Origin of the sequence: Sodalis sp. RH14 (assembly GCF_047324285.1) — a bacterium.
Taxonomy (GTDB): Bacteria; Pseudomonadota; Gammaproteobacteria; order Enterobacterales; family Enterobacteriaceae; genus Acerihabitans.
Genome location: NZ_CP178739.1, coordinates 2,071,580 through 2,127,783 on the forward strand (window position 1 = coordinate 2,071,580; position 56,204 = coordinate 2,127,783).

A 56,204-nucleotide genomic window follows, 5' to 3' on the forward strand; every position below is an offset into this window, starting at 1 on the left:
CTAACCGGTGCTAGCATGAATCCCGCCAGAAGTTTCGGCCCGGCTTTCGCCATGGGGTACTGGGATAACCAGTGGCTGTACTGGTGCGCTCCGCTGTGCGGCGGTCTGGCAGCCGTCTTCTGCAGTCAGTTCATAATGCAGAATCCCAAGGCCATCTCCGTAGAATAATGTTAATACCCTGGATGCCTCCGCTCAGCGGAGGCTTGTTCAGTAACAGACCGCACGACTTCTGCGTTCAAAAATCAGAACATCGCGCCATACGCCATTCATTTCCCCAACCTTTTCCCTGCAGCCAACCTCCCTGAATCCCAGGCCGAGATGCAGGGAAATGCTTGCCTTATTTTCCGGAAATATGCCGGCCAATATGGTCCAGAACCCGGCCTTTTCTGATCCTCTGATGAGCTCCGAGAGCAGCGCTTTGCCCACTCCGCAACCCTGATAGCCGGAACCGACATAAATGCTCAGCTCAGCAACGCCGCGGTATGCATTCCGGCGGGAATAGAGAGATAATGCAGCCCATCCCGCCACACTGTTCTCAACACAGGCAACATAACGGCATTCCCTGATATGACCGCTGTCCCATTCCTGCCATTCCGGTGGTACCATCTGGAAGGTGGCATTGCCGGTAGCAATCCCCTCCTGATAAATCTCCCTGACTGGATTCCAGTCTTCATCGTTCATCTTTCTTATGCTGACTTTTGCCATCTTAACTGTTCCGTATCTAAGGTTATATTAAGTAGCCGACAGAAATGGCGCCTGCCACGGATTTTGGGAGGCGAACCGGGCAGCGTACCCGGGCAGTGCTGCCACCCTGTCGTATTACGTGAACCGCACCTCTACTTTGGCCGATTCATATGCATTTATCCATACATATAATTGCTAATCTTTTTCTTTACCCTCAGACCATCTTCTGACTGAACAGGAGTTAATATGTCACTGCTACCCCCTTATGTTTTTCCAGGCTCTTGCTGAGGAAACCCGTCTGGCTCTGATCCTCCTGCTGTGTGAAAAAGGCGAACTTTGCGTTTGTGAGCTCTCCGCTATCCTGCAGAAATCCCAGCTAAAAATGTTCCGTCATCTTGCCCTGCTGAAAGAAAGGGGCATCCTGCATGACCGGTGCTAGGGGAAGTGGATCCATTATCGCCTTTCCCCGCATATGCCGGCCTGGGCGGCAGCCTTTATTGAGTAGGCTTACCCTTGTCAGCGGGATGCGCTTCTGCAACTGACCCGTCAGGCTGAACGGGATAACGCAACCACCAACGGCAACCCTATCTGTGTCTAAAAATCTTGCGCTTACATATTCGTTTTATCGAATGTTATAGCTATTGCATGACATCGTTTTTAACCGGTTATTGTATTTCAAAGGAGCAGTTGTATTTAAAGTCAATGAGTGCTGGTCAGTTTATCACCCATTCACTGTTATCTCGGAGCATCGCATTCAGGATCGTGATTAGCTTTCTCATGCAGGCTGTTAATGCGACCTTTTTCACTTTCCTCTGGGCTACCAACTGATCATAAAAGGCTTTTATCCGCACGTTGCTTCGTGCTGCCGATAATATTGCCATGTATAACGCAGTTCGAACCGCCGAACGTCCATCCCAGATCGTTCGTTTACCTTTCAATGTTCCGCTTTCACGTGTGAGTTCAACGGGTCGATGCAACGTCATCCTTAATCAAGGGGGTGTTGCCATGAAACGAAGAACGCGGATTCACTACACGCCAGAACAGAAAGCCATTATCTGGGACAGATATAAACAAGGTGATTCCTTGCATGATATCGCCAGAATGTTCGACAGATACCATTCTTCCATCATGCCCAGTATCCGCCAGACTGGTGGATACTGCCCCCCTTGTCCGAAAGCGGCACCGGTTAGCTCTTTCGCTTGATGAAAGAGAGGAGATATCCAGAGGACTGGTAGCAAAACGTAGCATCAGGGACATCACTGACAAATTATCAAGAGTCCTCTCAACAGTTAGCCGCGAGATCAAGATGCATGGGGGCAAAATAATACCGTGCAGCAAAAGCGGATACTGCTGCGTGGGAAAGTGTTCTGAGACCAAAACTTTGCAAGCTAATTGAAAGCCCCACATTGTGTAAAATCATTGCAGAGAAGATGCATCAGGACTGGTCGCCGGAACAAATTGCTGGTTGGCTGAAACGTTGTTATCCGGATAATCAGGAAATGCATGTGTCACACGAAACGATTTATAAAACGCTTTTTATACAAAACCGGGGAACATTAAAAAAGAACTACAGCAATGCCTCAAACCAGACTGTCAGATTAAGTCTGAGCTAATACACGTTAGCTCATGTTACAGATTACCTTTATTATTTTCCGCCATCTCATGCAGACTGGGAGGCGAAAATGCAAAGCGCAATCTCCCCGGACTGGAAGCCATACCTGCGGCAGGGGGAAACACGCTGGGTAATTGAGCGGAATGCCGCCGCAGTGGGTTTTACGGGATATTTTCATGCGGAATTGAAATACCTGAAGTGGCGTGCAGAGCAGGAGGCTGACGAGCAGACCGGATAAATTTTCGTAGTCAGATATTGAGTTGTTTACTGACGTGAACAGCGTATCGACGCACCTTAGGCGGGTTATCCGCTTAAGGAGTGTTCTCCATGAAAAAACTCATCAGCTGTTTGTCGGCACTGTGCCTGTCTGCCAGTGCCTGCGCCGGCACCGTCATTTATACTGACAGTTCGAACCCCGTTAGTTCCCCCTCTCCAGATATTCCTGTGGTGTACCTCGATGCGCCCGAGCATGTTCAAACGGATATCTTTGGCATCCTCCCCGCAAATCCCGCCCTGGCTGAAAAACAGGCCCGGGATGTTCTCAACTCACCTGCGTTCTCATCGCAACAACAGCAATTGACCAGCGCCTATCAGGGGGTGATGAAAGCCTGGTCACTGGGGCTGACCAAATACCCTGCGGTCGTGTTTGACGATAAATGGGTGGTTTACGGTACTACGGACGTCAGTGTGGCCATGCACCATTTGGCGGACTGGCGAGGGGAAAACCAATGATATTTTCCTCACCCCGTTCCCGCCGGCTGCTGCTGGCCACGTTGTTGACCGGCAGTGGGCTGTGTGCGGCCAGCGTCAACACCGCCAGCCTGATTTCCAGTGCAGCCAGCGTCTCCTGTATCGGCTGGAAGGTGAAGGGGATCTGCTACTGGCTCCTCTGTACGCCTTTTGGCTGTTCTGTCAAAACGTCCGTGAAGGTTGAACATTTCATCCCGGAAGCTGTGGTGTCAGCCTATTCCGGCCCCGGCGATAATCCCTGGACGGAAATATCCGCTGTCAGCGGTGCGGCCGGCAGCGGAGAAAGCGGCGTCATCGGTTCTCTGAGCGGCGTCAGCGCGGGCGGGGGACAACAAGAAATGAAGGCTCCCGGGCTACGTAAACAAAATCTACATTTTCATTATGCCGATGCCTATGGCCATCCGGCCACCACGCTTATCGGGGGACAAATAGCCGGGTACTCCTGCAAGTCCGCCGCCACGCCTTTTGTTCCTTATTTTGTCAGTTCGCTCGATGCGCTGGTCTGGCGAAGCGGCCTGCCGGAAGGCCTGTACCCGGAAGCCCTTATTCCCGGACAACGTGAGCTGGGCAGTCAGGCAGGTGCCAATATGTGGGGAAACATCTATCCGCGCAGCGGTTTTGTCACCCAGGAAGACGGGTATAAGTCCGCAGCCGTCGTCGCCCAGCGCGTGGCCGATGTCATCACCCGGACCGGCCAGTTGCACGTCTACCAGCCGCTGGTAGGCCAGAAATCCCCTGGCTACTGGCCACCTGCACCGGTGAAAGAGAATACCGGTACCCAAAACCATAAGTGGCAACGTCTTTCTCCGACGCTCTCGACCACCTGTGCGGTCTTCCCCGACACTGGCGCGACGGTTTCTCAGGACGGTAATTATGCCTGGGCACTCTGGCAACCTTACAGCTGCTGTAAACGCCGCGGTCAGACCTTCCTTTCCAGCACTGATTTTTCGTGAGACTCACACTATGACAATGCTAAAAAATGTCCCTCTCGCTCTCCCGTTGACGTTGCTGGTGATGTTAGCCGGCGGCACACCCAATGCATACGCCGAGGTCACTACCTCTCCCAGCGGCGCTTCTGCCAACGGAGCCATCAGTGACGGCCTGTTTTATTCCATTGGCGGAGGCTCGGTCATCTCGCCACCCGCTTCCCGAAACAGCATGACGCGTCTGGGCATGAACGCTGGCATGAGCAGCGACCTGATGTGCGGAAATTTTGACCTGAAAACGACGGTAGGTAATCAGCTTAACGGTGTGACCAGCGGCTTTAAGGATCTGATGGGCACCGTGATTCAGGGGGCGACCGGTGCGGTCTCCAGTATGCCGGCGATGATTATCCAGCGCGCCAATCCCGGGCTGTACGAAATGCTGACCAACGGCGTGTTGCAGGCCGGACTGAGTTTTGACAAGGCCAAACTCAACTGCCAGAACATGGCCAATAAAATGGCCGATTATACGATGGGGAACAAGTGGACGCAGGCGGCCGTCACCGAGGAGTACAAGGATATTGTCGCCTCCAGCGACGGTGATGCCGTCAGCAGCGACCAGAAACTGCAGAAGGCGACGGGTGAGGACGGTGCGACATGGATCGGGGGACAGAAACGCGGCGGTAAAGGGCAGCCAGCCATTAAACCGACGCATGACCTGGCTAAAGCCGGTTACAACATGATGAACAACCTGCCTGTGACCAGCAACAACAACGTAGGCGCTTCAAGCTGTAACGGCTCGGTTTGCCAGCGTTATCCGAATTCAGAAGCTGCCGCAGCAGCGGTCGTAAAAGTACTGGGAGATCGTTCTATCCGCACCTGCCGCGATGCCAGTGTATGCAACAGCGGTGGGGGCGAGAATGCAGCCGGCAGCACGGTTGCCGGCACGGGGTTTGCACCAATACTTGAGGATACGACCAAAGAGAACCTGGATGAACTGACGAAACTCGTTGGCGGCTCAGATGCGCCGACGGCGGATAATCTGGCCAAGCTTAAAACGGGTAGTCTGGTGGTAACGCGCGGGGTTATTCAGTCCCTGAAAGACGACCCGGACAACGCGGCGCTGGTACAGCGCCTCGCCGGCGAACTGGCCATGTCTGACACAGTGGAACAGGCGTTGACCATGCGACGCATGCTGACTACCGGCCAGTCTGAACCCAATGCGGCCGACCAGCCGGAAGCGCTGGCTGAGGGGGACCGTCGCGTTGATGCGCTCGACCGGGAGCTGGCCGCGCTGAGTAACGAAATGGCATTGAGAAAGTCCATCAGCAATAACAGTCTGCTCACAACCCTGGAACGTCAAGGGGTACGCAATCAGGACAGCCGCCTGCAGCAGCACAGCGGAAGTCAGGATCAGGGATTCAATAACATGAGCCAGAAATCAGGAGCACAATAATGACGATACCCGTCTCCCCTCAGCGTCGTTTTGGCCGTACGCGCCGTTTCGTGCTGACTTTTCTGGTTATCCTCGCGCTGACTGTGGGGCTTTTCTTCATTGCCTCAGTGTTGTTTGAAGCCGATCCGGATGGGCATAAGGTGCGCGACTGGCTGAGTGCAAGCCGGTACGGACTGTTTGTTTGGCGGCTGACAATTTATACCGGGCTTTGCTGGGCCTGGTTTTATGTTGTGCGACCGCAGGTTGTGAAGAAATCTCCGGGTCAATCACTTCATCGCCTTGAGTGGATGGCGGCAGGTTTTATTATCGTTATCGAATTCGCCGCCTGGCGTTCCGTACTGGCATAAGGAGGCGTCATGACGGCCAACAGTTTTCTGGAGTACTTCCTGGTGTTGTTCGGCTGGATGCTGAATAACGCCCTGTGGAACATCCTTATTAGTACGGGACTTTTCGCGCTGCCTCTGGTTTTCAAGGTCCTGGGTATCTGGTTGAAGGTGCGAGAAGAAGGCGCCGATGAGGGGAATAAAGGTGTTCTTGCACTGCCGCGGGTTGAGCACGCGCTCTACGTATCATTTTGCGTGATGCTGTTCTGTTGCATTCCGCTGTTGCCGGTCGATATCAGCACCATTAAATTCGACACTTCACGGGCGAAACAGTGCGGCGTAAGCGTATCTACGCCCCAGAACTCCGGTTACAAGGGGCTGGTTAACGACTTTGACGGCAAGACGGCAGAAGTCCCGGTCTGGTGGTATCTCTTGCATATGATATCCAAGGGCATCACCCAGGCGATGATTGCCTCGATCCCCTGCGGAGACCAGCTCCGCCAGATGCGCTTTGACGTGCAAAACACCAAAATTCGCGACCCTATAGTGCTGCAGGAAGTGCAGGATTTTGCAGATCAGTGCTATTCCCGTTCTTACTTCAAGCTTAAAAACAGCAACAGCCAGCTGAGTGACGCAACAATCAATTCAGTAGGGTGGATAGGCAGCAGCTACTTTCTCAATACCAGTGGTTACTATGATTATTACACATCGACCAGCCCGCGCAGCCAGTGGCCGTATGACAATGCCCGGGACAGCGGCTATCCGGATGTGGGAAAAGGTGGATATCCTACCTGTAAACAGTGGTGGTCTGACGGCACTAATGGCCTGAAGGCCCGGGTGCTGGCCAATATGGATGAGTCGACTAAGGCAGAGCTACAGCGGAAATTTAGCAAGGATCAGTGGGAGGAGATGGCACTGCGCTGGCTGGTGAGTCCGCGCAACGTTGGGCTTTCAGGCAGCGGTGAGACTTATGCTACTGGCAGCAGTGATGTGGGTTCAGGCCTGGCATTTAACGTGACCCGCCTCGTGTCGACAATTGGTGTGGGAATTAAGCAGGCGGAAGCGTTGCCGGGGTTTGATGCACTAAAGCAGGCATTGCCAATGATACAAGCTCTGTTGGAGATGATGATTATAATTGTCATTCCGGTGCTGATGATGTTCAGCGCCTATGAACCTAAGACGGTAGTGACCATTTCGTTTGCGCTGTTTGCACTGATATTCATTACATTTTGGTGGGAACTGGCGGGCTGGCTCGATGACAGGATGATTACCATTTTGTATGACAGCATGTCCGCGCAGGGCATTTCGAACAGCAGTGTGCCTTTTGCAGAATTTACCAGCTCAACCGCTGATGGTTGGATCATGAACCTTGTGTTGGGGAGCATGTACGTTGTATTTCCAGCATTTTGGGTCGGCACCCTTGGCTGGGCTGGAGCGAAGATTGGTAGTGTAGTTGATTCAGCTGTAAGTGCTGGGTCTAAAATGCCACAACAGGCAGGAAGCGAAGGGGGGAAACTTGCTGTAGATGCTGCTAAAACTGCGGTTAAAAAAGGGGGGTAGTTATTAATTTTATGTTGAAGAGCCAGCAAGAAATTTTGGCTCTTCAATCATAGAGTTTCACTCCATTTTCATAATATCCGTAACCTTGAGAACCATTCTGCCAACCATCGCTATTCGGCAAACCATCATCAATATTTGAATTTCTGGTTGGTATAACACTTACGACTACGGCCGCAGCCATTACACTTCCAATGACTACATCAACAGAACCTAAAAGCAGATTGCGACCTAATTCTTTGTAATCAGATTTCTTCATTGTGAATTTTGCCCGCTTCCTGGTGCAAATTTCTTGCAAGTCTTTCGGATCAAAACCTTTCGAATTCATGCTCTTTATGCTCTGGTTATAAATCACGCATATTCAAAATATCATGGCCGGCGAATAGACTCAAGTCAGTGCCTTGCCATAGTTTGTAGCAGTAAAAAGAAATATCTATGGACGGCGTATTTAGCACCAGTGAAATCAAGGGAGGTACATCTTCTTCTGATCAGGGATGACGCATCTCGAAATTTTATTAACGTCTATACTTAATATCCGTTAATGGAGGATTTCATATGTGTGGACGCTTCACTCAATACGAACCCCGATCTCATTACATTGAAGTCCTCTCGCCCGATAAAGAGATCGCCAGTGGCTTGGATGACATCCCACTCGATCGTTACAATGTTGCGCCTGGTACACGCGTTCTGCTACTCAATCAGCGCGACGATAAAATCTATCTCGATCCTGTTAAATGGGGATATCAACCCGGCTGGGCGAAGGAGTCAAAACGGCCACCGATGATTAATGCTCGTGTTGAGACCGTTGCAACGAGCCGGATGTTTAAACCACTCTTTGAGCACGGCCGCGCGATTGTGATGGCAGATGGATGGTATGAATGGAAGAAAGGCCCTACTGATGCGAAAATTAAGCAGCCCTATTTTATCTACCACAAATCACATACACCATTATTCTTAGCGGCCATAAGCCGGTATCACCCTGATGTGGCAGAAACACCTGAGGATGACGGGTTTGTGATTGTTACCGCTGCAAGCGATGAAGGATTATTAGATATCCATGACCGCCGACCGCTCGTACTTGATCCCGAACAAGCGCTGGAATGGCTGGACGGAGACACTCTTCCTGAGCGCGCGCTGGAAATAGCGGAAAAGGAGTCCGTATCGCCTTCAAGATTCGCCTGGCATCCTGTTATGAAAAAGGTCGGAAGCATTAGGAACAACGGCCCGGAGCTGATTGAACAAATATCTGACCCGCTGGTTTAGACTCTTACGCGCATCAAATCACTGAAGCGTGTCGTGTAAGCTGGCGAGAGCATCTGACGCTTCATCTCCCAACTTTTCTGAATACCTTGTCCGGCAAACCATACGCGTCCCTTTCCGCTGTGATTGATGCCATCCAGCACAGCCATCAATTGCTCACTGTTAGAGCGCGGCTTGTACTCATCGAAAAGACCAAGCTGTGCGACGCCCTGACTGTAGAAATCCCCTAACATCACACCGCATTTCTGGAACCTGTGGCCGTCCTGCCAGATCGCATCAAGGCATTTGGTTGCGGCGGCAACGATATCCCGACTATCTTGTGTCGGTATCTGTAATTTAGTGCCAGCTGTTTTACCGTAGTAAACCTCATTCACGGCAAATGGGCTCGTTTTGACGAATGCTGAAATATGGCGACAGTACTGATGCTCTCCACGAAGCTTTTCTGCTGCACGTACTGCATGACTGCAGATTGCTTCACGCATTAAGTCGTATTCAGACACTCTATCGCCAAACGATCGTGAGCAGATGATCTGCTGCTTGGTTGGAGCAAACTCCTCAAGCTCTAAGCAAGGCTCCCCACGTAGTTCTCTCACAGTTCTCTCTAAAACTATGTTGAAATGCTTGCGGATCAGCGGCGTAGGCGTATCTGCAAGCTGGAGTGCGGTTTTAATTCCCATGTCGTTCAGCTTTTTTGAAATTTTGCGTCCGATTCCCCAAACCTCACCAACCTCGACAAGAGCCATCAGTTTTCTTTGACGAGCAAGTAACGATAAATCAACGACACCGCCGGTCTTTGTCCACTTCTTTGCAGCATAATTAGCAAGTTTGGCGAGGGTCTTAGTCGGGGCAATTCCAACGCCTACGGTCAAACCGGTCCACTGAAGAACCTTGGCCCTCACTTCACGGCCAAACTCTTCTAAATCCCGGCAATTACTAACCCCTTGCAGATTCATGAATGCTTCGTCTATTGAATAGACTTCCACGGCTGGAGACATTTCTTCCAGAACGGTCATAACCCGTGAGCTCATGTCTGCGTAAAGCGCGTAGTTACTGCTGAATGTAACAACCTTGTGCTTTTCGAAGATGTCACGCATCTTGAAGAATGGATCGCCCATACGGATACCTAATTTTTTTGCTTCCATACTGCGAGCTATTACGCAACCATCGTTGTTACTTAAAACGACGACAGGTCGTCCGCGTAAGTCAGGGCGAAACACCGTTTCGCAACTGGCATAGAAGCTGTTCACATCCGCCAGCGCAAACATTATTGAAACCCGTTGATGCTAAATGTGACAACGCCGAAAACTTCCAGCTCATCCCCACCGTCATGAAGAACTATCGGAGGGAAATCAGGATTCATAGGGATGAGCTGAACAACCGGGTGCAAGCAAAGGCGCTTGACCGTGTACTCACCTGCCAGAGATGCGATGATGATATCTCCATGCTTTGCCTGCAGGCTGCGGTCTACGACAAGAAGTGATCCTTCGTAGATTCCGGCATCAACCATCGACATGCCAGTTGCCATGACAAAGTAGGTTGCTGCGGGGTGACTTATACAAAGCTCATTCAAATCAATGCCTTTTTCTATATAATCCTGCGCGGGCGAAGGAAATCCTGCCTGAACCCTGTCCTGAAAAAAAGGTATCAAAAGTTTCAATGGGTCCGGGGTTGGATAAAAAACGGTCATAAGGCGCCTCACGATTATACTGTTTATGCATACAGTATAATCATGAGTGTTTTAGATTGTGAAGCGCGGTGATTTAGAAAAATCTTAGGTTGATGATCAACAAGGAAAGAATTTAAGAGGCCTCTACAGCAGGATAGGGCATTCCATATGCGGTTTTACTACCTTAGATTTCATGCTCATCAGCCAAACTAACGAATGGCAATTATTGATCTCACTCAAGATGCAATCGAGTCTGTTGAAAATAATTATTTTAAACAGCAAGTTAGTTTGTTATCGGAGCTTAAACTTTATACTTTACGGATGTAACGGTATAGGGTTTCTCTACTTATACCGAACTGTTTCGCGAGATGAGTCTTGTTCTGACCTTCAGAGGCCAGTTGTTTTATCTTCTCAATTCCCTGCGCATCTAAAGTTTTTTTACGTCCTCGATATACGCCACGCTTTTTTGCTAAATCGATCCCTTCTCTTTGCCGTTCTTTGATGAGCGAACGTTCAAATTCAGCAAATGCACCCATCACCGAAAGAAGTAGTTGGGCAATCGGTGAATCATCGCCGCTGAAGGTCAGCCCTTCTTTAATAAACTGGACTCGTGCGCCTTTGGCAGTTAATTCCTTTACCAGGCTGCGTAGATTATCAAGGTTCCTGGCAAGTCGATCCATACTGTGGATTATTATGGTATCCCCTTCTCGGGCAAACGATAGCAAAAGCTTCAGCTCTGGTCGGTTAGTATCTTTCCCAGAAACCTTATCGATAAAAATCTTATCAAGGTGGAGCCCATTCAGTTGGCGCTCAACAGATTGCTCTTCAGAACTAACGCGTACATAACCAATTCGTTGCCCTTGCATTAGTTTCCCCTCTAAAAATGTCATATTGGGGTGTACTTTAGCCAGACGGTGAGATATGACAGTAATAATGTCATTATAGGTTTAATAACTTTTTTTATTGACAATCCGAGTGTCAAGTCTAGATCCTAATGACACATAGAACGATATTGATTGATTAGCGGTCTAATAATAAGGTGTGGGAAATGCCCGAAGAGCAGCTACCTAAAACGACTCAACAAGTCATTAACAGCATATATTTTGGTCAACTCAAATGTCTGCATAACTTCAGTATTGATTTTGAACCGCATGCCGTGACTGCGATTTTGGGGCCAAATGGAAGTGGTAAATCAACGATTTTACATGCGTTAGCAAGCGTTTATCAGCCCAAAGATGCTGGAGAAAATAGAAAATTTAATGATTTCTTCCCTAGAAGTCCTGATGCAGAGTGGAATGGTAGCAACTTAGTAATCACCCATTCTTATCGCCGTGGAACTGAGACTAAAAATAAAGAAGAAGAACCCTTCGGGAAAGCAGATGAGAATGGGTCTCGTTGGACGAAAATATATGCAAGACGTCCATTTAGAGAGATTTATTATATCGGCATTGAAAGTTGCGTGCCTATGATTGAGTCTGAAAAAGTCAAAGGTTCATCGAAAATTAATTACGTTACAACTGTACTGGAAGGGGCACAGGCGAACAATTTATTAGAGAAGGCTTCTGAAGTTTTAAATAAAAGATATATAAAAATAAATGAAAATAAATTAAGCAATGGTAAGAAGTTAATTGGTGTGCAAGCTGAAAATGTAACATATTCTGCATATAGTATGAGTGCAGGGGAACAAAAAGTCTTCTTTATTCTAGATAGAGTCTTTTCAGCAGGAAAATATTCTTTAATACTAATAGATGAAATAGATCTCCTCTTACATGACCGAGCATTGAAAAACTTAATAAAAATAATCAATGACCGCGCTATTGAAAAGAATTTGCAAATAATATTCACCACTCATCGAGAAATGATTATATCTCTTTCTGAAATTGTCAATATTAGGCATGTTGTAAGTGTTGATGGCAAGACTTTATGTTTTAGTGAAACCAAACCTGATGCGATAAACAGATTGACTGGCGATTCTGTAAAGAGAATAGAAGTTTTTGTGGAGGATGATTTTGCAGAGGGAATAATACAAAATGCGGCTGGAAAAATGAAAGCCAATAAGTTCGTGTCTGTAAGTACTTATGGTGCTGCAATTAATGCGTTCACTATTTTATCAGGTTTGCTCTTGAAGGGTGAGTCATGTGATGATTTTTGCGTAGTGCTAGATGGCGATGAATACCGAACGCCAGAAAGTAAAACAGAACGGATTAATAAATCACTTACTGGTGAAGATGAAAAAGCGAAGAGACTGAGGGGCGTGGCACGCAATAAGGTTCTCCAATTCAATTTACCCGAAGGCCATAATCCAGAATCATACGTTCATTACCTTCTATGTTCTGATTTAATAAAGGACTTGAAAGATGATGAAACAGAGATCATCGAAGCAGCTAAAAAAATAAAATATGTCAAGGATGGTCACAAATATATCGACCAGGTTATTGATGAGTTAGGTATAAACCGCGCAGTTGCTCTCAACAACATCATTTCCTTGGTTTCAAAACATCCCGAATGGAATGATTTCATGACATCAATAGTCGACTGGATGACGCCAAGAGTAGAAGCACTTAAAGAAAAATAAGACAGGATCTTGCCTTGGCTATGCAGGAATGATTAGTATAACAGCTGTATTACCGTTGCTTTATGCAACATGCCAATGCCCCTGCGATCTGAGAGGGGCGCCTTCGGGTGATCGCACTGCCAATGCCACCCTAACCTGAGAGGTGGCGCCTTCGGGCGGTACCCCCGTCAACCTTTGAGAATGGGGATCGCGATTGGATCGCGGTAAGGTCTCTTCTACTTCAATTTGCTGATATTTACGCAATTACGTTTTGCAGTTTTCACTGCAGTTTCACTTCGATTTGATGCTTTGACGTCAGCTACCGGTTGCGAGATTTGCGGACCGTGGGTATGCCAATTGGAACATTTGGCATCTTCCACGTACGCATTGAGAGCAGAGGAGCGCGGCGTCACTTGCGTTCGAGTGAAACGAGTACCAAGTGACGCGCGCAGCGCACAACCGGCAGCACTGACGTACTGCCACTTCAACAACATTTCTACCATCTGACCAACACGTAGTGACGGTTTTAAAACGCATAACAGATCGTTTAACTGTCATTCAGGTCATTAATCAATCACCAACTGTCTTATCAGCGGAAACTCGTATGAAGACAACTTTTAAATTAGAGGAGGTAAATCAACACGACATCGATGGCGACACCAGGAAGCTGGTGTGTGGAGGTAGACTGATGTAAATCAGCCCGGCGTAAGCCGCGAACAGGTCTGAGACCTGGGGAGCCTCGCAAGAACTCAACATTTCGCCGCCCCGATGCACAGATGTCTGTTGAGACGCAGGAAGCGCAAAATTAACCGTGCCGTCGGGGTGAGATGTTTTTGACTGAAGTATCCGGGGAACCGGTGAGTTAGGCATTCCGTTCACCGGGACGGAATGCCTAACTCACCTTGTGTCAATTTGGAGTGTTTATGGCGAAATTAAATAAAAGCCTGGTCACGCTTGCTCGTCAGGCTGGAGGCAGTTTTAAGACCGTTTCCGACAGAATGAAAATTGCTGATCGCTTGGCGGACCGTTTATTAAAAATGAACATTCAGATTCGCGATGCCGGGAATTTGAAAACGCATCATATTGCGCTTTACATAAAAAGCCGTCTTTCAGAAGACATATCCAAACGTACGTTGCAAAATGAAATGGCGGCAATCCGGGCGATACTTCGCGCTGCGGGTAAAACGGTTATGGCCAATCCAGAGCATGAGAAATTAAGCAATGTTGCGTTAGATATTTCAGGAACCAGCCGAGATGGTACCAAAGTCGCTATTCCTGATGATGTTTATAAAGAGACTCTTGATAAAATCCGTGAAGTCGATGCGGGTGCTGCCTTCGCAATGGAATTATCTCGACATCTTGGTTTACGTACGGAAGAAACGATGCAATCTGTTAAGTCATTAATGACCTGGCAAAAGGTTCTTCAGAGTGACCAGGAAAAAGTCAGGATTGTCTTCGGTACGAAAGGGGGGCGACCTCGCGATACGACGATAATTGATCGCCAGACTTTGCTTAGCGTCGTAAATAATGCAATACGCTTTATGAAAAATAACAACGGGAAACTGATAGATAAAGCGGGGATACACCTTGCCATTGAACGATACCGCAATATTGTCAGAGAGGCCGGTCTTGTTGGTAAATATGCTCCTCACAGTTTGCGATATGCTTATTCAAGAGATGCCATGAAATACCATTTAGACAAGGGATTCAGCCAGAAAGAAGCCGAGGCATTAGTGTCCATGGATTTAGGCCATGGCGACGGTCGGGGGCATTACGTGACTCGTGTTTATAATAAGATAAACAAGGATGAGTAAAAAGATATATTAGTAAGTTGAAATCTTATTCATGTTTTTTACAGGGTGTATCGTAATCAACCTGACTCTTTTATATACTTACTTACACTTATATAAGTAGTTCTCGTTCTTTTAACGAAGCTGATGGCATTGACAATAAAGGCAGCTATAAAAGATAAGCTGATTTATTAATCCAGGTTGTAAGGTAGTATCAGACAGTAAAAGACATCAAATGAAAAATTAGAATATTAAGAAAAAACTCCATTGTATGAACTCCAGAAATCGGGGAAATCCTCTCACTACGTAGTTTTTTCGTATGGCCGGAGCGAGGCAGGACAGAAAACACCCCACGGTTAATCGGAATCTGCCTCGTCCGACACTACATATTGTATGGCTAACACCTTAAACCGGCACAACGTATATCATTACCCCCTGAAGCGGTGGAGTAGAGGGGTAATCACCGTGTTATCCGACATTACTAACTGAGCCTTGTATCTAATCCTGTGGGCAGGTCAGAACGTTTATTGCTTCCAGAGGGAATGGAGGAAACATGGGTGTTAAATTTCGCACCTGATGACGTGTGTCATAGCTGCTATAGCCCTGTTTGTATTAATGTCATATTGACTCTTTATCGTACGGGTGGTAATGATTTGTTACACTCATAATATAACAGGCAGCATATGACTCTTCTGGTGACAGCTGAATGTGTTGACGATCTGTTAAACGATGTCCACCAGGCGATCCTGACTAACGGACTCTGGAATACTCCCACTAAAGGAGCAAATATTGAGATTCTGGGAGCCTACCTGATTCTCACCGATCCTCGCCGCAGAATAAGCAGGACAGAATCCCGCGGTAAAATTATCAGCTGTCTGGGGGAATTGCTGTGGTACCTCTCAGCCCAGAACGATCTCGATTTCATCCGGCACTTCATACCTCGCTACGTAAAATACGCTGAATCCGATGGCAGAATACACGGGGGATATGGTCCGAGATTATTTAGTATGCACGGGCGGTATAATCAGCTGGAAAATGTCATCAGTCTGCTGCAGGAGAAAAGAACTACTCGACGCGCACTGATACAACTGTTTGATGCCTCAGATCTGGTTAAGGATAATCCAGAACAGAAAGAATATGCCGATATTCCGTGCACAATATCGTTGCAATTTATTGTCAGACAAGACGCACTGCATCTTTTTGTCTGTATGCGCTCTAACGATGCCTTTATGGGCTTACCGCATGATGTGTTCGCCTTCACGATGTTGCAGGAACTGGTCGCCCGCCTCACCGGGTGCAAACTAGGCCATTATCATCACTTCGTCTCAAGCCTCCATATCTATGAAGAACATTTTGAACAAGTAAAAGCGCTACAGCAAGAAGGCTTTATGAGTACCTTGCCGATGATGGGTGATATGCCTGAAATTCAATCCTTAAAGGACATTACAGTCATTCTTGAAGCAGAAAAGGCTCTGCGGGAAAACAAGGAATTTGATATCGATACTATGCCCCTGAGTGACTACTGGAAGGATCTGCTGCGCGTGATAAAGACCCATTTTTTGTTGCGTTCACATACGTCGGCACACGATGAGCTGGCCCGCCAAGAGCTGACTGCACTGAATAATCAGGAATACCGATTTATTTTTGACGGGAAAATATAATGAACAGACACAGTCAGGCCAGCCAGCTGGTCGCCGCTCTTCAAAACTTCAGTCGCGATGAACATCCCCTGAACGGACTGAGTTCTCCGGCTCACTATAATGTATTAGCCTTTCAGATTATCGACAGTATTCGTCGCATTCGTTATATGGCAACTCTGACATCACGAACCGATTATATGAATCCGCTAAGAAAAGAGCCGAACTCAGATTTATTTGATCCTCTTCGTGCTGCGTGTCTGCATCTGCGTGACAACAACTATGACGAAGCCTGCTGGTTGGTTTTCCTGGCCACGCATTTTGGTCGGAGTAATAAAACTGGCTGGGTTTTGTGCCGCGATATTTACAGTGGACTGGGTACCCAGACGTGGACATGGGATGCCATAACGGACGACTTTGATGCTTTCGAACAGTGGTTTGCCACCGTTTCTGATGAGCTGACTCTACACAGCAGTCTCATGCAGTATGGTAACCACCGCAAATATGAAACGAAAAAATATCATTCACGTCGTTCTATACCTGTCGTTTTTCGTTCTTATCTCGGTTTCATCGGTGCAACATACAGCCACGAGGCCCGGTTTGCAGAAGCAAGGAGTCTCGCGGTTACACCTGCTACTCTTTTCGAATTGCTGTATTCAGGCCTGAATGCGGTAGTTTCATTCGGACGAACCGCCCGATTTGATTACCTGACTATGCTAAGAAAAACCGGGCTCATCGAGGCAGAACCGGGGCATGCTTTTTTGAAGGGAGCTACCGGCCCTCTTCAGGGAAGCCGGCTGCTGTTCAGTAACAGCCGGAGCGCCGGTGACAGACTTGAGGCTCTGAATGATAAACTGGCAGAGCTTGCTGAAATTATCCCTGCACCTTATCTAAGGATGCAGGTCATTGAAGACGCACTGTGTAACTGGCAGAAGTCACCTGATCGCTACGTCTATTTTGGCGGCTGAGCTTATACGATATCTTCTTTACTGAATCTCACCTTAAGCCGGTTAAGGTGAGAAAAAGGAATGTTGCCCTCATGCTGTAAGTACCCGAGCACAATCCCTTTTGATACGCCCATTTTCCGGGCCGTGCGGACGATGTCCCGCCAGTGGCGAACACCATAGCGCCTGAGTTGCTGCCTGTATTCTTCCGGAATGAGGACGTCTACCGCAAACGTATCTGCTTCTTTTTCCTCTTTTGTCGTCAGACCTTCTTTACCTTCCGCACGGACCCGCACTGCCTCATGCAGAATGAGATGCCCGATCTCATGAAACAGCGTAAACCAGAAATGGTCATCGGTGAGATAGCGGAAACTCATGACTAGCGTGGCGCGGTCTGGAGTGAAAAAGCAGGTGGCACCACTGGCCCGGCATCCCCTGGGCGTGGGCAGCACGATTAGCGAAACCCCGGCAGTCGCGAGAAGCCGGCGAATATGGGGGATAAAAATGCCCATATCAGGTTCGTTTGTTGCTCTGCGAAGTTCCGGCAAAAGCGCCTGCAGTACCTTTTTATTCCATTCTGCACAGACCTGCTTTGCACTCAGCTGTTCTGCTCGGGTCAGCCATACCAGATCTGCGACAGGCTCAGTCGTCAGATTCAGTGATTTACGAAAGGCGACCAGTGGAGCATCAGAATGTATTTTGTGAAAAAACTCACTCACGGAGTGTATACCGAAGAACGACAGACAGTGCCGGAATTTACTTTCCCGCGTTGCGGTTCTCGGGATCCAGCCAAACTCCATCATATCGTGTACGGGCAATGATTCCAGCCAGTCGCTGTTCACTTTCTGGATATGTTCTATTTGCTGGCGATAAGCATCTTCACGCCTGATCCAGAAGTCTGTCGATACGCTGAACAGCTCTTCGAGTTTGTCGGCCAGGGACGGATTCAGTCGGAGTTTCCCTTCAAGAAGTTGCTGACCCCGATCAAGGGACAAGCCTATCTTCTTACTCAGCTCCTCATCAGAAATCCCGTGTTCATCCATCAGATCTATAATCGTATCACCGGGTGGAGATACCCAGTCAGGCTGGAAGTCCTGCGTTACCATCATTTCACATCACCTATGAACACTAACCGTATCCGGCTGACCTGGGACCAGTCAATCGTATTGTCTTGATTTTTGGGCTGAATTGTATTCCCGCAAACAAATCCCATTTTTTTATCGCCGAAAAGGGTAATTGTAATACACTCTTCCCCTTCCTCAAAGCATACCTCCGGCGAACCAACGGGCAACGCTAATATGTTGTCCGCCACGGTGATATCGGAAAGGCGCGCGCGTAGCCTAGATGCCAGTTTTTCACCAAGGTTCTCATTTGCATTGTGCATACTCTCACAAAGAGCTCTTAACTTTTTGCTTTGAAAGGTAATGAACAAGGTTATCCACTTTTAATTTTTCTCATTGCTACATTTATAGCAAACTTACCCTTCAACCACAAAATGCGATGCGCCATCGCAATGGACTCAGCATATATTTAATGTTAATGATAGCGCTTAAAATTACGGATACGCAGCGGGAATCATGAAAGATAACCATCAAGAAACCGAAGCACTGAAAGATGTGTTTGCTGAAATGCAACGGCAGGATGCCAAATGGGGAGCAGACCGCAATCTGGATCCTTTCATCTGGGGTGCCATCCTTGGGGAGGAAGTGGGAGAGTTTCATCAGGCCGTTCTCCATGACCGTTTTGGGGGAAAAGCAGCCGGTACCAGTAGAGAAGAAGCGGTGCAGATTGCTGCGGTTGCGCTGCAAATCATCGAATATTACGATCGCGTACAAACCCGCTGACCCCTGTATCATCACCGGCCATTGTCCTCCTGGCATCGCCTCGTCTTTTTTCTGCGCTCCTTGACCGCGAGGAATGAGTGTCATCTTCTTAAGACGGGTCTGGACGTCATGCTTGGTCCACAGGACGTTGCCCTGTACCAGAACAGTCGCGCCTTGACCACACAGGAACGCCTTAAGCCAGCATGCCATCATATGGACCGCAAGCCTTTACAGAAGACGGCGCTCCGGCCCCCAGAAATACTTACTGGTTTTTGGTCATTCGGCCCCAGGCATTATCAATTCTCTGCAGACACTCATTGAACAAATCAGTCCAGGCTTCACTGAGCCCATCCTGTTGATCAGAGCGTAACTGTCGATCATAACTAGATCATTGATTTTTTTCCGAAGAAGGGCCTCCTCGTGCAAGGGGTGTGAGCAATACCCATTGCGATCTCGCATCGTCTATAAAGTTTTCCAGGCAACTCATCATCGCATCAAATGACTGCTTCCTGGTTGGTCAACTGGGGCAACCAACTTCGCGCCACGACGGAGGCCGCAATGGCCGTCACAACCATTACTCCGTCCAGCAGCGTGCCCAACGCTATGCAAGAGAAGTACGAATGCGTCTCGCAGGTCAGGTATATATGTAATGACAAGCCTTTACTTCAGCGTAAAGGCCCGTATCGATGGTTTGTCTACTGTTTATTATTCGTTGTTTTAGTGGCTGAGGAAGCACTACCTGATGATTGACTGGGAACTGGCTGCATTTTCGGCATCGTTGCGCCATGTTTCTCAATGCTAGAGTTTGATACTTTAACCATCATAGGTGATATTGCACCATCTCCGATACGAACTGCTTTGTAATTATTTGAACTCATTACTATGCTCCTTATTTATTCACGGCTATTGGACGAAGTTGTGGAAGGTTGCTGATTAGACCCTTCAGATGATTGCTGAGGAGCGGCTGCGGTAGGGATCGCCTGCATTTGAGGAACATTTGCACCATTTCCTACAAATACGCGCTGCATGGAGGGAATAGGGGCTCCATCCATCACGGCTGAAACTGACTGTATTGTCTTAGACTTATCGTTCAAGCTAGCTCCTATCCTTAACTTATTCTTTGGGGGAACCTGCAGATGACTGTGAGTCAATCGCAGGTGTATCTGGCTGATTCGTTGGTTTTACTGGTTGCATGAATTGAACCGTAGCACCTTTATCGATAGGTACTTTTTGCATCACTGGCGGTGGCAACCCATCGTTATTAATTTGCTGCGTTTTTTTTACCATATCGCTTTTGCTAACCTCTGCTCTTCTATCAAAGTTGATCACACCAAATGTGATGACCGAGATTATAGCTAGAACAAAAAAACCACCTGAGAATCTGTTCACCCAACTCAAAACCTTTGATATTAGGCTTACTTTTCCAAAAATACTTTCATCTTCTTCAATATAATATTTATGAGCAATTTCTAGCTCAGCCCTTAGTGCTGCATTACTAATCAAGAAACTAAATATAGTTGCTAATATTGCACATCCAAATAATGCCCATGCGGAGTAAAGCAGCCAAATATGTGCTGTTTGACCTTGAGGGGCTATATCTTTAAAGACAGTTAATGAGATGGCAAGGCCAGCAGATGATAGCGTCAGAATGTTCTTATCATAGTTGTCAGTATTAGAGAGCTCACGCTTATCAACTTCTGCTTTGTAAGTTGCGAAAATTGCTGTTGCCTGAGCTCGCTGCTCTTCAGTCCTTGCCACTTATCAATTCCTTTAGCTGAACTTAACGAATTTATTCGACTGCGATAACAGTGACGCTGCATAGCTTTTGGTTTCCTCGCTGTACTTTGAACTTTGCATAACATCGGAGGCTATCGTCTCCAACTCAGCACCAGTTTGCTTACCTGTACGAGCTTGGGCAACCACGGAAGCAGCAAGCTTCTTCTTAATTTCAGAGGAATTTTCATTTTGTAGAGCTTTCGCTGCTTGAGAGGCGAGCTTAGGTGAGGATTTCTTTTTGTTGATAGACATAGAATATCTCCGAGAGAAATACAATATATTGACAGCATAAGAACAATTACAACCACATATAGTAGTGAAGAAAAACATTAATAACAACGTCATTGCAAAGACTGATTGTGATTCAGATCATAGAAGCACTGTTTCTATAAACAGTGCTTTGAGTCTTGAAGCAGGGCTAACCTTCGCCACATACTGCTGTGGCATTGACTTCCATTACATTCATCAAAAAAATCAGATAGTTAGTATTTGGTGTCGCTTCAATCCAACTCCGCCAATCATGATTGGACAGTGATAGGGCACCACTAGCAATAACAGGAATTTAACAGTCTCAGCAGAACACCGACCAGACGGTGTGGAGACCCAAAGAGATACGCAAAGCAGCCTTGGATCTCTAGTGATATGAAAACTCACTTTTGCGGGCTTTTTTGTTCCTGCCCTATGTACTTTGTTCGCCACGCGCCAATAAGTCCTATTTCTTTCACTATTGCTAGTTCCCAAACCTCATGTCTGCTTTTTCAGCCATAACTGATGTGAATGGCAGTTATGAGCGTGGAGCAGATGTTCGGAATGCATACTTACATCGAGGTGTCTTAAGCAACGGGGAGCAGGTCACAAACTCCTCATTACTTACCCCAGTCTCAATATTTAAATAATTATCAATAAATTACGATCTCAATTTTTAATTGTTGCCAGAGAAATTCTTATTAAATAATAGGCAGGCCGCAGGAAGGTTCGTATAAATTTTTAACTCAAGCTTATTTTATTTTGATTTATCAAGTCGCCAAGAAAAAATGAGTATTTAGCGAGCGAAAAGAATTTACATCGATTATGGTATTATAGAGCTTCTTTACTAATGATTTTCGTGACTCTGAAGATATTTCAGATTTAAAATCTTTAAATATATTTTTAGCATTAACCCCTGCAAAGTAGTCGGCATATTTTCTATCTTGGCATTCCATTAAATGCACCGTAATTATAGGAAAATCAGGGCCAAATTTTTTACAGATACTGAACTTTAAATGCTCAACAAATGCTTGATGTACTTGGGCTTCAGTTTGGCACCGTATATCTCAATATCTCCCATAAATTCAATGTATTGTGACACTAAAAGCCCGCGGCAGGGGACGAGCTAAGGGAGGTCCAGGCCCAAAGGGCCGAATTGCTTGCACTCGTAAAGCTTAACCGGCATTAGCCCTACAAAGAAGTTTCTGAAGTTCATTCACTGTCTTTTCAACCAAATTATCGTATGTGCTTGGCCCATACCTTTCGGCCATAAAAACAGTAGCGTCATCAAATTCAATAATGCATTTAGTACGCTCTCCCTTCATCGGTAAAATATTGCAAGGAGCAGCTAAGACACTCGATTTTAAATGCCCATCAATAACAGCCTCGTACTTATCTAATACACCAAATTCAGCGTGCACACTAAGAACTATTCCTCTATAGCCAAGACCGTAATTTCCGTCGGCAAATGGATGGGGTTGTTCAAATTCTAACGGCGTTAGTGTTGCTATAAGGTGCTTTTCGTTACTTATAACTCTTTCATTTTTAGGTTTATATTCCCTTTGTGAGTTAGCACTACCATTCCATGAGATGTCTACGCTTTCTCCACGAACAGTAACAAATCCAGTATTACCATTAGCATTCAAAGCCCCCTTATGGGACATATTTGCTATTATTTTATGGCCTTCATACTCAAATTCAGCATAAGTTTCATACACTACAGCAGGATATTTTCCGTCAATCGGTCTTGGTTGCTCATAATCCGTTGGTACTAAATATGCTTCAGACATTTTTATTTCCTCAAAAATGAAATCTTTCTTGGGGAGCTTAGTCGCCTAACGCCCGCCTCAACTGCCAGAGGCTATTGGTGCGTTTTTGCACATAAGGTGACAGTGGCCGGTGGTCACATTGCAAGCGATTGTTATAAACTTGAGCTTCGACTTACTGATTTATTATTTTCAGGCTGGTCCAAGTTAAGTACCTAAATTAGCGTTATTTTCCTTCATCAGCAACAAATATATGTGCATGATCATTTGCTCAGGAAGAGCCTGTTTTATGGTTAAAGCAAATAACGCTGTGTATTCGTCCAGATGTGCAACGAATGTCCGGTTTTGGCTGTGAGTTCAACGGGTCGACGCAACGCTATCCTTAAACAAGGGGGGACGTTGCCATGAAACGAAGAACGCGCATTTACTACACGCCAGAACAGAAAGCGATTATCTGGGACAGGTATAAGCAAGGTGATTCCCTGCATGATATCGCCAGAATGTTCGACAGATATCACTCTTCTGTTATGCCCACTATTCACCAAACTGGTGGTTATCGCCCTTCTGTCAGAAAGCGACACCGGCTGGCTCTTTCACTTGATGAAAGAGAGGAAATATCCAGGGGGCTGGTAGCAAAAAGTAGCATCAGGGACATCGCCGACAAATTATCAAGAGCCCCTTCAACTATTAGCCGCGAGATCAAAAGGCATGGAGGTGCAAAACATTACCGAGCTGCAAAAGCGGATAAGGACGCGTGGGACAGTGCCCTGAGGCCAAAACCTTGCAAGCTAATTGGATGCCCCGCATTGTGTAAAATCATTGCAGAGAAGATGTATCAGGACTGGTCGCCGGAACAAATCGCCGGTTGGCTTAAACGCTGTTATCCGGATAATCAGGAAATGCAGGTGTCACACGAAACGATTTATAAAACGCTTTTTATACAAACCCGGGGAGCTTTAAAAAAAGAGCTGCAGCAGTGCCTAAGAAGCGGGAGAGTAGTACGTAAATCCAGAACGACATCACTTAAAGGAAAGGGATTAGGCTCAATACCGGATGCAATACCCATCAGCGAAAGGCCATCTGATGTTGCAGACAGAGCTATACCAGGTCACTGGGAGGGAGACCTAATACAGGGCTCTAAAAACTCATATATTGTCACGATGGTAGAACGCCATTCCCGCTTTGTTATGCTTGCCAAAATCAGTGATAACAAGACAGCCACAGTCATATCCGCACTAATCAAACAAGCCCGGCAGCTGCCTGTTGAACTTTATAAAACATTAACTTGGGATCGAGGGGCGGAAATGACTAATCACACCCTTTTTACTGTAGCAACAGAAATTGAGGTCTATTTTTGTGATCCACAATCTCCCTGGCAACGCGGCTCCAATGAAAATACGAACAGATTGCTTAGGCAGTATTTTCCAAAAGGAACTGACTTATCGGTTCACAGCCAGCAAAGACTAAACAGTGTTGCCAGGCAGCTCAACGAGAGGCCAAGAAAAACGCTAGACTATGAATCACCCGCAGAGCGTTTTAACCAATGTGTTGCATCCATCGGTTGAACTCACAGCACACAGTAGACAAACACGTGACGCTGAAGGTCTGCTGAGAGCGAGGAGCGGACCTTCATCAGAAACTGCTCACAATAAGCTACAGCTCATCAGACTCAGTTAATTTTAATCAATGCCTGGCTGACCAAGCCAGGCTAACAGAATGCTTTCGATTCAGAAGTTAGTTTGCCGCTTTACAGTCAGCATCGCGGATATTTTCACCGCGGATGATTTTTCCATAGATTTCCGCACTGAGTTTTGGTGTACGCTTCTGGGTATCATAGTCCACGTATATCATGCCAAAGCGGCTTTTATAGCCACTCAACCATTCCAGATTGTCATGACTGGACCAGACGTGATAACCCTGTACATTAGCCCCCCTTGCAATCGACTCCTTCATTGCATGGATGTGGTCTACCAGATACAGGCAGCGGTTTACATCGTTCACTTTTCCATTCGTCAACTGATCTTCACCCTCAAACCCTGCACCATTTTCTGTAATGATGACCGGTGGATTGCCGTACTCATCACGCACGCGCTCAAGCAGGGCGGAAAACTGATCGGGTCTTACTGCGCCATTGAAGGCGAGCTTTTCATTTTTCGGGAAGATTATTTCGGGCGAATAGACTTCTGAAGCATTTTTCTGATGGCGAATAAAGAAAGGTGCATAGTAATTAATGCCCAGAAAACCCAAGCCCGCATCATGAATGCGTTCTGCATCTCCGGGCTGGACGTCAATATTCAGGTGTCGGTCTGCTGCCAGCTTGAGTACATCGGCCGGATAGCTTCCTTTGTACATGGCATCAAGGAACCAGCGATTAAGAATGCCGTCAACAAGTCTGGCATCAGCTTTGTCTTCATCCGATGCGTTCTCTGTCGTCAGTACCGGGAAAAATGGCAGAGCAATTCCCAGCCGGCCTTTGTAGCCTTTTACTTTAAAACTCTCCGCTGCTGCTGCGGAGGCCAGCAGAATATGGTTATAGGACTTCAGGGAAGTTTCGAGATAGGGACCAGCAGGAACAATAGGAGGGAGTGTAAGCTCCTCACCTTTCAGCCGCTTCTCGGCCATGATTTTTGTTGCAACTTCAACGGTTGGTTCATTAATCAGTACAAACTGGTCAACCTGATCGGAGAAGTTAGCAAAGATAACCTCAGCATAACGTTGAAACCATTCCACCGACTCCCGGTTTTCCCATCCTCCCGCAGCAGACAGCGACTCAGGCATATCCCAGTGATACAGAGTTACCAGAGGCTTTATTCCAGCAGCCTCTAAGTCGGTAATGAACTGCCGATAGTGCGCAACCGCACTCAGATTTACGGGCCCCTGCCCGTCCGGGATAATACGTGTCCAGGCGATAGAGAAGCGGTAGCTGTTCAGGCCGAGCTCTTTAAACAGCTGGATATCTTTTAGGTACTGATCACGGTCGTAAAAGTTTATAGCAACGCTCCCCGATATGCCGGGGCCGGCCAGGTGCTTCTCATCAAGATAGTAATCCCATACAGACCGGCCTTTACCGTCTTTATTTGTTGCTCCCTCAACCTGATAGGCAGCAGAAGCTGCCCCCCACAGAAAATTATCAGGAACGTCAGCTGCAGTGGCCATGTTCATCACTGCAGTCATACCTAACGCCAGCATTCCGTTTTTCATCGCTTACTCCTCTTTTGACATAATCAGGCTAACGAAAAATTTTATGATGTCCCGACGGGTAAAACCGGGACGGGCATCATGTATAGCAGCAATATATCATCAACAGATGATATATTGCGTGAGCGTTTTCTTTTTTACGGGTTTGCCTGCATACATCGCCGGTCTCTTTGAGACGCCACCTGCTAAAAGCATGGCGCACTTATGCGACAGGTCAGTGGTTCAGGAATGTTCAGAGACAACGAACAGACGTATAGCCTCATCAGCAATATCAGAGGAAAGAGAGGTGGATTGAGGGGCATCCGGATCGATCAGACCTGGAGTGATCAAAGGCAACGAAATTGCTGAAATCATTAATGCAAAAGTCAGCGAGGGTTGATTACTTCTGATGATGCCTTTCTCCATCGCCAGTCTGATGACGGGCAGACAGCTGTCACGAAACGGCGTAACCAGATGCAGGAGAAGGTATTCAAGCCGTTCGTCGCCCCTCGCCGCCTCGTTCAGCAGCAGCGAGGGAAACTCTGGAATTTCCACGCTGATAGCGGTCAGGTGGCGGATAAACCGGCGAAACCCTTCAGCTGGATTGATACTGAACGAGTGTTCAATTGCACTGATTTCTTCAAGATGATGCCGTTGCTTATCCAGCAGATGTTCAAGAACCGCATTCCAGAGATCGGATTTTGAACCGAAAAGGCGCGCCACCAGAGCCATATCCACACCGGCTTCAGCTGCGATTTTTCGTAAAGATGTACCGTCATAACCATTTTGTGAAAAAAAACGTGTAGCTACGGGAAGAAGCGCATCCCGCCCTGATACTGCCCCGCCGGGGCGGCGACCCCGTACTGAAGGTCTGCTTTCTTGTGAGCTCATGTGATTCCGTTTTTGATAAGCACCGGACCAGGCCGGTGCTTTTTACTGATCAAAATACCATGCCCATTTTACTCACAACCGGGATCTGAAGGTAACTGTCATATTTTCCACCAAAATGAATGATATGCCGGCCTGCATTCCGGCTCACCGGGGTAGCTACCTGCTGTTCACTGACAAATGGCAGAAGCGTTGACGCCGGACCGCCGAGGGAAATACGTTTAATTTTCTCACCTGGCATAAAGGTTCCTCCGGAAGCTGGCAGTTCAATGACGGCAGAGCCAAACCCCATGTCAATACTTGTGGGTATTGGGCGGTGTGCGGCAATGGTCAGCACCAGTTTTTCACCTGCATGATAAAGCATGCTCATCGGCCAGATACCTATTTCCACAGGTACAATCTCCCCAGCGTGCAGCTTCTCTTCACGGGTGTGCGTGTGGAATGGCTCTGTTTCAGTTGACAGCTTGGGATCAAGCGCGCGCTGGGAAACCCTCAGTAGACCGGATGCGACCACCGGACCTTTCACGCCTTCTCCCAGCAGACGTTCAAACGGTTTTCCGTCTTTACTTCGTTTCTCAACGCCAACCTCAAGCTCCATATCATCAGCCCCCTGGGCTTCAACCCAGAGCTTCAGTTTCATGTAGCCTGTGAGCTCTGTATCCTGCGTGAAGGTAAAGTGAAGCTCCGTTTTCCCTTCACCGGAAACGTCATAGGACAGAGACGCCGGTATGTTCTGACCCAGAGGGCTGAGCTGCGCGCCGGAAGTAATAAACATTTTTTTCAGATGAGTATGGGGCAGTGGCCAGCTGTCTTCAGTCCGGTCAACAATATCTGTACCGCCGTCATCCAGGACGCAGATACGCACGCGAGGGGTGTTTTCCCAGCCATTGTTATGGCCCTTGAGATAATGGTCAAAAAATGCCAGAAGCTCCTGCGAATAGGCGGGCGTATAAAAATCCAGCCATTCGTTTGTGTTATTAACCCGCAGCCATTTTTCTTCTGAAGCTATCTGACGGTAACCGGCAAACGATCCGTGGGTATGAGCGTGATTGGTATAGCTTGCGACAACGTACGCCGGGATGCTGATACGCTCAAGCCTTGCCTTTTTGTCTTCCCAGTAGGCATCCATCAGCTGTTTTTCCACTATCATCCGGGGCTGATCTTCGACAAGGTTCTCACCGGCGAAAGATTTCAGTATGACTTCAGGAAATGCTGGCGCAGGTATTCCTCCACGATTGCCCGTCTCTCTGAAATGATCGACAAACCCTTCCCAGGGCGCGATAGCCGTGAGATGAGGAGGCTGCTCGGCTGCAATAAACCACTGCGAGACGGCAAGCCAGGAGTTTCCTGCCATCCCCACTTTTCCACTTGACCAGGACTGCTGCGCGGCCCATTCAATAAAATCATAACCGTCTTCAGCCAGCTGCCGTCCCCAGTAAGAGATATGACCTTCAGATTTATAAGCCCCACGTGGATCTGGATTCAGAATAACGTAGCCTTCGTTGACCCAGAAAGCCGGATCGGGGCCTTCAAACTTCTGAAGTTCTGAGACCCACTCCAGCGGCACGCCGGAGCGCTCGTGTATATCATCCAGCCACTGACCGCCTATCTCTTTTCCATAGGGACTCCATGCTACCAGGGCCGGGTATTTCCCTTCCGCTACCGGGCGGAACACATCCGTATAAATGGTTGTACCGTCACGCATTTTAAGCGCAACGTCCCGCTCAAAAATGATGTCACAGGGCAGTGGTTTTGCCCCCTCACGCCGGATGGTCCCTTTTTTTAGCAGAGTCGTGCCGGGAGAAAATCCGGGATAGCGAGCGCGGGGAGCATTAAGAGGCAGCGGACGCCGATACCAGACAGAATAAGCGCTGTCGCCATAAATTTTTGTATTTTGCACGATACGATTCCCGTTTGTACTGCCGCTCTGAGCAAATGCCAGTCGCGGCATCATCATATGTGTAACGGCCATTCCCACTGCACCCGCCAGTAGCGAGCGTCGTGAAACTTCCGGGCCAGCTGGTTTCACTTTATTCATCACACCCTCTTTAAATCATCAATTGATGATTTAATTCTAAAGCGGATCGTTTACAAGTCAATCTGCTTGTTGCCGGACCACGATCCATGCCGCATTTTGTGCAAAAAAAGCCAGCTTCCGCTGGCCTGACTTGTTAAATCTCTATGACAATTTTACCCGTATGCTTACCGGCAAGCTGATGCCGGAATGCGTCCTGCAGCTCCCCGAGCGGCAAAACTTTATCAATAACGGGACGTACATCAGAGGCTTCAAAAGCGCGGATCATCTCTTTCTGATGCTCACGGCTTCCAACGGTGATGCCCCGGACGGTTAGCTGCTTGCCCATTATTGCCGCCGTAGGGACTTCTCCGGCAATGCCGGTAAATACGCCAATAAGCGTAATCCGGCCGCCTATGCGCGCTGCGGCAATTGACTGAGCCAGCGTGCCGGGGCCGCCAATTTCAATTACATGATCAACCCCCCGTCCACCGGTGAGCTCGAAGATTTTTTTACCCCAATGCGGCTCTTTACGATAATTAACTACACCGGCAACACCCTGATCACGCAGCCAGGCCATTTTTTCTTCAGAGGAAGACGTGCCCCAGACCCGGGCTCCGGTCATTTTTGCCAGCTGCAGGGCAAAAACGGATACGCCCCCGGTGCCCAGGATAAGAACATCTTCCCCCGGGCGCAGATCGCCTTCGGTAATCAAAGCCCGCCAGGCCGTCAGTGCTGCGGTAGGGAGCGTTGACGCCTCGGCATGCGTCCATCCTGCGGGGGAATGCGTGAAGAAACGGGCGGGACGGACAACGTATTCCGTGGCATATCCATCAATGCCGTCTCCGGGCGTTCGGCTGAAACCGGCGAGTGGGCACTCTCCTTTGTCCCAGTCCGGAAAAAATGTTGATACCACCGCATCCCCGGGTTGAAAATCTGTGACGCCTTCTCCGACGCTTTCGACGGTTCCAGCGCCGTCAGACATTAGGATACGACCCGCCTGCGCGGGCAGGGTACCCGCAGCGACGTTGTAATCGTGAAAGTTAAGCGAGACATTATGAATGCGGACGCGTATTTCACCTTTGCCTGGCTGGCCCGGATCGGTAACGTCTGTAAAGGCGATATTATCTACGCCCGCTTCATTGCCAAGGAGTACAGCTTTCATCGTGAAGGTTTTCCCCGTATCCGATAGAGTAAACTATGACTTTAGCCCTCTTTAACGTCCAGGATAAGTACCTACAAAAATGTCTGTATTCTCTGAACCTGCTAATGTAAAAAAAAATGTGCTGGCGACCCGGTTACGCAACGGAGAAACATTTGATGCGACGTGTCCTTCCAGAAGGCTGCTCAGTCACCTGACAAGCCGGTGGGGAACCCTGACGCTGATAACCCTCATGGATGGTACTCATCGTTTTGGAGAGCTGAAACGTAAAATGGGCGGAATTACCGACAGAATGTTGATAAAAACGCTGCAGGAACTCGAAAGCGCGTCCCTGGTCCACAGAAAGGTTTATCCCGTTTTACCGCCTCATACTGAATATGCGCTCACCGCTCCGGGACGTGAGGCGGCGGCACATATTGAAAGGCTGACCGACTGGATCAGTAACCACATTGACGGCACATGAAGCCGGACGGTGAATTATGTATTGGATGCGACTCTGGCCGGCGCGCGAAATTTTATAAACAATGAAAATAACGCACCGATTACCGCAGCGGATAAAAATACGGTTGAAGTGGTACCCGGAAGATAAGCCATGAACGCGGACAAAAACTGCCCAAGAAAGATAGCCATTGATAGCCGTGCCAGATTTCTTCCACGCACAGCGTTACTGCTGAGCTCGACAATAAGGTGATTTACCAGGGGAACGGAAAAACCGAATCCCAGTCCCAGTGCGATTCCCCCGGGGATCAGGAAAGGCATGGAAGACGCAAAAGCAAAGATCAGATGAGCAAGCGCGTAAAAGCCGAAAGCAATGGATAAGGTTGAAAAATCACTGTAACGGCTTACCAGCTTCGGCATCAGCCAGGCCCCACAGACGGCAACCAGAGAAACAAATGAGAGAAAATATCCCGTCTGAGACTCGGTGTTTCCCATTTTATGCAGGTGCAGGGGTAAGACAACAATGGCGGTAAAGAAGACAATCATGGACATCAGCGCGGCTGCCCAGGTCATCAGAACGGCTGGTGAAGTGGTACCCTGGCTGACATCCGTTTTAATCTGTTCAGACTCCGCTCTGTTGTCAGGTCGCGGAACAAACATCAGTACCATCAGCAGCATCAGCCAGGCAAATAAATAGAGCGCGAACGGCCAGCGCCACCCTGCAGCGGCAAGTAACCCGCCGATAAACAGGAATATGACGCCGCCCAGCTCAATCGACATACCCTGCCGCGCAATCATCTTCATACGTTCTGGCCCATTATAAAATACTGAAATCAGACCCGTTCCTGCAGTCATGATCAGCGCCGTCGCCCCTCCCAGCAGGAAGCGATCGGCAAAGACTGTAATGTAACCGGAAAGAAATGCACCGGCTGAACCTAACAAGCCGTACAGGAAAAGCCCGAGGCACAGTGCCCTGTAAAGCCCCGCCCGCTCGATGAATTTACCGGCAAGCGGTCCAAGCAGCACCACTCCCAGAGACGGTAGGGTAACAAGCCAGCTCTCTGCACCTTTCACGTTCAGTGCATCAGAAATACTGGTCAGTCCCGGCACGATTACGCATCCCACCATAATTGTCAGGCAGGCCACGGCCAGAAGCGTAACCCCCCCAATTTTATTTATCTGTAACATAAATTGCTCCATAATGACCGATATTCGGACGATAGCGTCCGCCATTCGGATATAGTATTCTGACTTCTATCCGATGATGTCAATGCGCAAAATGTAAGTTGAAAGTAAGGAGTCTCCATGCCGGCCAAATCTGCTGATTCGGGTACAAGTGTTATCGTTCGGGCAGCTCTGCTGCTGCGGACGCTTGAAGAACATCCTCGCGGGCTGACGATCGCCGCTTTGTCGCGTTATACCGGAATGCCGCGTACGACGGTACACCGGCTGGTCAGTTCACTGGAGGCTGAAGAACTTTTACTGAGTGCGGCAGGTTTTATCCGGCTGGGTCCTGCGCTGACAAGACTTGCGGCTTCAGCGCATACGGATGTGGTTGCTCTGGCGCGTACGCCTATGGAAATGCTGGGACGCCGGACGCGGGAAACCGTCGATCTCAGCGTTATGCGTGGTGCCCATGCGCTGCTCATCAGTCAGTATGCTTCCGATCAGGAGTTGCGTGTCATTTCACCGGTTGGAACCGCTTTCCCTAGCCACTGTACCGCTCCAGGAAAAGCGCTGCTTGCCCGTCTGGAAGACGAGCAGATAGTATCGTTTTATAGCCATACGCCTGAAATCAGGACGCAAAAATCATTAAGCAGCGTGGAAGATATTCTTGCTGAAGTCGCCAAAGTGCGAAAGGCGGGACATGCGGTAGATTATCAAGAACATGCGCAGGGTGTATGCGGCCTCAGCGTTCATATACAGTCTTCCCTGAGCGAGTTGTATGCTGTCTCCGTTGCCGTTCCGTCCCTGCGGTTTGAGGAAAAAAAGGAGTTTCTCATCGTATCTCTGATGAAATGCAAAGCGGAAATTGAAGCTATGATTTCAGGCTGATTATTTTATATAAGAGTGTCCGTAACGTCCGCTTCTGACACATAGCCGCTAGGCTAAACACGTATCAAATGCGTCATCATTTCAAAGTCGCCGACTGATAAATCGACTTTGAAATCATTGAGCTGATGAGTAGCTTTGGTTTTCGATTCCGCACTCATTACTTTTTTAATCTCTGTAAGAATCAGCAAAGAGATCAGATCCCGGCTTCGCGAATATCATGCGCGTTAATGGCACCGATAACCTGTCCGGCATCAGATGTCACGGGTGCTGCGGATATCTTCCGCTCCTGGAAAAAAGCCAACGCTTCGGCTGCATGCTGACCCGCTGAGAGGGCAAAACCAGGCGAGGTCATCGCATCCTGCACCGGCGCGCTGAGCGTGCCGCCTTTAAGGGGTCAGTTTGGAGATCGGAAATTTTTGTACGTCAAGCACATTATTTAAGCAATCCAGATACGTAAGAGATTGATTTAGCGTCAGTGGCTATCGCTCTTGCTGTAACGCATTTAGGTTATCCGATTAAGACCAAATCCCCTGAAAACGCTGTATAGGGGGCCGCTGGAAAACGGAAAACATCCTACGTTAAGCCTGTTTTTTAAGCAGTTATGACAGGCAGCTTTGAGCGAGGAGCGGAAGTTGGGCTTGGTCTCAAATATGATGATTTTTTGGCTAATATCTTGGTTTATTGATCAATAGGTTGCTGGTCAGGTCTAGGATCAGATATAAAAAGTTAGAATTTATTCTCCCCACTTATATGAAAAAAACAAAGAAGCACAACTTTTATGACCAAGACAAATAGGCACAACTTTCCTTCAAGCGTTGTAGGCAAGGTAGCAGAGCGCTCTGCATATATTTGTAGCAATCCCTCTTGTCATAGGGTAACAATCGGCCCGGATCAATCGGCGGAAAATCTTTCTATCAAGACGGGTGAGGCGGCGCATATCTGCGCGGCGAGCCCTGGCGGACCGCGCTATGACATGTCTCAGTCAGAAACAGAGCGGAAGAGCATAAAAAATGCTATATGGTTGTGCGGAGCTTGTGCTGATTTAGTCGATAAGAATGGCGGTATGGGCTACCCCGCCGAGCATTTGCGAAAATGGAAACGTGACCACGAATCACTAATGAAGGAGTGCTTGGAGGGAGGAAAGAGGCTAATGTTTCAATTTCTATCGCATCGCCCAGACGAGAAAATTGCTCTGCGTGTGATCCATTTATTGGAAGATAAGAGTTCTCTCTACATGCCATATGCTCAAGAGGATCCAGCCCGAGTCTTGGATTCTTTGAAGGAGCTCAGACTCTCTCTTACGGCGATTCGCTCTGAGATTGCACCCGAGTCTCCGCTATCGTTGATCGTCGAGTCAATTGTCCGTGCGTGCCGACACTATATGAATTCAACTCCAGATTGGCCGGACATTGATGAGCTTAACTTCTCCCTCGGCGCAGTTCGTAAGGTAGTAGGAATTAACATCGGAGAATTATTGAAACACTATGAAATCCCGGTGAGTCACGAATTGCATTCTATTATTCCTGAATGAATTTTAACGCATAACTTCAGCGGGCGAAGCCTGAAAAAGATGAGTTTCGCCATTGTTCTCAGACCTTGAGTAATTACTATAGGCACAATGCGGGTATCGTTTTCGAGTGCACGACGAACGCAGTTTGCGATATTTTGAGTATGGTAGCTTTAACTTTTTACTTACATCAAAAATAACTTACAAAATCTGTATGTTGCATTGTGTACGAAAATGCTTGCGTCAACTCTTGACATTGGATTGTTTAACATTCCTCCAGGGCTTCCTTTCCCATGTCTCGCAAGATATCCTAACAGTTCAAAGCTATTAGCAGTGCCCGTGAATCTGCTGATTTCCTTTTCATCAATATTAAAAGCCATGCTAATTATTTTATCTCTCTGATATTTCTTACTTTTATTAGCGCCAGAAATATTAAGCACACCTTTCACATATTTATCATATACATATTCTCTAATTGTTTCCCACAAACGATAAAGATTAACCCAATCATCACCTAAGGCACACATACCTAAAACAACACGTAAGGATTCATATTTAGATGATAAGTTAATTAATCGTGAAAAATTATCAGCGCGAGGGTGTGGTTTCTGTATGCCATGGAAATCAAAAGGGTTTATCTGAGTTACATTCATTGATTTAAAGCCGCAGATTTCCGAGTAATTAATACCATCACTTCCAGAAATAGAAAGAGGACCATAAGATTTATATCTTTCAAAACCATGAAGAACGCTAAGTGCGCCGTTCATGAGCATCAACAAACCTTTTAACTTTGAAGCCAATTCATTTGGGTCGGATATGATATTCAAATGAGGAGATGAAAGTATATGAACATCTGTTTGTCCTAAATCAGAGTCAGAATCATCATTTATAGAGAAATCATTCGACCAAACACCACACAACCCTTTAACAAATCCTGTATGTGGAGTAAGTAAAAAACTATAATCGTACATAACTCAAACCCCTATTTTTATATTCTGAATGTAATACAAAAATTATTTTTCGTTTATTATATTTAATAAGCTCACATAGCCGATAACTTTAACACGATCATTCTAAGTGAACTAAATCGAAAGATATACTTTTCAAAACTGAAACTCAATGCTGCAAGGTCCGCTTCACGCCCTGAGACATTCGACAAGTTTTTTACGGCATCAGTAAGGGCGATTTTCGCTCTTCCAGTGCCAGCAAATATTTCGCTTCGTCATAGCGGGTTCTGGTCTTCCAGCAGCGGTAAATGATCCTTAGCCATTTGAATGCCAGAGCCCGGATCGCGGATTGATGAGATTTTCCCTTTTCTCGCTGCCCCTGATAATACAATTTGGCCCAGTATGATGAGTTAACCGTCTTGGCAGCCCATTCAACAAAGGTCTGCCTGACGAACTTCGCACATTGCCATCGCCAGTGAACCCAGGATTTCTGGCCACTTCGTTCTGTCACCGGTGCAATACCTGCGTAGTTTTGAATTTCTTCAGCGCTGTTAAACCGGTCTCGGTTATCACCAAGTGCAGCAAGCATACGTGGGCCCATACACGGCCCCATGCCCGGAAGTGATTTGAACAGCCCCGCATCTGGCAATGTGTCAAACAGCGTTTCGATTCGTTCGTCATAGGTTTTGATGATTTCACTCACGACTTTAATTTGTGTCGCCAGTGCTGTTGCCATCAAAGCATTAGCCTCTATAACACTCGGGTCTGTCGTCAATGGGATCGCGTTATCAATACTCGCAACACGTTGCTCGGTAAGGGCTATTGCGCGGCCACCTTTGGCATTCAGAAAGTTGCGGATCGTGTCGCGCCTGGCGCGTTTCAGTTGTTGCAGACTGGGCCACCGCATAATCAGTTCACACAACAGTAAGCTACCCCTATGTGAGAACCACTCCAGGGGCTGAGGGTAATACTGTTTAAGCGTGTTGATTATCCGGTTCACAAAGCGGCGTTTATCTTCAACCAACTGACGACGCTGCTCAACCAGTTGCTGGAGTAACCGGATATCCGCATTGTCGGGTTCAATGGCTTTTATCTTTTGGGGATAACGCAGCATTAACTCTAATGCCAGCTCGGCATCCTGCGGGTCATCTTTAGCGCCGCTGGGCGAGAAGGCTTGCCGGTAACGAGCCAGGGACAAAGCGTGGACAGGGAAAACAGTGATAAACGGATATTTCTGAAGAGCATACACCACGGGGCCCTTCTTCAGCTCAAGGGCGATAGCTATTTTGCCTTTCACCTGTTTGTGCAACGCGTTGAGCCAGGCATCAAGCGCTTCTGCTGTATGTTCAATCACATGGAATGTGCGTTCGCCGTTTTTAAACTGAACGCAAACATCATGCTTTTTATCCGCCCAGTCCAGACCAACATGAGCAGCAAACTGATCTATCGCAGTCATAACCAACTCCTTTTAACCGGGGATTGGTATGCATTCCACGCTCTTCGAAAGAAATATAGTCAGCAGTTTGTCTGCATGCCCTGAGTATTCGTTAGCGAACGTGGAGCACTTACTGGCTCGAAAGCAAAGCGGCAATCATCAAACCACATGATTCTGGCACAATATTCGTAACCAGTAAGCGCATACCCTGAATCACTTAAAAGTGTAACTCTCAGGGTTCGAATGACTATATCTGGCACAGAGCGGCCTTTCAGATTAGGTTTGGCTCTGTGCACCTGTTGTATCAGGTCAAGTCTGAGCTAATACAGCTTATAGTACGACGTGGGAAAATCTATACGTTGACGCTATTGCCGGAGATGAGGGGATTGTGTACGATTAATTTGCTTACGTTGTCTCTGACAACTGCCAATGTTCCGGTGATTTGAGAGGAACGCCTTCGGGTAATCACATGCCAATGCCATCATGACCTGAGAGATGGCGCTTTCGGGCGGTTACGTTAAATCTGTTAACCTTTGCAAACAGAGACCTTCGGGTTAAGGCTCACTTCACACGTTTTACTCTTTTCGCTCTACCTCACGGCGTTTTGCCATCTAGCTTTTCACATTTTTTACTCTGCCGGGACTTTGCTCCCTGCGGGCAGGGTACCCCTTTACCTCGAGGTTTTTACCATGTCTTCATACGACATCACTGTCGGGCGTATCCATGCGTGTACACGTTCAACTGTCGATTTTATCGTGCTGGTTTCAGACATTGAAACGGCATTGCTGACGATCCGCGCATTTGAGCGTTGTGGTATTGCGGATGACGTCGATGCTGACGGCTTCCCATCACGAACCTGGGAAATAATTTGGATCGCTAAACATCTCGGCCAGGCCTGCGAGTCCGGCCTGATACCAGATTATCTTTTTCAAAAGTATGTGACCGAGCTCGTGCTTCTTGGTCACGCTATAGATGCATACGCCTGGAGTTATGGTTTCCGTAAAGGCGTCGAGGCTGTTTACGATTATTAATTGCGTTTCACTCATGTCCTGACGGGACTATTTAACTGACCACCCACGCGGGGAAACTTCCCCCGCTGGTGGTGAAGATTTCTCCGCTCAACTGCAGGAGAAACACCATGAAAATTATCATTTCATTTTTACAGAAGGCGTCCGATGTCCTGGCTCATTGTTCTGCTGTGCTTGGGCAGAACGACAATGACTGGTTTACTAACCGTACGGGGCATCTGAGTTTCCGTCCCGAGGTGATTCGAAACGGCCAGGGGCAGTTTATCGCCATGATAGCGTGCCGTACGGGGTGCAGTTCCCGCGACTGGAAGGTGCAGGGTTTTGGTACCTGCGGCCAATGGCGATCTGCACGTCAGGCCATGAAAGCGGCCCGAATAATGGCCCGCGATCTGGCTTTGTACCGTTATCGTTTTAGCGATGGTGCTAAAAACGTCGCGTAATACCTTATTTGACCTTACTTCCCGGAGAGACTTCCTCCCGGGAAGTCTCTCCTGTGAATCACAGGAGTCTTTATCATGTTCCGTTTTACTTCCGCTTCTCTGCGTAAGGTATTAACTCTCCCGTCCGGCCTGAATAAACCGATCACGTTAGAAAACGGCTACGGCTTTTACATCCGGGCTGAGGATGAAAAACAACCCGGGTATATGAACATGGCTTATGCCGAGGGTTTCGATCCCCGACAAGACGATGGATGGGAAGAAAAGATCAGCGAATTGCTTCCAGGCATCGACTATTCCTTCACCTTCTTTATCAGTCACTCCACGAGGGAAGCGATCCTCAACGAACATCATGACTTCTTTGTGACGCCCCTGATTTCAACCGTAAGAAGTGAAACCCGGCTTCCGGATAAAGTCTTTATACCGGTCGCAGAGTTCCGAAACGGTATCGAACGGATGTTTGATCAGTCGCATAAACACTTTCATGCCTGCGTAGGTCAGCGGGAGAAAGCAGCGTGGCGTCTGGCGGCACTTTATGTGCTCGATGATGTTATCCGGACAGATTGCAAACGGGCAAAACCGGCTGACCGCGAACAATTTGTTCGCGCGTTTTCCCGGCTCAAAGACCGTATCAGTTCGGTGACACCGACGGGGGACGTTATCACCCCTTATTTCACGCATTAATTTTCATCCACTCCCAGTGGCGTATTCCGCCACTGGCCGGGATACGCCCTTTTTTAAGGTTTATCCCATGAAAAAACATACCTCTGCCCGCAGGGCATCCAAAACTGAACGTGCGGACCTGTATCAGCAGGTCACTGACAAAATCATTGCGACTCTTGAGAAAGGCACCGCGCCCTGGCGTAAACCCTGGCGTGCTGCGCAAAAGAGAACCGGCAGCTGTCTGCCGGCGAATGCCACAACAGGCAAAGCCTACAGCGGGATAAATATTCCACTGCTTTGGATGGCGGCGGAGGAGCGTGGGTTTAGCTCTGACCGCTGGCTCACCTTCCGGCAGGCGCAGCTTGCCGGCGGACACGTCCGCCCGGGAGAGACCTGCAGTCTTGCTGTAATTTTCAAACCGTTTGAGGTCCAGGCTGAAGATAAGCAGGGCACCAAACTTACTGACGAAGATGGCAACCCCGTCATGGAGTCCCGGACGATGCTCAGACCTCTGCAGCTGTTTAACATCCAGCAGTGCGACGGTCTGCCGGCAGCGCTTTCCGATGAACTGGACACATTGATGACTGAAGAAGAAGTGGAGACGGTTTCTGTACCGGTGATGAACCGGGTGATGGAAATTTTCAATGCGAGCGGCGTGGCCGTCAACTTTCTGGAGCAAAACCGTGCCTATTACCGGCCGGTGGTGGATCAGATAGTGATGCCCACCTCCGGGCAGTTTTTTACTGAGGCTGATTACTGGTCCACGTTACTTCACGAACTGGTGCATGCGAGTGGGCATCAAAAACGGCTAAACCGGGAGGGAATAACTTCATCAACCCGAAAATTCGGGGATCCGGTATATGCGTTTGAGGAGCTCATTGCCGAGATGGGCAGCGCCTTTCTCTGCGCAGAACTTGGCGTTTACGGTGAGGTGCAGCATGAAAGCTACGTCAGTGGCTGGCTAAAGGCCCTCAAAGAAGACAAAAGAGCGCTGTTCCGGGCATGCCGGCAGGCGCGGGAAGCGTCAGAGTTTCTCTTAACTCTGACAGCTGACACTCAGGCAGTATCAACGGCCTCAAAAGTGGCCTGAAGGAGACAATGATGCAGACACCACAATTCTGGCAGGCCACCGCATCGGCGCTGCTGGCCAGGCACTATGGCCTGACGTTGAATGATACCGATTTATGCGACGACGCCTGTGTGGCAGCGTTGCAAAAAGCGGGCGTGAAGCCCTTTGAAGCCATTAATGACCTGGTGGACAAATATCATCTGACGCACCTTGAAGACTCTGCTTACCTGCCACGCTCGCCTTATCTGAGCGCGGCCGATGAGCTGATTGCCGGCCTTGAGGCCGGTGCCACACTCGGGATTATCAGCCACCCGTGATCCGGGGCTGACCCGACTTAACCTGTAAACCACCCATCGGGGGAGACCTCCCCCGATGGGGAGGCTCCCTCTTTTATAGTCTGAAGAGGAGAAGTAACGATGTTTGAATGGTGCAAAAACCGCCTGGAAATTACCGGCCGTTCCGTGTTTATCGACGTCATGCTGCAGTGGGTTACCGGCGATGAGGTGCCGCTATACCGCCACGCCGTACAACAGAGCATTCAGCTGTTTCTGGCAGGCTCAGGCGGGGTGCTTAAACCGGTGAAAACTGTGGAGTATCTCCCTTATCCGGAGTTGGTCTCCCACGGAACCGGTCCGGCTGTCGCCTCCAACCTGGCTTTCCAGCACTGGCTGGAATTACTGCAGAAGGATGCGGTACTTAATCCGGATACCGTCAGACAAATTGACCGTATCTGGACGCAGTCAGGGCTCGGTGCTGTCCGGTGGGAAGCTCTCCCGATAGGCGCTCGTCAGATAATGGCGCAGCTGATGACCCGGCAGTACGTTGACTGGTTTGGTGTGGCCACCTGGTCACCCCATATCAACGGTGGTGAATGTTGGGAGAAACTGGGGAGAAGACCTGAGCGTGCCTGTCACTGCGACATGCTGATGATTATTCCTTCCCGGCTTGCGGCGGAAATAAACGGCAACAGCCGCCTGCTGGCAGGTATGTCCAGTACGGGCAGTTTGTACAGTCGCATCCACGGGATGGAGTGGCCGTGTGGCCATAACGTTCTCTGGCATCGTGATCGTATAAACAGTTTGCGCCTGGAGTTTGATTCACCGTCGTATCCGCCTTCCAGCGAGCTGATAGGGGAACTCTCGGCCGTGTTTGACTGCGAGATCCGCCACTGGTATCAGGAGCCGGTCAACGGTGTCCTGGGTTATGACTGTTATGACCGCGGAGACCACGTTGACAGCGGGAAGTACGGGGCAGGGCCGTTTTCGGCTCCGTTGATGGCTTTCCCGCCGGAGGCGCTGCCGGTGCAGGAGCAAAGTGTGTCGCCGGCAGGGGATGCTTAACATGGCCACTATCAACGAAGTGCGACCTGTAGAACTGTACCAGTATGTCGTGTGCAGTACGGCGCACCTGACTGAACAAGACGCTGAGCTGTTTCATCATCTGGGGCATCAGCGTTGCGAGTGGGGGGATGCCGAGTGGATCCACCTCACCGGTACCGGCTATTTAGTGCGGCTGAGTGCCTATAACTTTCCGCAGCTTGAATTAAAGAAGCGGGGGTTTTCAAAAGATGCGCGCCGCCTGACCTACGTACTGACGAAGCGGTTTAATGTTTCGCTCGTTCATTTTGACTGCTGTGGTGAGGTACTGGCCGGATTTGCCGTCCATGACTGGTAATCCCATGTTCAGGCTGATATCTCGTTAACCAAACCCCAGGGGAAAATCATCCCCCTGGGGTGATTTTCCCCTTAATTTATGAAGGTGAAAATCATGTTGTTGTTCAAAAATGCCGTTCTGAAACCTGTGATGGAAGAGCTGCAGGAAAAAGGAGGGAACATGCTTTTAGTGAAAGATGAAGGCATTTACCTGATGGCTGAAAAGGGCGCATTCAGACAAGGCCGCAGACTGCATATTGCCTATGCCGAGGGTTTTGATCCCCGATTAACTGAAAACGAAGACTGGTATGAAAAGGCTTATCTCGAAGTGGGCGGCGATGACTTTGGGGAGGTTCTTGGAAGCGATTTTTGGGGCACTTTCCTGGAAGAGGTCATTAATAAGGGGTGTGACGTGTTCATTGATGTGTCCGAAACGCAATTACGTGCAGGTTATATTGAGCATTCATAATTCGATAACATAAGCGGAACGTCGTTCCGCATCACTTACCATCCTGAAGGGGAAATATCCCCTTCAGGGCATATTTCCCCGGAGATATGCGATAAAAATCATGGTTGATCATAAGAAACAATTCATCTCAATTTTCAACGAAACCGCCCGCTATCATCATCGACACAAGGTGTTTCGTGACTTTATTACTCTGGCGTCAGTCTCTATCCACAACAATACCCTGTTCGATGAAAAGCTTGAGCAAGAGTATATGGAAACCGTACGCCAGTACGAGGCCGAAGATACCGAACGGATGGTCAGATTACTGGCGGAAGTTGTGATGGGTCTTAAGGCTGAGAGCTGTGACTTCCTGGGTTCACTTTATATGAGCCTGGAGCTGGGCGAATTAGCGCGTGGTCAATTTTTCACGCCATTTTGCGTTTCACGGATGATGGCTGAAATGCAGTTGGGGGATCTTGACAGGCAATTGCAGGAAAAACCTTTCGTGACCGTATATGAGCCAGCCTGTGGGTCAGCTGGCATGCTTCTGGCTATTGCGGAGGTTGTCCGGGAAAATGGATTTAATCCGATGCGGCATCTATGGGTCTCCTGTACCGATATCGATCCAGTGGCGTCAGGGATGGCCTATATCCAGTTGTCTCTGATGGGAGTAGCCGGTGAGGTTGTCACGGGTAATGCTCTGAACAGTGAGCGTAGGTGCGTGATGTATACGCCGGCGCATTGGAGTGGGAACTGGTCAAATCGTCTAAAAAGTGTTTTGAATACTGCTTAACTAAAACTAAGCCTCTGCATTGCAGAGGCTTTTCTATTTTTAACGCGATGCTTCATTAACGTACTTTACCTTCGGCTACCGGACCAATTTGCGCCCAAAGCTTTTGCGTCCAGGCTTCTTTCAGATGAGCTGGATCAGTTGAGCGATAGGTTGCAGTCACATTGCTGCTATTGTCTTCGCGGCTGACCTCAATAGTCAGGCGGTCCGCATTTCCCCATATACGGCTCATACGGTAGTAAGAGCCTGGCTGGGCACTCCAGTCAGTACCTTCAGCCATCGCGCTGGCGACCCAACCCGAGTTCCCTTTACCGCTGTTACCGGCTGCGGTGATTTCATCGGTTGAGGTAAAGCGGTAATAACGTTTCAGTCTTACCGCGGCTGTATCGATATCTGCATGCACTGTCAGGGTTTTGCTGACTTCACCCCATTCAGGTGATTTCACATTGTCTGTTGAGTCGCTTGAAGGTATCAGCGAGGAACCCAGGGTGCTGACCTGGTGCGTTATCGCGTTCAGATCGCTATTGCTGCACCCAGTCACTCCCAGCAGGATTGCTGCGACCAAAATGGCAGGGGTAAAGCGAAGTCGTTTGACTATTGTCATGTTACATCTCCGGTGAAGGAAAGGGGCATGTTGAACATGCCCAGTGAAAATCAGAAGGTCACAGAGAGCTGTGCCACTGCACCGTAGGTGCGGTCGGTACCAGCCATACCGGTCAGATCGAGATGAACGACGTCGAATGGCGTAATACCAATACCTGCTGTCACGACGTTATTGTCACTGTTTCGTATATCCGCGCGGTAGCCGGCGCGCAGCTGCGCCCAGGACCAGGCATCGAGCTCTGCACCGACGCCGGCATATTGTCTTTTCTCATCGGAAGTGAATCCGCTGGCGGGCGTCATGTCTACGTCGGCTGCAAAAGTCACGAGCCCGTTACTCCAGGCTGTGCCCGCAGTAGCCTGAGGGCGGATTTTGAAGTTATCCTGCAGGCCGTTCACTTCACGGGTATCAACACTGCGTGCCACGAGGTTTTGTCCCGCCAGGGCGATAGTCCATTCAGGCGTCAGGTCAGCAGAAAAACCAAGGTCAACGTTGGCGCCGCTCTCTGAGCGCTTCCAGTCACCGCTGCGAAAGTCGGAGGTGCTGTAGTTATTGATGGCCACGTTGTAGTTCCAGGTATCCACACGCTGAAATTTGGGGGTGATCCCAACCGATACCGGAATATCATCCAGTGTAAAATGATGTGCCATCGCGATGCCGTACTCGCTCACCAGAACTGCCACGCCTTCAGCGCGTGAGGTGAGGCTGTTAAGGGCAGTTTCATCGGGATGAACCAGGCCAGCACCGACGGCATCGAGATAAGCCAGATCGCTGTTGCTCACTTCAGCGCGGGCTTTCGCCTGACCCCAGCCTTTAATGACCAGAGCAAAGGGCAGTGTTTCATTAGGTACGGCAATCACTACGCCTGCGCCGGCATCCGCACGGCCGCTGTGGCCCGAAATATCGGTCAGCGATTTCCTGAGTTCTGTCGCTGAGGAGGAGCTGTTGCCGGTGCCGCTGGCATTCTCAAGGTTATCCCAGGCATGCTTGACGTTATCAAAGCCGTCCTGCAGGTTGTCCGGGTCACTGACCTGGGCGCCCACGGTTGGCAGGATAATGCTGAGGTTATCTCCGGGTTCTGACTTTGTTAGTAAGGCCGGGTTAAGCAACGGAGCCGCGCCGTATTTTGATGAAGCAACGCCGGTTCCCCCCATCGCATCGTTCCTGGCTTCAAACCAGGTGCCGGCAGCATGTGCCGCTGGCAGTGAAGAGACCAGCCCGGCAAACATCAGACAGCGTGTTATTAACGTGGCTTTCATCATTATATTTTCCTGTGCAGTTTATGTTTTTTAGGTAAAAAAATTCCCTGGTGCAGACGCACCAATAAAAAGATTTGCTACTTAACGAGTTTATTATTAGTTCAAATTATCTATTTCTTTTAGCCACTCCTCTGTGACGTATTTCTCCGGATAATGCAGTAGATTAAGTTCTTCTTTTTTCCATTGATTCAAATAATTCTGGTTTAGTCGATTATCCAATAACATGACGGGCAAGACTTTACCGGATGACAGGAGTTCTAAAGAAGAGGCGTCTGTTGTGCAGGTTGTAACAATGGCCCGTCTTTTCTTTTGTAAGACACCGCAATAAGCCATGAAATCAATAAAGAGCTGTTCGTGTCCGCCATACGGTATTTGTTCGCCTAAGTATTCAGCAACGCGAAGGGGGAGCCCATTTTTCAATTTCACGGTGATTAAACACACGCCAATCAGCGTTTCATAACTGAAGTGATCGACTGAGGGAGCCAGAGTATCCCGAATTAAAATAATCTGCGGTAAGGCCTTTAATGAAACATCCGCTATTTTATTGCTAACTTGCAGTGCTAACTTATGCCAGTCGGGAATATTGCCGGGTGCGACAACTGGTGAAGATGACGCCGCTGTTAGCCAACTTTTATTAATGCTAAACCACTCGGCTATTTCGGAAAGCAATGGGTCTGTCAGATAATCCATGGTGCGCTCACGGCTTTCCAGTACGCTCAGTCCGATATTCCACGGTGACAGCAGCGTCGCGACGTCAGTGATGTTCAAACCGTGGGCGTCCATGAGCAGTTGAAACCGTTCTACGACCTGGGTAGCGCGTGTTTGAAAGGGGGACAGCGTTTCCCTTATCACGCCTTCAATTAAGATATTGATGAATTCAGACGCTGATATGCCCAGTTTTGCAGAGGCGAGTGTAATGTACTCGCGGATCCCAGGTTTAAATCTTACGGCCAGCGGGTCGCCCGATTTTTTACTTTCTGTCGCCGCTGCGCTGAGCAGGGCGTTGAGTTTATCGTCCTGTTCCAAGGTCAGGCGTGAAAGCAGTGACGTGACACTAAGATTCATGAGACTCCCCGGTGTTGAATAGGATGTTGGTATAACCAACTAAAATTTATGATTTTTATTATTTGTATTCGGTGTGAATACAATAATCGGGTGTTGCGCTTTTGTATAACGGACAATTTCGATCGTTCAGATCGATACGGTTCATGTAGCCAGTATGAATACGTTTAAACAGAGATTTAACGGGAAATTATGTATTCAGATTTACAAATTAATATTCCGGGGTAGAGCTATTCACCGTTGTTTTCGTCTCCAGAGACGAATTAAGTTTCCAAACAGCGGTTTGTATTCTTTTTCCTGTGGCCAGCCTGCGATGAAGCCTTTAATCCACAGTATGAGACGAACAAAACGACTTAGTTGGTAATTGTAATGAAAGGCTGCTTCTTCCTCCTCACAGATATACCTGCAGGCGCGTTCGGTGGCTTTCATCAGTTTCCAGGAGAGCATCGTCGTCATTACCTCTTTTCTTTTTTGCGTATCACCAGGACGCCGCATTGCATTGAGGGAGTGTACCAACGCCATTCCTTCAGGAATGTGTCGATCTGCAAGCCAGTTCGTTCCGCGTGGCCGATGGGTCTGCTCAGGGTATGGCAGCGATAATGATCTGCGGGGAAGTGTCGTAACAACCGGGCTGTTCGTCGGGGGCTGAGCAGGTGAGACGACAGGATAATAGTGTGCCGGGGCGTTTTCATGGCAGTGCGCAGAGTGTCTGACAGGGCATGCCAGTAACCTTTCATATCCCGGATCCCCGGCTGGCCGACAGCAAGCCAGGGATTGAGGTGTAGCCATAACTGGCGTCTCTTTTTCATCAATACGAAGGGGTAAGGCCTGAGAAAAAACACAAGTTTTGCCAAGGGGTTGAACAGCGTGGGCGTACCGGTGAGCGTGATAAATACGATCAGACTGCCCGATGTGAAAAGTCCACTAGTGATGAGGGTTGTGAGCGCTGAGCAAATCAACATCCAGCAGGTGATTATTATGGCCACAGGAACAGCGTCCGATTTCATGGCGGTTTCTTCTCTTTGAAAAGCCATATTCAGGCACGTTTGGAAGCTCATGGCCTGCAAAAATTATTCATGCAGATCCAAAAAATAAAGATCAAGGGGTTAATCGAGGAAACGAATATAGAGTTCTCGCTTGCCAGAAGAGGGGGAAAGCATAGCGTAATGCCCCTTTATCGATGACTGACGGGGGCGGCAATGCTGAAGTGGATAACAGGCAGATTTCATAATCAGAAAGTAGATACCGCGCCGAAGGTGCGTAAGGAGTCAGAGAGACCAAATGCTGCGGGGTGGTTTTTACCGCTGAGCGCAGATGCACTGTTGTCCACGCGACACAGAAAACAGGCGCTGCAGCAATTATGGGACAATAGCCCTTTCTCCAGGCTAGTTTGGGAGACATTTTGGCTGGAGCCGGTGAAGCGGCTGGCTGTGAGCCTGCAGCAGTTGCCGGCTGCGTCATCGGGACCCTACGCACGCGAAGGCGGCATGCTGGATGAAGCGCTTGAGGTGGCTGTTTGTGCGGTGAGGTTATCCAGGGGATGGATGCTGCCGCCGGGGGCACCCCCGGAAGAACAGTCGGCGCAGAGCGCAGCCTGGTGTACAGCCATTTTCTGGGCAGCATTGATGCATGATCTGGGCAGCCTCGAACAGATGGCGGCTTTCTACGAAGATGGCCGCCGGTGGTTTCCAGGTCTTGGGATGCCTGAAGCTCCCTGGCGGATGAAATTTTGTGAGCAAGACACAAATTCAGCAGTTCGTGCTGCCACTTGCGCTCATCGCCTGATACCTTACGAGGGGCTTATCTGGGTAGCGCGCTGGCCAGCGCTGGCGGATGCATTACTGGTTTACCTGTCAGGTAATAAACCTGCCGGGGCCATTCTTCATGCCGCAGTGAGTGAGGCTCGCGAAAAATGTGGACTGTTCGCTCAAGACACATTTGCACAGCCTTCGGTCAAACTTTCCACAGATAATACTGAAGCCTTAAGTCAGAGCGTCCCTTCTGATCCTGCCGAGCATCGTACTCATGAAATTCCTGTTCAATCCTTTGTTTCCAATGAAATTGACGACAATAAGATATCTTCACTAAGCAGCGCGGATGCTCTTCCGATCATGCCAGAACTGGTTTCAGCTATCGGCCACTCCAGTCAGGCAGAAAGTCTTGCTGATGTACAAGCAGATATGCCGTCAGAGGGAGTAACCCCCGGAGATTTGTTGACGCTGCTGGATAAAATGACAAGCGCTGAAGTAGTCGATGAAACAACCTCTGATGATAACCCCGTCGTGGAAACATTAAAGCAGTCTGGTTCTGCCAGAACACTCACATTGGGCGAACTTTTTTGGGACTGGCTAGTTGATTCCATTGAGCAAGGGGCACTCAGTATTAATGCACAGGACAGTCTGTTGCATGTTATGGCTCAGTACGTCTTTATTCAGACGCCGGATTGTTTTTACCGATATCTGGCGACACAAGAAAAAACAGAGTCAGACAAAGATGATATTCAAAAAAGTTTTGAAGCGCTGAACAAACATTTTTCAAGAAGTGGAAAGGGGATATACATCTACAAGAAATATGAGAATGAGGGCCGTGAGGGGCGTTTTACCCGAATGTCAGGCTATATGGTTTTTGCAACACAACTGCTTAAAGAAGGTGTCGTTCTATCTGACAGTCAGTGGTTGTCACCTAATAAATAGTTAAAGCATTTAATTGATGTATAGGGAGAGGAAGATGGAATTAATTAGTTATGACGATATCCTTAAGGACTACTTTTTTAGTAAGACATTGAGGCCAGCCACTGAGTGGAGTTATAGAAAAGTTATCAATTCATTCCGACGTTATATTGGAGATAACGTTTTCCCGGGTCAGGTCGATAGACTAACAGTTTTAAACTGGCGTCGGCATGTTTTAAGTGAGCAGGGGCTATCATCAATAACATGGAATAATAAAGTTGCTCATATGCGTGCAATTTATAATCATGCACTGCAGCAAGAATTCGTTACTCTAAAAGATAATCCCTTCAATGGTGTGATTGCCAGACCAGATATCAAAAGGAAAAAAACGCTCACCGAGTCAGAGATTAAAAAAATATATTTATTACTCGAAGCGAGAGAAAAAGAGGAAAGTTTGGGGATAATTGAAAAATCACGCTCGGCTCTGCGACCGGCCTGGTTCTGGCTCAGCGTGGTAGATACGCTCCGTTATACCGGTATGAGGCAGAATCAGCTACTCAACATCCGCCTGGAAGATGTTCACTTAGAAGGGGGATGGATAAATTTGCGTCCTGAAGCTTCAAAAAATCACAGAGAACACCGGGTTCCGATTACGCGATTATTACGACCAAGGCTTGAACGATTGATGCTGGCTGCGGTTGAGCGCGGAGCAGCACATGGCGATATGTTATTTAATGCGAGCAGGTTTGATGGGAGAAAAAATATCTTAACAGACGTGATGGCTTATCAACCCCTGCGTGGCTTCTTCCGCCGACTTTCAACAGAGTGTCAGTGTGTCATTACGCCACATAGGTTCAGGCATACCATTGCTACCGACATGATGAAATCCCCTGATCGTAATCTCAAAGTTGTTCAAACGTTGTTAGGACATTCAAGTGTGGCTGTTACGCTGGAATATGTGGAAGGTAACATGGACAGTTTACGTGTAGCTTTAGATGAAGTTTTTGGAGGATAGGATTAATCTTAAGTGAAATCTAAGTGACTGAAAGCAAAAAATGAGGCTTTTCTTTACATAAGATTGACACTACCGGTGGGATACTGTCAAAATTCTTATCGGAAGGACGTGAGAAAGCCAGAGAGTGCGTCTAACACTCTCCGGCTTCTTAGTCCCGAATGTTCAACCATCGATGCGATAAGCCTATTTATCACATGAAGCTGTTTCGGGTACTTATGTCTTGCCCGTTAAGGATCTCAACCCTTAACGAACAGGCTCTGAAGATGGTGCCCGGACTCGGTAACATTCAGTTCTCTATTAAACTGAATTCCATCATAAATTTTATCCCCGCCCGTTGTCAAGACCCGCAGATTGACCCGTATTTTTGCTTGTAGATCATAAGCGTGGGTAGGCAGTACGGAAATAAGTCCGGTTCGTTCCTTCGGTTCGATTCCCCATGCTTTCATTAAATCATAATGACATCAGCGCTGCGTGTGCTGGATAATTAATATCCAGAGGACAGCCCGGAGGGTTTCATTATGCCAGCGACGAACAGCGTTTCTGCCAAACGTGAGACATTAAATTTACGTATCAGACCCGCTGAGCGCGATCTTATCGATCGTGCGGCGAAGGCAAAAGGAAAAAACCGTACTGACTTTGTGCTGGAGGCCGCGCACGCCGCCGCGGAGGAAGCGTTGATCGAGCGGCGCATCATTATGGCGGACCCGGACGCCTATCAGGAATTTCTGGCTCGTCTGGATCAATCTCCTGCTCCGAACGCCGCGCTGCGTAAAACCATGCAAACGCCCGCGCCGTGGGAACAGAAAAAGTGATCTTAGCCCCTGAGCCCCTTCACGCCGCGCATATTCTCTCCTCATTTTGTTGCGGCGTGGATTCTACGGATAACTGGCTAAAACGGCGGGCGATGAAACATCAGCTAACCGGCGCATCCCGAACGTTCGTCTGCTGCGACGACTCGACGGTGATGGCGTATTACTCGTTGGCGTCCAGTGCAGTGATGACCAATGCCGCGCCTGGACGCTTTCGCCGCAATATGCCTGATTCGATCCCGGTGGTGGTGGTGGGCCGTTTGGCGGTAGATACATCATTGCACGGCCAGGGCGTCGGGCGGGCATTGGTGCGAGATGCCGGGCTCCGGGTGATTCTGGTGCGGAAACTTTAGGTATTCGTGGAGTGTTGGTTCATGCACTGTCTGATGAGGTGCGGGAATTTTACCTGCGGGTCGGGTTTGAACCTTCGCCGATTGATTCGATGATGCAGATGGTGACGTTGGGGGATTGGTGGGGAGCGTTTGATTTTTCTATATAAAAACAATTTTTTCGTCATTATTCGGTTCTTTTTTCAAGACTGGGTTGGCTCTCTTGTAAAGAAATGAAGGGCAAAAAAATTCAGTTTATCCTGGTCCTAATTATTGAGTAGAGCTCAATGAAGAGTCATTACTAAGATAGCTGCCTATTAGTTTTTGGGGAGCGGGTCAAAAGGTCTCCACCGCAAAAGAGTTCCCCATGGTATTCTATGTTAAAGACTAGTTCGCTGACTGGGATGTCCAGTGGCTCCTACAAAGCAGGCGTGGGGAGTCTGTGCGCTTGGGAGTAAAGGACCGTACGGCTGATATATGCCATATTTTTCTCCACTACGACCTGATGAGGATGTTATGCCTATGCAACTTCGAAATGACTTGGACTTAATACATATTTTGATAGTATCAAATGAGGCAACATCCAAGATAACGCTCGATCGACCCAAGGCCGAACTGTTTCTTATTAATCTGCGGACAGTTAGCTGCAAAGTATAATGGTCAGCAAGGGCATGTATTCCCACAGGCTCAGTTTCTTTCTGAAAATGTTGAAGGACAATAGCAATTATCCAGTCTGATTGTGGTGTCTAGGGGGCATAAAGTGAAGGTTGATGATGCGGTTGAGAATATTACAAGATTTTTCAATGACTTGATCGGGGTATTAGTTCCTGGCTCCGTATTTGCTTTCGGGGTGATCGTGATACATTTTGGATTAAACTACATGTATTCATTAGCTAATCTGGGTGAAAGAACTAGTGTTTCTTTAATATGTGCCGGATTATTATTCGCCTTGGGGCATATGCTTCTCGCAGTATATGATAATCTAATGAAGCCATTCTTTCAACTAGTGAAATTATCAAAGAGATTTGACGAGGCGGAAGCGCAAAGACGTCAGTCCTATTTATGGTTTGCAGATCTAGTGAAGGTACAACAAGGCACTAGCGCACTAAAGTGGGGGTTTCATGACCTGAGAAGTGTGGCTTTGTCTGTGTCACCCGAGGCAGCGTCGATTGGTCGCAGGTTTATGTTTATTTCACTACTCTGTAGTGGTGTTGGTACAGCCCTGATAATCTTAGGTCTCGATTGCATGGTATGCCTATATTTCCAGTCTGCACCTTTATATAAGAGTGTGCTGACGCCACATTGGTTTATCTCGGTCGTTCTGCTTTTTAGTGTGGCACTTCTGTTGATCAAACAAAGTAATGCATTCTATGCGAGAGCTATGACCACTCCATTTTCCATTGCTGCCGCAGAGCTGATGTTTAAGAAGGAAAACAATGCTGAAGCCTCTTAAAAAGATTTATTTGGCCGGGGGGTTTCGCTCCGGCTGGCAAGAACTGGTTAAATTAAGACTCCAAAGCTTCGAATTGTTAGATCCGAGTCTTCACTATATAGAAGAGCCATTGAGTTACACAAATTGGGATTTAGATGCAATCCATAGATCAGAAATTTTACTCGCAAATATGGAGGCAACCAACCCAGGCGGCTACGCACTTGCGTTGGAGATCGGGTTTGCCAAAGCTCTTGGAAAGTCTATTTATCTTGTTGACCAGATCGAAGACCCATCAGTTAGTCACTATTTTGAAATGGTTCGCCAATGTTCGAATCGAGTATTCAAGTCATTGGACGAAGCAATTGAATATATTGCCTTATTTGAATGCAACCAAACTCATTGAGGGTACAGGTAGTGGCTAAAAACGCTGTGCCAGGACGCTTTCGCCTTAATATGCTTGGCCCGTCCCCGGTAACTGTCAATGATGTTGGTCCATGCACAGTCTGACGACGCTTGAGAGTTTTACCAGTGAGGCTACTTCACTAAATCCCGCGATGCTAATGGTAACACGAGGGGGCCTGGTCGGAAGTGTTTAGATTAGCCCTTTAGAAATCACAGATGATGCAAAATGTAGACAGAAACCTGTCAAATCGCCTAACAGCAAGAAAATCGGCATTGTGAACCATTGAATAGCTCAAAAACAGTGAAAATGATGTATATAACCACAGTATACTTTGAACTGGTGAATGTCACCAGTTTGAAGGTATAATTCAAAGCATGAAACCAAAATCCAATACTCGCCGATCTAATCTTGCACATTTCTCAGGCCATGAGACGTTTCCATTGCGTCAGATGTGGCTAAAGAAGGTGTTTGATCAATCAATAAATTTAGCTTTCATCCCTAAGTCAACGTTCACTGACGATTCGTCTATTGCTGCATTTGGTGTTGGCAAAAACATGGTAGCATCGATCCGACATTGGGCGTTGGCCTGTGGAGTAATGTCGGAAGTTAACGATGGGTTTTGTATCAACAAGTTAGCAATCGAAATACTGAAAGATAATGGGCTCGACCCTTACGCTGAAAATCCGGCATCAGCCTGGCTTGCCCATTGGCAGCTTGCTGGTAGGGGCTTCCGTTCGACGACATGGTACTGGTTATTTAACAATGTAACCCTACCCTCATTCAACCGCCAAGATCTTGAAGAACCTTTGGTGAAATTTGCTCGAGAGCTTGATCCCGGCCATCGTTTATCAACAGCAACAATCTCTCGTGATCTGGATACATGTCTTCGTAGCTATGCTCCCCGAGCATCGAGTGGAACACCTGAGGATTTTGCAGAGCCGCTTTTAGGAGAATTGGGATTATTGCAAGAGGTTTATAATGGTCAGTACACTTTCCGTCGAGGACCTAAAACTTCGCTACATGACGGCATTTTCACCTATGCATTAATCGACTTCTGGGATCGCAAAGCTACAGGACAAAGCTCACTAGCATTTGAAACTATCGCCTATGCAGAAGGTTCACCGGGGCGGGTTTTTAAGCTTGATGAAGAATCGATAGCACAAAGGTTGGCCGTTCTATCTGATTTCACAACTAATAAGCTTGAGTGGACTGATTCTGCCGGATTAAGGCAGGTATTCAGGAAAGATATATCCCAGAAAGACATTGAGAACATGGTTAGGCGTTCCTATGACTGATAATAAACAACAAATCCTGTCGGAAATTGTACAAATCTCACGTCAATACCAGCGTTCTATCCGTGTAGATACTGATATTGGCAGGGCTGATGCGCTATCTACTTTCATATGCCACACAACAGCTGAATCTGTAATTGATAGTATGTCCAAGCAACTCTTCAATACTAATCAGCGCAGTTTCACGTGGACAGGTCCCTTTGGGGGAGGGAAAAGCTCTTTGGCTATTGCCTTGGCAAGCTCATTGAGCTCAGATAAGACTTTACGAGAGAAAGCTCGCAATGTTTTGCATCTGAATTCCAAGCCCAATTTTGATAAAGTATTTCCTGTACGTGATGGGTGGCTTGTCGTGCCAGTGGTAGGACGGCGCTCTAGTATAGTTACAAGCCTCACAACTGCATTGCTAAAAGCGCAATGCAATACGGATGAGGAAAATAAAAAGTGCAATGCCCAATCACTTATAAATGGATTACTGAACGAATCTAAAAAAAGACCCCATGATGGTGTATTAGTAATTATTGATGAGATGGGAAAATTTTTAGAGGCCACTGTGCTTGGGCAAGGGGATGACGTATATTTTTTCCAAGAACTTGCGGAAGCTGCTGCTCGATCAGAGGGCCGATTAGTAATCATCGGGGTTTTACACCAATCATTTGCGCAGTATTCCGCCAGACTTGGCATTGATACGCGTGAAGATTGGACTAAAGTTCAGGGGCGATTCGTTGACCTCCCATTTGTAACGGCTAGTGATGAAGTAGTGGAATTAATAGGCCGTGCAATAGAAACCAAATGCAATCCTGAATGGGTATTTAACGCATCCAAAGCTATTGCCGATTCCATAGGCTTACGCCGTCCTGCTATAGGACAAGGCTTTGCCAAAGCTTTGGCTAAATGTTGGCCTCTTCATCCTGCCATGGCTGCTTTGCTTGGGCCTATCTCAAAAAGACAATTCGGACAGAATGAGAGAAGTACTTTTGGTTTCTTATCGTCAGTTGAATCGAATGGATTTCAATCTTATCTTAAAACGAGCTCTTTGAAAGCAGGCGCTTGGTATCGTCCGAGTGACTACTGGGATTACCTGCGTTCAAACCTGGAACCTGCAATTCTTTCATCTCCAGATGGACATCGTTGGTCGCAAGCAGTGGAGGCCGTGGATAGAGCTGAAGCTAGAACGAATGATTCATTTGCAGTTGCTTTGCTGAAGAATATTGCCGTAATAGATTTGTTTCGTAATGGTTCTGGCCTTGCGGCTGACTCATCCGTTATTGAATCTTTATTTCCTGATAAAACTCATGAGGAAATTGAGGGTGCGCTGCTAAAGCTTTCAGACCTCCAAGTAGCTATCCACAAAAGTTATACTGGTTCTTGGTCTGTCTTTGAAGGTAGCGACTTCGATATAAATACTGCTATTAAAGAATCTTTAGCTGGTTCTCCTGATATTGATTACACACATCTTAGTAAAGTCGTAGGCTTGCGCCCGATAGTTGCTAAAAGACACTACCATACATCAGGAAGCATGCGTTGGATGGATTTAAGACTATGTAGTATTGAGCAAGCAGAGAAGTTTGCTTCTAGTTTTTCTCCAACGAAGGGAGAGTTTGGACTATTCATCCTTGCATTTCCAACTTTGGGAACAAGTATTGATGAAGCAATTCCTCGGGTACAAGCCTGCGCTAGACTACGTCCTTGGCCAGTAATTGTGGGTATTCCCGGCAATTACCCGCAGATACAAGAACTATCATCGGAAGTTTTAGCTATAGAGCAGGTCAAAAAGAGGCATGAGCTTTCAGGTGATCCTGTCGCTCGAAGAGAGGTTAATGCGCGCCTTGCGGCGATTAGATCGGATCTAGAAGATCACCTGCAAAAGGCAATATCCCTGACATATTGGTATGACGGAGAAGCTAAGATTTCCATCTCTAGTAATGGTTCTAAGCTTTCACCTTTAGCCTCAGAACTAGCAGAAGGCCTCTTTCATAGCGCTCCTTCAATATGGAGTGAACTCGTTAACCGAGATAATTTATCAAGCAGTAGTGTCAAAGCCCGACGAAACTTATTGTATGCTATGGCCAAGGCAGAAAATCAACCTGATCTCGGATTCAAAGGGTTTCCTGCGGAAAGAGGTCTTTATGAGACATTATTAAAAAAAACTGGGTTACATCAGAAAAATGCTTCCGGGACCTGGCAGTTTACTCCTCCTGGAAATACAGGGGCTGGTGATTTTGTATCGCTTTGGCGTGCAACTAAGACTTTATTCTTAGACGCAAGCATTCTCGTTGGAGCTCAAGAAATATATAGTTTGTGGAGTTCTCCTCCATACGGAATAAAGCAGGGTGTATTACCAGTTGTGTTAACGGCATTTATATTAGCTCATAAAGCCCATATTGCTGTTTATAAAGATGGTATATTTATACCGAAAATTAGCGATTTTGATATTGATGAGTGTTTACAAGATCATACTCGTTTTTCCCTACGATGGGTTGCAATCGATGCAGATAAAAGTCGTATTCTTGAAGGCATTGCTAGGTTATTAGAGGAGATTGGTGAAAGTCAAGGTATCGTAGAGCCCTTAGACGCTGCACGGGGTCTTGTCTCGATGGTGTTTAATTTGCCAGATTGGACTCGTCGTACACAGCGTTTAAGCGATATAGCTAAAGCAATAAGAGATATGCTTTTAAAGGCAAATGATCCACACAAAGTACTTTTCGTTGATTTACCTACTTTACTGAATACGTCTGATGGCGAAGCATATATTGATGCTCTACGAGCTCCTTTACATGAGCTTATTAATGCTTATGGAAAGATGCTCTCTTTGGTGGGTAAAAAGATGTTTGAAGCCCTCGACGTTAATCAAGGCGA

Annotated in this window: 57 protein-coding genes and 4 pseudogenes (2 of these 61 running past the window's edge); 36 read left to right on the top strand and 25 right to left on the bottom strand. The window is 47.9% G+C overall.

Going from position 1 to position 56,204, the window contains the following annotated elements; all coding sequences use genetic code 11:
* Positions 1 to 168, top strand: the 3' portion of a protein-coding gene (locus tag ACL2XQ_RS09305) for an aquaporin (RefSeq protein WP_187514494.1). 495 nt of this gene lie to the left of the window's left edge; only the last 168 of its 663 coding nucleotides appear in the window; its start codon lies beyond the left edge, outside the window; it ends in the stop codon at positions 166 to 168.
* A gap of 39 nt (positions 169 to 207) precedes the next feature.
* Here ACL2XQ_RS09305 and ACL2XQ_RS09310 read toward each other — a convergent pair whose 3' ends face one another.
* Positions 208 to 705, bottom strand: a complete 498-nt coding sequence (locus ACL2XQ_RS09310) for a GNAT family N-acetyltransferase (RefSeq protein ID WP_187514493.1) — start codon at positions 703 to 705, stop codon at positions 208 to 210.
* Between the two features lie 244 nt (positions 706 to 949).
* On the opposite strand from ACL2XQ_RS09310, the pseudogene ACL2XQ_RS09315 reads away from it, so the two are divergent.
* Positions 950 to 1,282: pseudogene (locus ACL2XQ_RS09315) on the top strand (metalloregulator ArsR/SmtB family transcription factor).
* 115 nt (positions 1,283 to 1,397) lie between these two features.
* Here the strand turns inward: ACL2XQ_RS09315 and ACL2XQ_RS09320 are convergent.
* Positions 1,398 to 1,643 (bottom strand): annotated as a pseudogene (locus ACL2XQ_RS09320) (transposase); the annotation flags it as partial.
* A gap of 46 nt (positions 1,644 to 1,689) precedes the next feature.
* On the opposite strand from ACL2XQ_RS09320, the pseudogene ACL2XQ_RS09325 reads away from it, so the two are divergent.
* From ACL2XQ_RS09325 to ACL2XQ_RS09355, 7 genes and pseudogenes are all read left to right on the top strand, one after another.
* Positions 1,690 to 2,269: pseudogene (locus tag ACL2XQ_RS09325) on the top strand (transposase); the annotation flags it as partial.
* Positions 2,270 to 2,366: 97 nt separating this feature from the next.
* Positions 2,367 to 2,534 carry a hypothetical protein gene (locus tag ACL2XQ_RS09330; RefSeq protein ID WP_187514491.1) on the top strand — a complete coding sequence of 56 codons (168 nt, stop codon included), beginning with the start codon at positions 2,367 to 2,369 and terminating at the stop codon, positions 2,532 to 2,534.
* Between the two features lie 89 nt (positions 2,535 to 2,623).
* Complete coding sequence (locus tag ACL2XQ_RS09335) at positions 2,624 to 3,028, top strand: TIGR03757 family integrating conjugative element protein (protein ID WP_187514490.1); 405 nt, start codon at positions 2,624 to 2,626, stop codon at positions 3,026 to 3,028.
* Positions 3,025 to 3,999, top strand: coding sequence for a TIGR03756 family integrating conjugative element protein (locus tag ACL2XQ_RS09340; RefSeq protein WP_187514489.1), 975 nt, complete (start codon positions 3,025 to 3,027; stop codon positions 3,997 to 3,999). Before ACL2XQ_RS09335 ends, ACL2XQ_RS09340 begins: the two co-directional genes overlap by 4 nt.
* Positions 4,000 to 4,060: 61 nt before the next feature.
* Entirely contained in the window at positions 4,061 to 5,425 is a 1,365-nt protein-coding gene (locus ACL2XQ_RS09345) for an integrating conjugative element protein (protein ID WP_187514551.1), read from the top strand.
* Positions 5,425 to 5,772, top strand: coding sequence for a hypothetical protein (locus tag ACL2XQ_RS09350; protein ID WP_187514488.1), 348 nt, complete (start codon positions 5,425 to 5,427; stop codon positions 5,770 to 5,772). Before ACL2XQ_RS09345 ends, ACL2XQ_RS09350 begins: the two co-directional genes overlap by 1 nt.
* 9 nt (positions 5,773 to 5,781) lie before the next feature.
* Positions 5,782 to 7,308, top strand: a complete 1,527-nt coding sequence (locus ACL2XQ_RS09355) for a conjugal transfer protein TraG N-terminal domain-containing protein (protein WP_187514487.1) — start codon at positions 5,782 to 5,784, stop codon at positions 7,306 to 7,308.
* Between the two features lie 43 nt (positions 7,309 to 7,351).
* Here the strand turns inward: ACL2XQ_RS09355 and ACL2XQ_RS09360 are convergent, their stop codons facing one another.
* Positions 7,352 to 7,633, bottom strand: a complete 282-nt coding sequence (locus ACL2XQ_RS09360) for a hypothetical protein (protein WP_187514486.1) — start codon at positions 7,631 to 7,633, stop codon at positions 7,352 to 7,354.
* A 227-nt stretch (positions 7,634 to 7,860) separates the two neighbouring features.
* On the opposite strand from ACL2XQ_RS09360, the gene ACL2XQ_RS09365 reads away from it, so the two are divergent.
* Positions 7,861 to 8,568 carry an SOS response-associated peptidase family protein gene (locus ACL2XQ_RS09365; protein ID WP_187514485.1) on the top strand — a complete coding sequence of 236 codons (708 nt, stop codon included), beginning with the start codon at positions 7,861 to 7,863 and terminating at the stop codon, positions 8,566 to 8,568.
* Here ACL2XQ_RS09365 and ACL2XQ_RS09370 read toward each other — a convergent pair.
* From ACL2XQ_RS09370 to ACL2XQ_RS09380, 3 genes are all read right to left on the bottom strand, one after another.
* Complete coding sequence (locus tag ACL2XQ_RS09370; RefSeq protein ID WP_187514484.1) at positions 8,565 to 9,830, bottom strand: Y-family DNA polymerase; 1,266 nt, start codon at positions 9,828 to 9,830, stop codon at positions 8,565 to 8,567. The genes ACL2XQ_RS09365 and ACL2XQ_RS09370 overlap by 4 nt on opposite strands.
* Positions 9,830 to 10,252 carry a translesion error-prone DNA polymerase V autoproteolytic subunit gene (gene umuD, locus ACL2XQ_RS09375; RefSeq protein WP_047609079.1) on the bottom strand — a complete coding sequence of 141 codons (423 nt, stop codon included), beginning with the start codon at positions 10,250 to 10,252 and terminating at the stop codon, positions 9,830 to 9,832. Before umuD ends, ACL2XQ_RS09370 begins: the two co-directional genes overlap by 1 nt.
* Positions 10,253 to 10,539: 287 nt before the next feature.
* Positions 10,540 to 11,097, bottom strand: a complete 558-nt coding sequence (locus ACL2XQ_RS09380; RefSeq protein ID WP_187514483.1) for a recombinase family protein — start codon at positions 11,095 to 11,097, stop codon at positions 10,540 to 10,542.
* A 182-nt stretch (positions 11,098 to 11,279) separates the two neighbouring features.
* On the opposite strand from ACL2XQ_RS09380, the gene ACL2XQ_RS09385 reads away from it, so the two are divergent.
* The 4 genes from ACL2XQ_RS09385 (at position 11,280) to ACL2XQ_RS09400 (ending at position 17,180) form a co-directional block, all read left to right on the top strand.
* A complete protein-coding gene (locus ACL2XQ_RS09385) occupies positions 11,280 to 12,806 on the top strand; it encodes an AAA family ATPase (RefSeq protein WP_187514482.1) in 1,527 nt (508 codons plus the stop codon).
* Between the two features lie 902 nt (positions 12,807 to 13,708).
* Positions 13,709 to 14,599: an integrase domain-containing protein gene (locus tag ACL2XQ_RS09390; protein ID WP_187514481.1), complete on the top strand. Its 891-nt coding sequence runs from the start codon at positions 13,709 to 13,711 to the stop codon at positions 14,597 to 14,599.
* A gap of 659 nt (positions 14,600 to 15,258) precedes the next feature.
* Positions 15,259 to 16,236 (top strand): thymidylate synthase, encoded by a 978-nt coding sequence (locus ACL2XQ_RS09395; protein ID WP_187514480.1) that lies wholly within the window; start codon positions 15,259 to 15,261, stop codon positions 16,234 to 16,236.
* Positions 16,236 to 17,180, top strand: coding sequence for a hypothetical protein (locus ACL2XQ_RS09400; protein ID WP_187514479.1), 945 nt, complete (start codon positions 16,236 to 16,238; stop codon positions 17,178 to 17,180). Before ACL2XQ_RS09395 ends, ACL2XQ_RS09400 begins: the two co-directional genes overlap by 1 nt.
* A gap of 2 nt (positions 17,181 to 17,182) precedes the next feature.
* On the opposite strand, the gene ACL2XQ_RS09405 is transcribed toward ACL2XQ_RS09400, so the two are convergent.
* Positions 17,183 to 18,265, bottom strand: a complete 1,083-nt coding sequence (locus tag ACL2XQ_RS09405; RefSeq protein WP_187514478.1) for an ImmA/IrrE family metallo-endopeptidase — start codon at positions 18,263 to 18,265, stop codon at positions 17,183 to 17,185.
* Positions 18,262 to 18,588, bottom strand: a complete 327-nt coding sequence (locus ACL2XQ_RS09410; RefSeq protein ID WP_262409238.1) for a killer suppression protein HigA — start codon at positions 18,586 to 18,588, stop codon at positions 18,262 to 18,264. The genes ACL2XQ_RS09405 and ACL2XQ_RS09410 overlap by 4 nt, the downstream gene beginning before the upstream one ends.
* A gap of 145 nt (positions 18,589 to 18,733) precedes the next feature.
* Here ACL2XQ_RS09410 and ACL2XQ_RS09415 point away from each other — a divergent pair, with 145 nt between their 5' ends.
* Positions 18,734 to 19,000 carry a MazG-like family protein gene (locus tag ACL2XQ_RS09415; RefSeq protein WP_187514477.1) on the top strand — a complete coding sequence of 89 codons (267 nt, stop codon included), beginning with the start codon at positions 18,734 to 18,736 and terminating at the stop codon, positions 18,998 to 19,000.
* A 674-nt stretch (positions 19,001 to 19,674) separates the two neighbouring features.
* Here ACL2XQ_RS09415 and ACL2XQ_RS09420 read toward each other — a convergent pair.
* The 4 genes from ACL2XQ_RS09420 to ACL2XQ_RS09435 form a co-directional block, all read right to left on the bottom strand.
* Entirely contained in the window at positions 19,675 to 19,857 is a 183-nt protein-coding gene (locus tag ACL2XQ_RS09420; protein ID WP_187514476.1) for a hypothetical protein, read from the bottom strand.
* Between the two features lie 235 nt (positions 19,858 to 20,092).
* Positions 20,093 to 20,737 carry a hypothetical protein gene (locus tag ACL2XQ_RS09425; protein ID WP_187514475.1) on the bottom strand — a complete coding sequence of 215 codons (645 nt, stop codon included), beginning with the start codon at positions 20,735 to 20,737 and terminating at the stop codon, positions 20,093 to 20,095.
* A 12-nt stretch (positions 20,738 to 20,749) separates the two neighbouring features.
* A complete protein-coding gene (locus ACL2XQ_RS09430) occupies positions 20,750 to 21,007 on the bottom strand; it encodes a hypothetical protein (RefSeq protein ID WP_187514474.1) in 258 nt (85 codons plus the stop codon).
* A 1,169-nt stretch (positions 21,008 to 22,176) separates the two neighbouring features.
* On the bottom strand, positions 22,177 to 22,791 hold the full coding sequence (locus ACL2XQ_RS09435; RefSeq protein WP_187514473.1) for a hypothetical protein: 615 nt from the start codon (positions 22,789 to 22,791) through the stop codon (positions 22,177 to 22,179).
* A gap of 380 nt (positions 22,792 to 23,171) precedes the next feature.
* On the opposite strand from ACL2XQ_RS09435, the gene ACL2XQ_RS09440 reads away from it, so the two are divergent.
* Positions 23,172 to 24,332 (top strand): IS30 family transposase, encoded by a 1,161-nt coding sequence (locus ACL2XQ_RS09440; RefSeq protein WP_013203711.1) that lies wholly within the window; start codon positions 23,172 to 23,174, stop codon positions 24,330 to 24,332.
* A 169-nt stretch (positions 24,333 to 24,501) separates the two neighbouring features.
* Here the strand turns inward: ACL2XQ_RS09440 and ACL2XQ_RS09445 are convergent, their stop codons facing one another.
* The 4 genes from ACL2XQ_RS09445 to ACL2XQ_RS09460 form a co-directional block, all read right to left on the bottom strand.
* Positions 24,502 to 25,968, bottom strand: a complete 1,467-nt coding sequence (locus ACL2XQ_RS09445) for a glycoside hydrolase family 1 protein (RefSeq protein ID WP_208294505.1) — start codon at positions 25,966 to 25,968, stop codon at positions 24,502 to 24,504.
* Positions 25,969 to 26,187: 219 nt separating this feature from the next.
* Positions 26,188 to 26,835, bottom strand: coding sequence for a TetR/AcrR family transcriptional regulator (locus ACL2XQ_RS09450; RefSeq protein ID WP_133824184.1), 648 nt, complete (start codon positions 26,833 to 26,835; stop codon positions 26,188 to 26,190).
* 49 nt (positions 26,836 to 26,884) lie between these two features.
* The gene (locus ACL2XQ_RS09455; RefSeq protein ID WP_133824185.1) at positions 26,885 to 28,870 is read right to left on the bottom strand and encodes a CocE/NonD family hydrolase; all 1,986 of its coding nucleotides are present in this window, start codon (positions 28,868 to 28,870) and stop codon (positions 26,885 to 26,887) included.
* A gap of 133 nt (positions 28,871 to 29,003) precedes the next feature.
* Positions 29,004 to 30,011 (bottom strand): zinc-dependent alcohol dehydrogenase family protein, encoded by a 1,008-nt coding sequence (locus ACL2XQ_RS09460; RefSeq protein WP_133824186.1) that lies wholly within the window; start codon positions 30,009 to 30,011, stop codon positions 29,004 to 29,006.
* Positions 30,012 to 30,090: 79 nt separating this feature from the next.
* Between ACL2XQ_RS09460 and ACL2XQ_RS09465 the strand changes: the two genes are divergently transcribed.
* Positions 30,091 to 30,471, top strand: a complete 381-nt coding sequence (locus tag ACL2XQ_RS09465; RefSeq protein ID WP_133824187.1) for a winged helix-turn-helix transcriptional regulator — start codon at positions 30,091 to 30,093, stop codon at positions 30,469 to 30,471.
* A gap of 14 nt (positions 30,472 to 30,485) precedes the next feature.
* On the opposite strand, the gene ACL2XQ_RS09470 is transcribed toward ACL2XQ_RS09465, so the two are convergent.
* On the bottom strand, positions 30,486 to 31,634 hold the full coding sequence (locus ACL2XQ_RS09470; protein WP_187514472.1) for an MFS transporter: 1,149 nt from the start codon (positions 31,632 to 31,634) through the stop codon (positions 30,486 to 30,488).
* 117 nt (positions 31,635 to 31,751) lie between these two features.
* Between ACL2XQ_RS09470 and ACL2XQ_RS09475 the strand changes: the two genes are divergently transcribed.
* Entirely contained in the window at positions 31,752 to 32,501 is a 750-nt protein-coding gene (locus tag ACL2XQ_RS09475; protein ID WP_187514471.1) for an IclR family transcriptional regulator, read from the top strand.
* A gap of 193 nt (positions 32,502 to 32,694) precedes the next feature.
* Here ACL2XQ_RS09475 and ACL2XQ_RS09480 read toward each other — a convergent pair whose 3' ends face one another.
* A complete protein-coding gene (locus ACL2XQ_RS09480) occupies positions 32,695 to 32,853 on the bottom strand; it encodes a CBS domain-containing protein (protein WP_243839493.1) in 159 nt (52 codons plus the stop codon).
* A 426-nt stretch (positions 32,854 to 33,279) separates the two neighbouring features.
* Between ACL2XQ_RS09480 and ACL2XQ_RS09485 the strand changes: the two genes are divergently transcribed.
* Complete coding sequence (locus tag ACL2XQ_RS09485; protein WP_187514470.1) at positions 33,280 to 34,032, top strand: hypothetical protein; 753 nt, start codon at positions 33,280 to 33,282, stop codon at positions 34,030 to 34,032.
* A gap of 161 nt (positions 34,033 to 34,193) precedes the next feature.
* Here ACL2XQ_RS09485 and ACL2XQ_RS09490 read toward each other — a convergent pair whose 3' ends face one another.
* Together ACL2XQ_RS09490 and ACL2XQ_RS09495 are read right to left on the bottom strand one after the other, a co-directional pair.
* Positions 34,194 to 34,979, bottom strand: a complete 786-nt coding sequence (locus ACL2XQ_RS09490; RefSeq protein WP_187514469.1) for a hypothetical protein — start codon at positions 34,977 to 34,979, stop codon at positions 34,194 to 34,196.
* 193 nt (positions 34,980 to 35,172) lie between these two features.
* Positions 35,173 to 36,411 (bottom strand): IS110 family transposase, encoded by a 1,239-nt coding sequence (locus tag ACL2XQ_RS09495; protein WP_014683004.1) that lies wholly within the window; start codon positions 36,409 to 36,411, stop codon positions 35,173 to 35,175.
* Between the two features lie 668 nt (positions 36,412 to 37,079).
* On the opposite strand from ACL2XQ_RS09495, the gene ACL2XQ_RS09500 reads away from it, so the two are divergent.
* The 9 genes from ACL2XQ_RS09500 (at position 37,080) to ACL2XQ_RS09540 (ending at position 42,480) form a co-directional block, all read left to right on the top strand.
* A complete protein-coding gene (locus ACL2XQ_RS09500) occupies positions 37,080 to 37,421 on the top strand; it encodes a hypothetical protein (protein WP_187514468.1) in 342 nt (113 codons plus the stop codon).
* A gap of 107 nt (positions 37,422 to 37,528) precedes the next feature.
* Positions 37,529 to 37,858 (top strand): hypothetical protein, encoded by a 330-nt coding sequence (locus ACL2XQ_RS09505; RefSeq protein ID WP_222940670.1) that lies wholly within the window; start codon positions 37,529 to 37,531, stop codon positions 37,856 to 37,858.
* Between the two features lie 75 nt (positions 37,859 to 37,933).
* Positions 37,934 to 38,539: a hypothetical protein gene (locus ACL2XQ_RS09510; RefSeq protein ID WP_222940669.1), complete on the top strand. Its 606-nt coding sequence runs from the start codon at positions 37,934 to 37,936 to the stop codon at positions 38,537 to 38,539.
* A 67-nt stretch (positions 38,540 to 38,606) separates the two neighbouring features.
* Positions 38,607 to 39,608, top strand: coding sequence for a zincin-like metallopeptidase domain-containing protein (locus ACL2XQ_RS09515; RefSeq protein ID WP_187514467.1), 1,002 nt, complete (start codon positions 38,607 to 38,609; stop codon positions 39,606 to 39,608).
* An 8-nt stretch (positions 39,609 to 39,616) separates the two neighbouring features.
* Positions 39,617 to 39,904, top strand: coding sequence for a TA system toxin CbtA family protein (locus ACL2XQ_RS09520; RefSeq protein WP_047609088.1), 288 nt, complete (start codon positions 39,617 to 39,619; stop codon positions 39,902 to 39,904).
* A 99-nt stretch (positions 39,905 to 40,003) separates the two neighbouring features.
* Positions 40,004 to 40,927: a DUF1281 domain-containing protein gene (locus ACL2XQ_RS09525; protein ID WP_187514466.1), complete on the top strand. Its 924-nt coding sequence runs from the start codon at positions 40,004 to 40,006 to the stop codon at positions 40,925 to 40,927.
* 1 nt (position 40,928) lies between these two features.
* Positions 40,929 to 41,261 carry a DUF5983 family protein gene (locus ACL2XQ_RS09530; RefSeq protein ID WP_187514465.1) on the top strand — a complete coding sequence of 111 codons (333 nt, stop codon included), beginning with the start codon at positions 40,929 to 40,931 and terminating at the stop codon, positions 41,259 to 41,261.
* A gap of 93 nt (positions 41,262 to 41,354) precedes the next feature.
* A complete protein-coding gene (locus ACL2XQ_RS09535; protein WP_187514464.1) occupies positions 41,355 to 41,708 on the top strand; it encodes a DUF3085 domain-containing protein in 354 nt (117 codons plus the stop codon).
* A gap of 91 nt (positions 41,709 to 41,799) precedes the next feature.
* Entirely contained in the window at positions 41,800 to 42,480 is a 681-nt protein-coding gene (locus tag ACL2XQ_RS09540) for an N-6 DNA methylase (protein ID WP_187514549.1), read from the top strand.
* 55 nt (positions 42,481 to 42,535) lie between these two features.
* On the opposite strand, the gene ACL2XQ_RS09545 is transcribed toward ACL2XQ_RS09540, so the two are convergent.
* The 5 genes from ACL2XQ_RS09545 to ACL2XQ_RS09565 all read right to left on the bottom strand — a co-directional run bounded on the left by ACL2XQ_RS09545 (position 42,536) and on the right by ACL2XQ_RS09565 (position 46,406).
* A complete protein-coding gene (locus ACL2XQ_RS09545; protein WP_187514463.1) occupies positions 42,536 to 43,081 on the bottom strand; it encodes a hypothetical protein in 546 nt (181 codons plus the stop codon).
* Positions 43,082 to 43,131: 50 nt separating this feature from the next.
* The gene (locus ACL2XQ_RS09550) at positions 43,132 to 44,340 is read right to left on the bottom strand and encodes a conjugal transfer protein TraF (RefSeq protein WP_187514462.1); all 1,209 of its coding nucleotides are present in this window, start codon (positions 44,338 to 44,340) and stop codon (positions 43,132 to 43,134) included.
* 93 nt (positions 44,341 to 44,433) lie between these two features.
* Positions 44,434 to 45,402 carry a hypothetical protein gene (locus ACL2XQ_RS09555; RefSeq protein ID WP_187514461.1) on the bottom strand — a complete coding sequence of 323 codons (969 nt, stop codon included), beginning with the start codon at positions 45,400 to 45,402 and terminating at the stop codon, positions 44,434 to 44,436.
* A 231-nt stretch (positions 45,403 to 45,633) separates the two neighbouring features.
* Positions 45,634 to 45,855 carry a hypothetical protein gene (locus ACL2XQ_RS09560; protein ID WP_187514460.1) on the bottom strand — a complete coding sequence of 74 codons (222 nt, stop codon included), beginning with the start codon at positions 45,853 to 45,855 and terminating at the stop codon, positions 45,634 to 45,636.
* Entirely contained in the window at positions 45,855 to 46,406 is a 552-nt protein-coding gene (locus tag ACL2XQ_RS09565; RefSeq protein WP_413740299.1) for a hypothetical protein, read from the bottom strand. The genes ACL2XQ_RS09560 and ACL2XQ_RS09565 overlap by 1 nt, the downstream gene beginning before the upstream one ends.
* Before the next feature lie 192 nt (positions 46,407 to 46,598).
* On the opposite strand from ACL2XQ_RS09565, the gene ACL2XQ_RS09570 reads away from it, so the two are divergent.
* The 8 genes and pseudogenes from ACL2XQ_RS09570 to ACL2XQ_RS09605 all read left to right on the top strand — a co-directional run.
* On the top strand, positions 46,599 to 48,092 hold the full coding sequence (locus tag ACL2XQ_RS09570) for a TraI domain-containing protein (RefSeq protein ID WP_262409237.1): 1,494 nt from the start codon (positions 46,599 to 46,601) through the stop codon (positions 48,090 to 48,092).
* A 34-nt stretch (positions 48,093 to 48,126) separates the two neighbouring features.
* The gene (locus tag ACL2XQ_RS09575; protein WP_115061113.1) at positions 48,127 to 49,083 is read left to right on the top strand and encodes a tyrosine-type recombinase/integrase; all 957 of its coding nucleotides are present in this window, start codon (positions 48,127 to 48,129) and stop codon (positions 49,081 to 49,083) included.
* A 518-nt stretch (positions 49,084 to 49,601) separates the two neighbouring features.
* A complete protein-coding gene (locus ACL2XQ_RS09580) occupies positions 49,602 to 49,895 on the top strand; it encodes a DUF1778 domain-containing protein (RefSeq protein ID WP_413740300.1) in 294 nt (97 codons plus the stop codon).
* A pseudogene (locus ACL2XQ_RS09585) lies at positions 49,892 to 50,391 on the top strand (GNAT family N-acetyltransferase). The gene ACL2XQ_RS09580 and the pseudogene ACL2XQ_RS09585 overlap by 4 nt, the downstream one beginning before the upstream one ends.
* 590 nt (positions 50,392 to 50,981) lie before the next feature.
* Positions 50,982 to 51,674: a hypothetical protein gene (locus tag ACL2XQ_RS09590; RefSeq protein ID WP_413740301.1), complete on the top strand. Its 693-nt coding sequence runs from the start codon at positions 50,982 to 50,984 to the stop codon at positions 51,672 to 51,674.
* On the top strand, positions 51,658 to 52,056 hold the full coding sequence (locus ACL2XQ_RS09595; protein WP_413740302.1) for a hypothetical protein: 399 nt from the start codon (positions 51,658 to 51,660) through the stop codon (positions 52,054 to 52,056). The genes ACL2XQ_RS09590 and ACL2XQ_RS09595 overlap by 17 nt, the downstream gene beginning before the upstream one ends.
* Positions 52,057 to 52,430: 374 nt before the next feature.
* The gene (locus ACL2XQ_RS09600) at positions 52,431 to 53,351 is read left to right on the top strand and encodes a DUF4007 family protein (RefSeq protein ID WP_413740303.1); all 921 of its coding nucleotides are present in this window, start codon (positions 52,431 to 52,433) and stop codon (positions 53,349 to 53,351) included.
* Positions 53,344 to 56,204: the 5' portion of an ATP-binding protein gene (locus tag ACL2XQ_RS09605; protein ID WP_413740304.1), read on the top strand. The gene runs 481 nt beyond the window's last position; the window shows 2,861 of its 3,342 coding nt (coding positions 1–2,861); its start codon is at positions 53,344 to 53,346; its stop codon lies off the right edge, out of view. The genes ACL2XQ_RS09600 and ACL2XQ_RS09605 overlap by 8 nt, the downstream gene beginning before the upstream one ends.

Coding starts and splice junctions, on each gene's coding strand:
- ACL2XQ_RS09550 (WP_187514462.1), bottom strand. CDS start 44,340: ATGATGAAAGCCACGTTAATAACACGCTGTCTGATGTTTGCCGGGCTG.
- ACL2XQ_RS09470 (WP_187514472.1), bottom strand. CDS start 31,634: ATGTTACAGATAAATAAAATTGGGGGGGTTACGCTTCTGGCCGTGGCC.
- ACL2XQ_RS09485 (WP_187514470.1), top strand. CDS start 33,280: ATGACCAAGACAAATAGGCACAACTTTCCTTCAAGCGTTGTAGGCAAG.
- ACL2XQ_RS09360 (WP_187514486.1), bottom strand. CDS start 7,633: ATGAATTCGAAAGGTTTTGATCCGAAAGACTTGCAAGAAATTTGCACC.
- ACL2XQ_RS09565 (WP_413740299.1), bottom strand. CDS start 46,406: ATGAAATCGGACGCTGTTCCTGTGGCCATAATAATCACCTGCTGGATG.
- ACL2XQ_RS09515 (WP_187514467.1), top strand. CDS start 38,607: ATGAAAAAACATACCTCTGCCCGCAGGGCATCCAAAACTGAACGTGCG.
- ACL2XQ_RS09480 (WP_243839493.1), bottom strand. CDS start 32,853: ATGACCTCGCCTGGTTTTGCCCTCTCAGCGGGTCAGCATGCAGCCGAA.
- ACL2XQ_RS09335 (WP_187514490.1), top strand. CDS start 2,624: ATGAAAAAACTCATCAGCTGTTTGTCGGCACTGTGCCTGTCTGCCAGT.
- ACL2XQ_RS09560 (WP_187514460.1), bottom strand. CDS start 45,855: ATGACGACGATGCTCTCCTGGAAACTGATGAAAGCCACCGAACGCGCC.
- ACL2XQ_RS09465 (WP_133824187.1), top strand. CDS start 30,091: ATGTCTGTATTCTCTGAACCTGCTAATGTAAAAAAAAATGTGCTGGCG.
- ACL2XQ_RS09460 (WP_133824186.1), bottom strand. CDS start 30,011: ATGAAAGCTGTACTCCTTGGCAATGAAGCGGGCGTAGATAATATCGCC.
- ACL2XQ_RS09420 (WP_187514476.1), bottom strand. CDS start 19,857: ATGAGTTCAAATAATTACAAAGCAGTTCGTATCGGAGATGGTGCAATA.
- ACL2XQ_RS09385 (WP_187514482.1), top strand. CDS start 11,280: ATGCCCGAAGAGCAGCTACCTAAAACGACTCAACAAGTCATTAACAGC.
- ACL2XQ_RS09570 (WP_262409237.1), top strand. CDS start 46,599: ATGCTGAAGTGGATAACAGGCAGATTTCATAATCAGAAAGTAGATACC.
- ACL2XQ_RS09555 (WP_187514461.1), bottom strand. CDS start 45,402: ATGAATCTTAGTGTCACGTCACTGCTTTCACGCCTGACCTTGGAACAG.
- ACL2XQ_RS09450 (WP_133824184.1), bottom strand. CDS start 26,835: ATGAGCTCACAAGAAAGCAGACCTTCAGTACGGGGTCGCCGCCCCGGC.
- ACL2XQ_RS09500 (WP_187514468.1), top strand. CDS start 37,080: ATGTCTTCATACGACATCACTGTCGGGCGTATCCATGCGTGTACACGT.
- ACL2XQ_RS09580 (WP_413740300.1), top strand. CDS start 49,602: ATGCCAGCGACGAACAGCGTTTCTGCCAAACGTGAGACATTAAATTTA.
- ACL2XQ_RS09510 (WP_222940669.1), top strand. CDS start 37,934: ATGTTCCGTTTTACTTCCGCTTCTCTGCGTAAGGTATTAACTCTCCCG.
- ACL2XQ_RS09490 (WP_187514469.1), bottom strand. CDS start 34,979: ATGTACGATTATAGTTTTTTACTTACTCCACATACAGGATTTGTTAAA.
- ACL2XQ_RS09415 (WP_187514477.1), top strand. CDS start 18,734: ATGAAAGATAACCATCAAGAAACCGAAGCACTGAAAGATGTGTTTGCT.
- ACL2XQ_RS09430 (WP_187514474.1), bottom strand. CDS start 21,007: ATGTCTATCAACAAAAAGAAATCCTCACCTAAGCTCGCCTCTCAAGCA.
- ACL2XQ_RS09535 (WP_187514464.1), top strand. CDS start 41,355: ATGTTGTTGTTCAAAAATGCCGTTCTGAAACCTGTGATGGAAGAGCTG.
- ACL2XQ_RS09380 (WP_187514483.1), bottom strand. CDS start 11,097: ATGCAAGGGCAACGAATTGGTTATGTACGCGTTAGTTCTGAAGAGCAA.
- ACL2XQ_RS09350 (WP_187514488.1), top strand. CDS start 5,425: ATGACGATACCCGTCTCCCCTCAGCGTCGTTTTGGCCGTACGCGCCGT.
- ACL2XQ_RS09345 (WP_187514551.1), top strand. CDS start 4,061: ATGTTAGCCGGCGGCACACCCAATGCATACGCCGAGGTCACTACCTCT.
- ACL2XQ_RS09520 (WP_047609088.1), top strand. CDS start 39,617: ATGATGCAGACACCACAATTCTGGCAGGCCACCGCATCGGCGCTGCTG.
- ACL2XQ_RS09475 (WP_187514471.1), top strand. CDS start 31,752: ATGCCGGCCAAATCTGCTGATTCGGGTACAAGTGTTATCGTTCGGGCA.
- ACL2XQ_RS09600 (WP_413740303.1), top strand. CDS start 52,431: ATGAAACCAAAATCCAATACTCGCCGATCTAATCTTGCACATTTCTCA.
- umuD (WP_047609079.1), bottom strand. CDS start 10,252: ATGACCGTTTTTTATCCAACCCCGGACCCATTGAAACTTTTGATACCT.
- ACL2XQ_RS09445 (WP_208294505.1), bottom strand. CDS start 25,968: ATGAAAAACGGAATGCTGGCGTTAGGTATGACTGCAGTGATGAACATG.
- ACL2XQ_RS09505 (WP_222940670.1), top strand. CDS start 37,529: ATGAAAATTATCATTTCATTTTTACAGAAGGCGTCCGATGTCCTGGCT.
- ACL2XQ_RS09595 (WP_413740302.1), top strand. CDS start 51,658: ATGCTGAAGCCTCTTAAAAAGATTTATTTGGCCGGGGGGTTTCGCTCC.
- ACL2XQ_RS09310 (WP_187514493.1), bottom strand. CDS start 705: ATGGCAAAAGTCAGCATAAGAAAGATGAACGATGAAGACTGGAATCCA.
- ACL2XQ_RS09435 (WP_187514473.1), bottom strand. CDS start 22,791: ATGTCTGAAGCATATTTAGTACCAACGGATTATGAGCAACCAAGACCG.
- ACL2XQ_RS09405 (WP_187514478.1), bottom strand. CDS start 18,265: ATGATGGTAACGCAGGACTTCCAGCCTGACTGGGTATCTCCACCCGGT.
- ACL2XQ_RS09365 (WP_187514485.1), top strand. CDS start 7,861: ATGTGTGGACGCTTCACTCAATACGAACCCCGATCTCATTACATTGAA.
- ACL2XQ_RS09575 (WP_115061113.1), top strand. CDS start 48,127: ATGGAATTAATTAGTTATGACGATATCCTTAAGGACTACTTTTTTAGT.
- ACL2XQ_RS09440 (WP_013203711.1), top strand. CDS start 23,172: ATGAAACGAAGAACGCGCATTTACTACACGCCAGAACAGAAAGCGATT.
- ACL2XQ_RS09395 (WP_187514480.1), top strand. CDS start 15,259: ATGACTCTTCTGGTGACAGCTGAATGTGTTGACGATCTGTTAAACGAT.
- ACL2XQ_RS09370 (WP_187514484.1), bottom strand. CDS start 9,830: ATGTTTGCGCTGGCGGATGTGAACAGCTTCTATGCCAGTTGCGAAACG.
- ACL2XQ_RS09495 (WP_014683004.1), bottom strand. CDS start 36,411: ATGACTGCGATAGATCAGTTTGCTGCTCATGTTGGTCTGGACTGGGCG.
- ACL2XQ_RS09390 (WP_187514481.1), top strand. CDS start 13,709: ATGGCGAAATTAAATAAAAGCCTGGTCACGCTTGCTCGTCAGGCTGGA.
- ACL2XQ_RS09545 (WP_187514463.1), bottom strand. CDS start 43,081: ATGACAATAGTCAAACGACTTCGCTTTACCCCTGCCATTTTGGTCGCA.
- ACL2XQ_RS09525 (WP_187514466.1), top strand. CDS start 40,004: ATGTTTGAATGGTGCAAAAACCGCCTGGAAATTACCGGCCGTTCCGTG.
- ACL2XQ_RS09400 (WP_187514479.1), top strand. CDS start 16,236: ATGAACAGACACAGTCAGGCCAGCCAGCTGGTCGCCGCTCTTCAAAAC.
- ACL2XQ_RS09340 (WP_187514489.1), top strand. CDS start 3,025: ATGATATTTTCCTCACCCCGTTCCCGCCGGCTGCTGCTGGCCACGTTG.
- ACL2XQ_RS09355 (WP_187514487.1), top strand. CDS start 5,782: ATGACGGCCAACAGTTTTCTGGAGTACTTCCTGGTGTTGTTCGGCTGG.
- ACL2XQ_RS09330 (WP_187514491.1), top strand. CDS start 2,367: ATGCAAAGCGCAATCTCCCCGGACTGGAAGCCATACCTGCGGCAGGGG.
- ACL2XQ_RS09530 (WP_187514465.1), top strand. CDS start 40,929: ATGGCCACTATCAACGAAGTGCGACCTGTAGAACTGTACCAGTATGTC.
- ACL2XQ_RS09455 (WP_133824185.1), bottom strand. CDS start 28,870: ATGAATAAAGTGAAACCAGCTGGCCCGGAAGTTTCACGACGCTCGCTA.